This is a genomic window from Paenarthrobacter sp. NPDC091711 (assembly GCF_044756605.1).
In the GTDB taxonomy this organism is placed as follows: Bacteria; Actinomycetota; Actinomycetes; order Actinomycetales; family Micrococcaceae; genus Arthrobacter.
Genome location: NZ_JBIVTF010000014.1, coordinates 56,488 through 107,251 on the forward strand (window position 1 = coordinate 56,488; position 50,764 = coordinate 107,251).

Annotated in this window: 53 protein-coding genes (1 of these 53 cut by a window edge); 23 read left to right on the top strand and 30 right to left on the bottom strand. The window is 63.0% G+C overall.

Going from position 1 to position 50,764, the window contains the following annotated elements:
• Nucleotides 1-1,334, top strand: partial view of a PucR family transcriptional regulator gene (locus tag ACIQH5_RS18060; protein ID WP_400406016.1) — the 3' portion only. It extends 346 nt beyond the left edge of the window; 1,334 of the gene's 1,680 nt are visible here — the last part of the coding sequence; its start codon lies off the left edge, out of view; it ends in the stop codon at nt 1,332-1,334.
• Between the two features lie 17 nt (nt 1,335-1,351).
• Here the strand turns inward: ACIQH5_RS18060 and ACIQH5_RS18065 are convergent, their stop codons facing one another.
• From ACIQH5_RS18065 to ACIQH5_RS18080, 4 genes are all read right to left on the bottom strand, one after another.
• Nucleotides 1,352-3,706, bottom strand: a complete 2,355-nt coding sequence (locus ACIQH5_RS18065) for a glycoside hydrolase family 65 protein (RefSeq protein WP_400406018.1) — start codon at nt 3,704-3,706, stop codon at nt 1,352-1,354.
• 30 nt (nt 3,707-3,736) lie between these two features.
• Entirely contained in the window at nt 3,737-4,468 is a 732-nt protein-coding gene (locus ACIQH5_RS18070; protein WP_400406020.1) for an HAD family hydrolase, read from the bottom strand.
• Nucleotides 4,469-4,476: 8 nt separating this feature from the next.
• Complete coding sequence (locus tag ACIQH5_RS18075) at nt 4,477-5,478, bottom strand: LacI family DNA-binding transcriptional regulator (RefSeq protein WP_400406022.1); 1,002 nt, start codon at nt 5,476-5,478, stop codon at nt 4,477-4,479.
• Between the two features lie 216 nt (nt 5,479-5,694).
• The gene (locus ACIQH5_RS18080; protein ID WP_400406024.1) at nt 5,695-6,315 is read right to left on the bottom strand and encodes an alpha/beta hydrolase; all 621 of its coding nucleotides are present in this window, start codon (nt 6,313-6,315) and stop codon (nt 5,695-5,697) included.
• Between the two features lie 64 nt (nt 6,316-6,379).
• Here ACIQH5_RS18080 and ACIQH5_RS18085 point away from each other — a divergent pair, with 64 nt between their 5' ends.
• Both ACIQH5_RS18085 and ACIQH5_RS18090 read left to right on the top strand, forming a co-directional pair.
• Nucleotides 6,380-6,829, top strand: a complete 450-nt coding sequence (locus ACIQH5_RS18085) for a helix-turn-helix transcriptional regulator (RefSeq protein ID WP_400406026.1) — start codon at nt 6,380-6,382, stop codon at nt 6,827-6,829.
• 10 nt (nt 6,830-6,839) lie between these two features.
• Entirely contained in the window at nt 6,840-7,241 is a 402-nt protein-coding gene (locus ACIQH5_RS18090) for a VOC family protein (RefSeq protein WP_400406028.1), read from the top strand.
• Nucleotides 7,242-7,370: 129 nt separating this feature from the next.
• Here ACIQH5_RS18090 and ACIQH5_RS18095 read toward each other — a convergent pair whose 3' ends face one another.
• The 3 genes from ACIQH5_RS18095 to ACIQH5_RS18105 form a co-directional block, all read right to left on the bottom strand.
• Nucleotides 7,371-8,507 carry a glutamate--cysteine ligase gene (locus tag ACIQH5_RS18095; RefSeq protein WP_400406030.1) on the bottom strand — a complete coding sequence of 379 codons (1,137 nt, stop codon included), beginning with the start codon at nt 8,505-8,507 and terminating at the stop codon, nt 7,371-7,373.
• Nucleotides 8,508-8,548: 41 nt separating this feature from the next.
• Complete coding sequence (locus ACIQH5_RS18100) at nt 8,549-9,004, bottom strand: hypothetical protein (protein WP_400406031.1); 456 nt, start codon at nt 9,002-9,004, stop codon at nt 8,549-8,551.
• Between the two features lie 220 nt (nt 9,005-9,224).
• Nucleotides 9,225-9,998, bottom strand: coding sequence for a GAF and ANTAR domain-containing protein (locus ACIQH5_RS18105; protein ID WP_400406032.1), 774 nt, complete (start codon nt 9,996-9,998; stop codon nt 9,225-9,227).
• Nucleotides 9,999-10,275: 277 nt separating this feature from the next.
• Here ACIQH5_RS18105 and ACIQH5_RS18110 point away from each other — a divergent pair, with 277 nt between their 5' ends.
• The 5 genes from ACIQH5_RS18110 to ACIQH5_RS18130 all read left to right on the top strand — a co-directional run bounded on the left by ACIQH5_RS18110 (nt 10,276) and on the right by ACIQH5_RS18130 (nt 15,382).
• Nucleotides 10,276-10,608 (top strand): hypothetical protein, encoded by a 333-nt coding sequence (locus ACIQH5_RS18110; RefSeq protein WP_400406034.1) that lies wholly within the window; start codon nt 10,276-10,278, stop codon nt 10,606-10,608.
• Nucleotides 10,609-11,263: 655 nt separating this feature from the next.
• Nucleotides 11,264-12,055, top strand: coding sequence for a DeoR/GlpR family DNA-binding transcription regulator (locus ACIQH5_RS18115; RefSeq protein ID WP_400406036.1), 792 nt, complete (start codon nt 11,264-11,266; stop codon nt 12,053-12,055).
• Nucleotides 12,052-13,044, top strand: coding sequence for a 1-phosphofructokinase family hexose kinase (locus tag ACIQH5_RS18120; RefSeq protein WP_400406038.1), 993 nt, complete (start codon nt 12,052-12,054; stop codon nt 13,042-13,044). Before ACIQH5_RS18115 ends, ACIQH5_RS18120 begins: the two co-directional genes overlap by 4 nt.
• On the top strand, nt 13,041-15,050 hold the full coding sequence (locus ACIQH5_RS18125) for a fructose-specific PTS transporter subunit EIIC (RefSeq protein WP_400406040.1): 2,010 nt from the start codon (nt 13,041-13,043) through the stop codon (nt 15,048-15,050). Before ACIQH5_RS18120 ends, ACIQH5_RS18125 begins: the two co-directional genes overlap by 4 nt.
• Nucleotides 15,051-15,103: 53 nt before the next feature.
• The gene (locus tag ACIQH5_RS18130; protein WP_024819123.1) at nt 15,104-15,382 is read left to right on the top strand and encodes an HPr family phosphocarrier protein; all 279 of its coding nucleotides are present in this window, start codon (nt 15,104-15,106) and stop codon (nt 15,380-15,382) included.
• A gap of 67 nt (nt 15,383-15,449) precedes the next feature.
• On the opposite strand, the gene ACIQH5_RS18135 is transcribed toward ACIQH5_RS18130, so the two are convergent.
• The 4 genes from ACIQH5_RS18135 to ACIQH5_RS18150 all read right to left on the bottom strand — a co-directional run bounded on the left by ACIQH5_RS18135 (nt 15,450) and on the right by ACIQH5_RS18150 (nt 18,180).
• Nucleotides 15,450-16,037, bottom strand: coding sequence for a TetR/AcrR family transcriptional regulator (locus ACIQH5_RS18135; protein ID WP_400406042.1), 588 nt, complete (start codon nt 16,035-16,037; stop codon nt 15,450-15,452).
• Between the two features lie 4 nt (nt 16,038-16,041).
• A complete protein-coding gene (locus ACIQH5_RS18140) occupies nt 16,042-16,599 on the bottom strand; it encodes a hypothetical protein (protein WP_400406044.1) in 558 nt (185 codons plus the stop codon).
• Between the two features lie 98 nt (nt 16,600-16,697).
• The gene (locus tag ACIQH5_RS18145) at nt 16,698-17,657 is read right to left on the bottom strand and encodes a DNA topoisomerase IB (RefSeq protein WP_400406046.1); all 960 of its coding nucleotides are present in this window, start codon (nt 17,655-17,657) and stop codon (nt 16,698-16,700) included.
• 43 nt (nt 17,658-17,700) lie between these two features.
• Nucleotides 17,701-18,180, bottom strand: a complete 480-nt coding sequence (locus ACIQH5_RS18150) for a Dps family protein (RefSeq protein ID WP_024819119.1) — start codon at nt 18,178-18,180, stop codon at nt 17,701-17,703.
• Nucleotides 18,181-18,492: 312 nt separating this feature from the next.
• Here ACIQH5_RS18150 and ACIQH5_RS18155 point away from each other — a divergent pair, with 312 nt between their 5' ends.
• Entirely contained in the window at nt 18,493-18,663 is a 171-nt protein-coding gene (locus ACIQH5_RS18155) for a DUF4175 domain-containing protein (protein ID WP_146116672.1), read from the top strand.
• Nucleotides 18,664-18,770: 107 nt separating this feature from the next.
• On the opposite strand, the gene ACIQH5_RS18160 is transcribed toward ACIQH5_RS18155, so the two are convergent.
• On the bottom strand, nt 18,771-19,010 hold the full coding sequence (locus ACIQH5_RS18160; RefSeq protein WP_400406048.1) for a hypothetical protein: 240 nt from the start codon (nt 19,008-19,010) through the stop codon (nt 18,771-18,773).
• A 111-nt stretch (nt 19,011-19,121) separates the two neighbouring features.
• Here ACIQH5_RS18160 and ACIQH5_RS18165 point away from each other — a divergent pair, with 111 nt between their 5' ends.
• Genes ACIQH5_RS18165 through ACIQH5_RS18175 form a run of 3 tightly spaced genes read left to right on the top strand, consistent with a single transcriptional unit; the run spans nt 19,122 to nt 20,656 of the window.
• Nucleotides 19,122-19,634, top strand: a complete 513-nt coding sequence (locus ACIQH5_RS18165) for a DUF6328 family protein (RefSeq protein WP_400406050.1) — start codon at nt 19,122-19,124, stop codon at nt 19,632-19,634.
• A 51-nt stretch (nt 19,635-19,685) separates the two neighbouring features.
• Nucleotides 19,686-20,348, top strand: coding sequence for a DUF6766 family protein (locus ACIQH5_RS18170; RefSeq protein WP_400406052.1), 663 nt, complete (start codon nt 19,686-19,688; stop codon nt 20,346-20,348).
• Between the two features lie 41 nt (nt 20,349-20,389).
• The gene (locus ACIQH5_RS18175) at nt 20,390-20,656 is read left to right on the top strand and encodes a Rho termination factor N-terminal domain-containing protein (RefSeq protein WP_400406054.1); all 267 of its coding nucleotides are present in this window, start codon (nt 20,390-20,392) and stop codon (nt 20,654-20,656) included.
• A gap of 64 nt (nt 20,657-20,720) precedes the next feature.
• Here ACIQH5_RS18175 and ACIQH5_RS18180 read toward each other — a convergent pair whose 3' ends face one another.
• Nucleotides 20,721-21,587 carry a Ku protein gene (locus ACIQH5_RS18180; RefSeq protein ID WP_400406056.1) on the bottom strand — a complete coding sequence of 289 codons (867 nt, stop codon included), beginning with the start codon at nt 21,585-21,587 and terminating at the stop codon, nt 20,721-20,723.
• A 38-nt stretch (nt 21,588-21,625) separates the two neighbouring features.
• Between ACIQH5_RS18180 and ACIQH5_RS18185 the strand changes: the two genes are divergently transcribed.
• Nucleotides 21,626-24,187 carry an ATP-dependent DNA ligase gene (locus ACIQH5_RS18185; protein ID WP_400406058.1) on the top strand — a complete coding sequence of 854 codons (2,562 nt, stop codon included), beginning with the start codon at nt 21,626-21,628 and terminating at the stop codon, nt 24,185-24,187.
• Between the two features lie 100 nt (nt 24,188-24,287).
• On the opposite strand, the gene ACIQH5_RS18190 is transcribed toward ACIQH5_RS18185, so the two are convergent.
• Nucleotides 24,288-24,548 carry a hypothetical protein gene (locus tag ACIQH5_RS18190; RefSeq protein ID WP_400406060.1) on the bottom strand — a complete coding sequence of 87 codons (261 nt, stop codon included), beginning with the start codon at nt 24,546-24,548 and terminating at the stop codon, nt 24,288-24,290.
• Between the two features lie 49 nt (nt 24,549-24,597).
• Complete coding sequence (locus ACIQH5_RS18195; protein WP_062071080.1) at nt 24,598-24,798, bottom strand: hypothetical protein; 201 nt, start codon at nt 24,796-24,798, stop codon at nt 24,598-24,600.
• Nucleotides 24,799-25,085: 287 nt separating this feature from the next.
• Between ACIQH5_RS18195 and ACIQH5_RS18200 the strand changes: the two genes are divergently transcribed.
• Both ACIQH5_RS18200 and ACIQH5_RS18205 read left to right on the top strand, forming a co-directional pair.
• A complete protein-coding gene (locus ACIQH5_RS18200; RefSeq protein ID WP_400406061.1) occupies nt 25,086-25,901 on the top strand; it encodes a putative protein N(5)-glutamine methyltransferase in 816 nt (271 codons plus the stop codon).
• A 263-nt stretch (nt 25,902-26,164) separates the two neighbouring features.
• Nucleotides 26,165-27,799: an MFS transporter gene (locus ACIQH5_RS18205; RefSeq protein WP_400406063.1), complete on the top strand. Its 1,635-nt coding sequence runs from the start codon at nt 26,165-26,167 to the stop codon at nt 27,797-27,799.
• Between the two features lie 157 nt (nt 27,800-27,956).
• Here ACIQH5_RS18205 and ACIQH5_RS18210 read toward each other — a convergent pair whose 3' ends face one another.
• Nucleotides 27,957-28,616 (bottom strand): TetR/AcrR family transcriptional regulator, encoded by a 660-nt coding sequence (locus ACIQH5_RS18210; protein WP_091327179.1) that lies wholly within the window; start codon nt 28,614-28,616, stop codon nt 27,957-27,959.
• A 53-nt stretch (nt 28,617-28,669) separates the two neighbouring features.
• Here ACIQH5_RS18210 and ACIQH5_RS18215 point away from each other — a divergent pair, with 53 nt between their 5' ends.
• Entirely contained in the window at nt 28,670-29,149 is a 480-nt protein-coding gene (locus ACIQH5_RS18215) for a VOC family protein (protein ID WP_400406066.1), read from the top strand.
• Here ACIQH5_RS18215 and ACIQH5_RS18220 read toward each other — a convergent pair.
• On the bottom strand, nt 29,112-30,527 hold the full coding sequence (locus ACIQH5_RS18220) for a PLP-dependent aminotransferase family protein (protein WP_400406068.1): 1,416 nt from the start codon (nt 30,525-30,527) through the stop codon (nt 29,112-29,114). The genes ACIQH5_RS18215 and ACIQH5_RS18220 overlap by 38 nt on opposite strands.
• On the opposite strand from ACIQH5_RS18220, the gene ACIQH5_RS18225 reads away from it, so the two are divergent.
• Nucleotides 30,526-31,446: a DMT family transporter gene (locus ACIQH5_RS18225; protein WP_400406070.1), complete on the top strand. Its 921-nt coding sequence runs from the start codon at nt 30,526-30,528 to the stop codon at nt 31,444-31,446. The two genes, ACIQH5_RS18220 and ACIQH5_RS18225, sit on opposite strands and share 2 nt — an antisense overlap.
• 51 nt (nt 31,447-31,497) lie before the next feature.
• Nucleotides 31,498-31,917, top strand: coding sequence for a VOC family protein (locus ACIQH5_RS18230; protein WP_400406072.1), 420 nt, complete (start codon nt 31,498-31,500; stop codon nt 31,915-31,917).
• Nucleotides 31,918-31,927: 10 nt separating this feature from the next.
• Here ACIQH5_RS18230 and ACIQH5_RS18235 read toward each other — a convergent pair whose 3' ends face one another.
• Nucleotides 31,928-32,938: an endonuclease/exonuclease/phosphatase family protein gene (locus ACIQH5_RS18235; RefSeq protein WP_400406074.1), complete on the bottom strand. Its 1,011-nt coding sequence runs from the start codon at nt 32,936-32,938 to the stop codon at nt 31,928-31,930.
• A gap of 62 nt (nt 32,939-33,000) precedes the next feature.
• On the opposite strand from ACIQH5_RS18235, the gene ACIQH5_RS18240 reads away from it, so the two are divergent.
• Nucleotides 33,001-33,684 (top strand): response regulator transcription factor, encoded by a 684-nt coding sequence (locus tag ACIQH5_RS18240; RefSeq protein ID WP_400406076.1) that lies wholly within the window; start codon nt 33,001-33,003, stop codon nt 33,682-33,684.
• 14 nt (nt 33,685-33,698) lie between these two features.
• Nucleotides 33,699-35,066 carry a sensor histidine kinase gene (locus ACIQH5_RS18245; protein ID WP_400406078.1) on the top strand — a complete coding sequence of 456 codons (1,368 nt, stop codon included), beginning with the start codon at nt 33,699-33,701 and terminating at the stop codon, nt 35,064-35,066.
• Between the two features lie 27 nt (nt 35,067-35,093).
• On the opposite strand, the gene ACIQH5_RS18250 is transcribed toward ACIQH5_RS18245, so the two are convergent.
• Together ACIQH5_RS18250 and ACIQH5_RS18255 are read right to left on the bottom strand one after the other, a co-directional pair.
• Nucleotides 35,094-35,615 carry a GNAT family N-acetyltransferase gene (locus tag ACIQH5_RS18250; RefSeq protein WP_400406080.1) on the bottom strand — a complete coding sequence of 174 codons (522 nt, stop codon included), beginning with the start codon at nt 35,613-35,615 and terminating at the stop codon, nt 35,094-35,096.
• The gene (locus ACIQH5_RS18255) at nt 35,612-36,097 is read right to left on the bottom strand and encodes an SRPBCC family protein (protein ID WP_400406083.1); all 486 of its coding nucleotides are present in this window, start codon (nt 36,095-36,097) and stop codon (nt 35,612-35,614) included. The genes ACIQH5_RS18250 and ACIQH5_RS18255 overlap by 4 nt, the downstream gene beginning before the upstream one ends.
• Before the next feature lie 145 nt (nt 36,098-36,242).
• On the opposite strand from ACIQH5_RS18255, the gene ACIQH5_RS18260 reads away from it, so the two are divergent.
• Nucleotides 36,243-37,286, top strand: a complete 1,044-nt coding sequence (locus ACIQH5_RS18260; RefSeq protein WP_400406126.1) for an FUSC family protein — start codon at nt 36,243-36,245, stop codon at nt 37,284-37,286.
• Here ACIQH5_RS18260 and ACIQH5_RS18265 read toward each other — a convergent pair.
• From ACIQH5_RS18265 to ACIQH5_RS18275, 3 genes are all read right to left on the bottom strand, one after another.
• Nucleotides 37,279-37,710, bottom strand: a complete 432-nt coding sequence (locus ACIQH5_RS18265; protein WP_400406085.1) for a hypothetical protein — start codon at nt 37,708-37,710, stop codon at nt 37,279-37,281. The two genes, ACIQH5_RS18260 and ACIQH5_RS18265, sit on opposite strands and share 8 nt — an antisense overlap.
• Before the next feature lie 119 nt (nt 37,711-37,829).
• Nucleotides 37,830-39,620, bottom strand: a complete 1,791-nt coding sequence (locus ACIQH5_RS18270; RefSeq protein WP_400406088.1) for a sigma-70 family RNA polymerase sigma factor — start codon at nt 39,618-39,620, stop codon at nt 37,830-37,832.
• A gap of 178 nt (nt 39,621-39,798) precedes the next feature.
• Complete coding sequence (locus ACIQH5_RS18275) at nt 39,799-40,578, bottom strand: SDR family NAD(P)-dependent oxidoreductase (protein WP_400406091.1); 780 nt, start codon at nt 40,576-40,578, stop codon at nt 39,799-39,801.
• A 58-nt stretch (nt 40,579-40,636) separates the two neighbouring features.
• Between ACIQH5_RS18275 and ACIQH5_RS18280 the strand changes: the two genes are divergently transcribed.
• Entirely contained in the window at nt 40,637-41,947 is a 1,311-nt protein-coding gene (locus tag ACIQH5_RS18280) for a BNR-4 repeat-containing protein (protein WP_400406093.1), read from the top strand.
• Here ACIQH5_RS18280 and ACIQH5_RS18285 read toward each other — a convergent pair.
• The 7 genes from ACIQH5_RS18285 to ACIQH5_RS18315 form a co-directional block, all read right to left on the bottom strand.
• Nucleotides 41,944-42,702 (bottom strand): NUDIX hydrolase, encoded by a 759-nt coding sequence (locus ACIQH5_RS18285; protein ID WP_400406096.1) that lies wholly within the window; start codon nt 42,700-42,702, stop codon nt 41,944-41,946. The genes ACIQH5_RS18280 and ACIQH5_RS18285 overlap by 4 nt on opposite strands.
• Complete coding sequence (locus ACIQH5_RS18290) at nt 42,699-43,838, bottom strand: AAA family ATPase (RefSeq protein ID WP_400406099.1); 1,140 nt, start codon at nt 43,836-43,838, stop codon at nt 42,699-42,701. The genes ACIQH5_RS18285 and ACIQH5_RS18290 overlap by 4 nt, the downstream gene beginning before the upstream one ends.
• Before the next feature lies 1 nt (nt 43,839).
• Nucleotides 43,840-44,505 carry a nicotinamide riboside transporter PnuC gene (pnuC, locus tag ACIQH5_RS18295; protein WP_400406102.1) on the bottom strand — a complete coding sequence of 222 codons (666 nt, stop codon included), beginning with the start codon at nt 44,503-44,505 and terminating at the stop codon, nt 43,840-43,842.
• A 138-nt stretch (nt 44,506-44,643) separates the two neighbouring features.
• A complete protein-coding gene (locus tag ACIQH5_RS18300; RefSeq protein WP_400406105.1) occupies nt 44,644-46,485 on the bottom strand; it encodes an IucA/IucC family protein in 1,842 nt (613 codons plus the stop codon).
• Nucleotides 46,482-47,072: a GNAT family N-acetyltransferase gene (locus ACIQH5_RS18305; RefSeq protein WP_400406108.1), complete on the bottom strand. Its 591-nt coding sequence runs from the start codon at nt 47,070-47,072 to the stop codon at nt 46,482-46,484. Before ACIQH5_RS18305 ends, ACIQH5_RS18300 begins: the two co-directional genes overlap by 4 nt.
• Nucleotides 47,069-48,424 (bottom strand): lysine N(6)-hydroxylase/L-ornithine N(5)-oxygenase family protein, encoded by a 1,356-nt coding sequence (locus ACIQH5_RS18310; protein WP_400406111.1) that lies wholly within the window; start codon nt 48,422-48,424, stop codon nt 47,069-47,071. The genes ACIQH5_RS18305 and ACIQH5_RS18310 overlap by 4 nt, the downstream gene beginning before the upstream one ends.
• Nucleotides 48,421-49,983, bottom strand: a complete 1,563-nt coding sequence (locus ACIQH5_RS18315) for a pyridoxal phosphate-dependent decarboxylase family protein (protein WP_400406114.1) — start codon at nt 49,981-49,983, stop codon at nt 48,421-48,423. Before ACIQH5_RS18315 ends, ACIQH5_RS18310 begins: the two co-directional genes overlap by 4 nt.
• A 289-nt stretch (nt 49,984-50,272) precedes the next feature.
• Here ACIQH5_RS18315 and ACIQH5_RS18320 point away from each other — a divergent pair, with 289 nt between their 5' ends.
• Nucleotides 50,273-50,644 carry a hypothetical protein gene (locus ACIQH5_RS18320; RefSeq protein ID WP_400406117.1) on the top strand — a complete coding sequence of 124 codons (372 nt, stop codon included), beginning with the start codon at nt 50,273-50,275 and terminating at the stop codon, nt 50,642-50,644.
• Nucleotides 50,645-50,764 lie beyond the last annotated feature (120 nt).

Here is a 50,764-nt window from a genome sequence, read left to right on the forward strand (position 1 = left end):
TGCGCGCAGCGGCCGTCCGGCACAGCCTCTCCGTGCTGGTGGCACCGGACAATGCCGACTGGACGCGGCTGGTGGCGCTGGCCCGGGCATCAGTGATGGGCGCTGCCGCGGACTCGGTTTCCGGGGTCAGGCTGGGAGATCTCTATGCTTTCGCCAATGCCGCGGCGTCCATCACCAACGGCGCGGCGAGCATCGTGGATCCGCTGGGCCGGATTCTGGGCTATTCCACCCTGCCAGGGCAGCCCATCGATGAACTCCGCCGCATCACCACGCTGACACTGCAGGAAACCACCCAGCCGGCTTTCGACCAGGATTTCAAGATCGTTTATGCCGCCCCGGGAGCGGTGTTGGTGCCAGCGCCCGACGACGGCATGGCCCGCCTTGCGCTGGCCGTGCGGGCCGGCGGTGAACTGCTTGGGTCCATCTGGATCATCGACCCCGGGGAAGAGAAGCGAGCCACGGCTTTGAACGCGCTGGATCGGATGGCACCCTTGGCCGGGCTCCATATGCTGCACGCCCGATCGGCCTCGGACTTCGGCGAACGGCGCAATGCCGACCTCATCCGGACGCTCATGGACGATACTCCCCATGCCTCGTTCGCCGCGGCGCAGCTGGGGCTCGATACCGCCAACGGGCTCGCCGTGGCAGCATTTTCCATCGTCCGGCCGGAGACGGGAAGCTTGGAGTCCGTCCGGGAAATCCACCGGCTGCTGCACTTGGTGACCACGGTATGCAACGTGCAGTTCGGCACCAGCCACAGTGCCTTGATCGGGTCAGTGGTCTATGCGCTGCTGCCCTGCAACGGAGCCTCCCCTCGGGCCCTGCACGGCAGGATCATCCAGGAAATCGAGGCGTATTCGCACACCATCAGCTCGTTCCCCGTCATCGCCACTGTGGGCGGCATCGCCGTCAACGTGGAGGAGTTACCCCGATCCAGGGGCGAGGCAATGCAGACCCTGCACTACCTGCTGAATCAGCAGGCCCGTGGAGATGGGGCGCCCAGCGTTGCACTCTTCGAAGATTTCCAGATTCCGCTGAACCTGCTCAAGATCGGGGCGTTCATTGAGGACAACGGGCTGGCTGGCGCGGATGAGATCGCCAGGATCCAAGCCCACGACGCCGCGCAGCAAACAGATTACCTGGACACACTCCGCGCCTATTTGGCCTTCAACGGAAACATCTCCGCCATGGCCGCCGAACTCCACGTGCACAACAACACCGTCCGGTACCGCGTGGCCCGCCTGGCCGAGGACTTCACCCTGGACCTGGCGGACCCGCAGAAACGGTTATGGCTGTGGTTGCGCGTGACCACCATGGACCTCGCCGCGAAGTAGCCCCGCGAAAGCCGGCTCTACCGGATGATGGGGAGTCCCGCCGTCGGGAAGACGCTGGGGAAGATCGACGGCGGCGGGACCGGCACGGTTTCCAGCGGCACCGTCACGGTGTCGGTACCCACCGTGACGTGGTGGTCCCGAACGTCCAAGCGCAGCGGTTCCTCGCTGTAGTCCTGACCGGATACGAGCGTCAGGGCGATGGAGCCTTGCGAGAGGTCGACGGCCAGCAAACGTCCATGCACCTTGAGCCTGAAGGACAGCCCCTCCCACTCCCCCGGCAGGCGCGGATCGAAGCGTAGTACCTCGCCTTGGTCCCGCATGCCCGCGAAACCACAAACCAAGGAGCTCCAGATCCCGCCGGTTGAAGCGATGTGGACGCCGTCGATGGTGTTTCCGTGCGAGTTATCGAGGTCGATGAACAGTGCCTCGGTGAAGTGCTGCAGCGCGACGTCCCCGTAGCCGACTTCGGCCGCCATGATGCCCTGCACACAGGCGGACAGGGTGGAGTCGCCGGTGGTGATGGGATCGTAGAAATCGAAGGCGCGCTGCTTCTCCTCCGCCGTGAAGTCCTGCCACTGCAGGAACATCGCCAGCACAGTATCGGCCTGCTTGAGGACCTGGTGGCGGTAGATCACCAAGGGGTGGAAGTTCAGCAGGAGCGGGTACTTGGACTTGGGCGTGTTCCAGTCCCAGGGCTCCAGGGTCATGAAGTCGTTGTCCTGGCTGAACACCTGCAGGTGCGGATCGTACGGAAGGGACATGCGCTCGGCCGCCTGGCGCCACACCATGCGCTCGGTATCGGCGATGCCGTCGTGCTCCAGTGCTGCAGCGGCACGCAGGTTAAAGCGCGCCATGACGTTGGTGTACAGGTTGTCATTGACCACGGCCGTGTACTCATCCGGGCCGGTGACGCCGTGGATGTGGAACATGCCGTCCTTGCCGAAGAACCCCAGCGAAGCCCACATGCGGGCCGTCTCAATGAGCAGATCGGCACCCAACTCACCACGGAAGGTGGAGTCGCCGCTGGCCCATTCGTAGCGGTTGGCCGCGAAAGCGATGGCCGCGGCGATGTGGAACTGGGCGGTTCCTGCCGCATAGTAGGCGCTGGCTTCCAGGCCATTGATGGTCCGCCACGGGAACAGCGCACCATCAACACTGAGCTCCTTGGCACGCACCCGGGCGTCCGGCAGCATGGCGTGCCGTGATTCGAGCACCTTCCGGGCGCCGCACGGGTTGGTGTAGGTCAGGTACGGCAGGAGGTAGACCTCCTGGTCCCAGAAGTAGTGGCCCTCGTAACCGGAACCGCTCACACCCTTGGCCGGGATGCCCGCCACGCCCGCGCGGGCAGTGGCTTGAGCCAGTTGGAACAAACCCCACCGCACGGCCTGCTGCATTTCGGGCTGGCCGCCGATTGAGATGTCCGCGGTGGTCCAATATTCGGCGTAGTGCGCCTTGCTCTGGTCCAGGATCTCAGCGAAGGACACCAGGTTGGCTTCGGCGTCCGTCGCGAGGCTTTCGCCGCGGTCTTCTGCGTCGCTGGAGCCGGCCACCACGTAACTGACGGTCTTCTCCACACGGAAAGTGTCGCCGTCGTGAATGGCCAAAACGTAACGGACGGACGAGTCGTCCTCCGCCACCAGCGTCTCAAACGGCTGGCCCTCGGCGGAGATCCAGTGATCCACGGCCATGGCCACGCGCTGGCGCGATTCGGAGGTCTCCCACGCGAGACGGAGGGAGCCGTCCGCACCCTGGAGGTGCAGCGGCAACAGGACACGGCCGGCGTGGCGGCCGGAGCGGCGCGGGTCATGGACCGAGTGGTCCTCCACAGGCTGGTCCTGGCGGTTTACGACGCCGGAAGTGATGTCCGCGGACACGTCCCGATCAGCTGTCAACGACAATTCCAAGCCAAGACATCCGCGGGCATCGAAGCCCACGGCGCGTCGCTCAGCCGTGGTGACGGTAGCGCCGGAGCGGCACGCCCACGTAATGGTTTCCTCGTAGATGCCCGTGGCAAAATCCACGCTGCGGCGGTAGTCCAGAACGGTGGATTCGGCCAGGCTCAGAGCTTCACCGTCAATGGAGACGGTGAAATTGTTGGCGTCCGGCACGTAGACGATCCTCTGGCCCGTGCGCGCAAAACCGTAGGCATTCTCGGCGTGCTTGATGTCCCAGATCTCATGGAAACCGTTGATGAACGTGCCGGGAAGCTCGCCGTCGCCCGCCGTGGAATGCGAGCCACGGATGCCGAGGTGTCCGTTGCCAAGCGCGAACAGCGTTTCCAGCGTTCCCTCGTCACCAGGGACGTGGATGTTTTCCACGAGCTTCCAGGGCTCGCAGGGGAAGCGCAGCCGATCGGAGCTGATGAGTGCCATGGGCTGATGAAATCCTTTGAAAAAGTAGGGTTAGAGAAGATCGTTGAGGTCGTCGACCACCAGCGTGGCGCCGGCGTCCAGCAGGGTTTGGCGGCCTGCTCCGCGGTCCACGCCGATCACGGCGTAAAAGTTGGCACCCGCCCCGGCCTGGACGCCGGACACTGCATCTTCAACCACGATGCATTCCTCCACAGGCACCTCCAACAGCCCCGCTGCGTATACATACGTGGCCGGGTCCGGCTTACCGGGAAGCCCGACGCCGGCAGCCACCTGGCCATCGACCACCACCTCGAAGTGGTGGTCAAGTCCGGCCGCTTTCAGTACCGCGGGTGCGTTGCGGGATGAGGACACCACCGCCACTTTCAATCCCCGCTCTACGGCCGCATTGATGAACTTGACCGAGCCCTCGTACGGCTCAACACCACGGGAGTTCACAATCTCATTGAAGATGGCGTTTTTCCGGTTGCCCAACCCTTGCACGGTCTGGTTGTCCGGGTGGTCATGGACCGGGCCCTCGGGCAGGGTGATGCCGCGCGAAGCCAGGAAATCACGGACGCCATCGAAGCGCGGCTTCCCGTCGATGTGATCGAAGTAGTCGCTCTCCTGGTAGCCCTGGGAGTGGCCGGCCTCGGACAGGTAGCCATCGAACAGTTCCTGCCACGCATGCTCATGCACCACGGCTGTGGGCGTCAGCACGCCGTCGAGGTCGAACAACAGCGCCGAAGCGCCAGTCCAGGCAGTACGAAGATCAGTCATGTGCATAGTTCCGTTCAGCGCTTGTGGCGCGTGGTTTTGCGTTCGATGAGCTTGGTATCGAGCAGGTGGTTGGAGGGTTGATGGGGGGATTCAGTATTCAGCAGTCGTTCACACAGCAGGTTCGCTGCAAAGGCACCTTGGTCGGCAACGGGTTGCGCCACGGTGCTCAGGCCAAGGAACCAGCTCATGGGGTGATCGTCCATACCGATCACGGACACGTTCTTGGGCGCGGAAAGGCCATGTTCACGCAGCGCCATCAGGGCACCGAACGCGGCCTCGTCACAGTGGGCGAACACTGCCGTGGGCTTCCCGCCGCGGGTCATGAGTTCGGTCATTGCCCGCTTGCCGTCGTCAATGCCTGGCCCGGCTCCCACCACAAGGTCCGGGTGGACGGTGAGGTGATGGTCATCCAGCGCACGCTTGAAGCCACGGAACCGTGGAGTCTCAGTCACAACGGAGTGTTCATTGCTCGAAAGAACGGCCAAGTTCCAATGGCCCAGCCCCAGCAGGTGTTGGGTGGCCTGCCAGGCCGCGTGTTCGTCATCGATACCTACATTGTCCCACGGAACATTTCGCATGCCCACGCTGGCCACAGCCAAGCCGCAGGCGTCCAACGCTTCCACTTCCTGGGGTGTGAGGTCAATGTTGAGAATGAGCAGCCCGTCCACTCTTTGGGTCAGGTTTTCGAGGTCTGCAAAGAACCGCTGCCGCACGCTGGTCTTGTTTCGCAGGCTGATCAGGACTGTGTCGTAGCCGCTGTCACCGAAGACTTCCTCCGCTGCTTCCACGGCTTGGGCGAAGAACCAAGCCGTGGCCGTGGGCGCGACGATAGCCACCGATCCTGTGCTGCCGCCGGCCAGCCTGGATGCTGCGGCGGAGGCTTTGTAACCGAGTTTGCTGGCGGCTTCGGCCACCTGTCGCTGTGCTTTTTCAGAAACATTGGGGAGGTTCCTGAGCGCCCGCGACACCGTGCAAATGGACAATCCGGAGAGAACGGCTACGTCCTGGATTGTCACTCTGTGAGTCCTAACCATGCAACACGGCCTCAACCCTTTCCATCCTCGCCTGACGCCTTGGCGTGGGTCCCGGGTGGGGACACCAGCCAAAAGTGTAAGCGCTTACAATTTCGTCATTCAATAGAGTGTCGTCGAATGCGATTTTGTGACGCGAATCTCACCAAGGGGTTGCTTCCGGCGCCTGGATGCCTTCTAATCCGGGGCTAGGCCCGTTGTTTAGGAGCCGAGGACGTAGTACTTCAGGAAGGCACTGACGTCCACCAGCTCGGGCGGCTCAATCCGGTGACCCATCCCCGGATATGTCCGCGCCGTCAGGGCGACGTTGGCGTTCAACCATTCTTCGGTGTGGGCAATGGCGTCTTCGTTGATCACGGGATCGGCCTTGTCCCGCCCCCAGAAGAAAGGCGGCGGAGCGTCAAATGACTCGCTCAGGGCAAGGAGATCGTTGTCCAGCACGAATCCGGACAAGCCCACGGTTGCCTTGAACGCGTGAGGCCGCAAACGGAGCAGAGTGCTGGCCATGGCCATGCCCTGCGAATAGCCCAGCAAGCTGACGCTGCTGTGGTTGTCCTTGACGGAGTTGATCCAGTTGAACACCGAGTTGGTGGAAGCAATGACATCCGCGAAGTCGTTGGTCAGGAAGTAGTCCAACAGAAACCAGCCGTAATCGTCGCCGATGACTTTGGGGCCGCGCAGTGCGGCGCAGCTGAACTCACCGGGAAGGTGCGGGAAGAGATTCACCATGCGTTGCTCGCTGGTGCCATAACCGTGCATCATCACCAGCAACGGTGTGCCCTTGCGCTGGTTTTCGGGCTTTGACCACACCACTGATTCCATGGGGACGAGCCTAGTAGACGGTGCTGTCCCTAGTAGACGGTGCTGTCCCTAGTAGACTGTGCCCATGACTCCGCAGGAACTGGCCAATCTGGCCCATCTGCGGCGCGCCCGCGACTTCATCGATCGCGAGTATGCGCGTCCCTTGGATGTTCCCACCATGGCCGCAGGCGCACTGATGTCCCCGGCGCATTTTTCCCGGCAATTCAAGGCAGCCTACGGAGAATCACCCTACAACTACCTCATGACCCGGCGGATCGAACGGGCCATGGCCCTGCTCCGGGCGGGTACCAGCGTGACGGACGCCTGCATGGAGGTGGGCTGTACATCACTGGGCTCGTTCAGTGCGCGCTTCACGGAAATCGTGGGCATCAACCCCAGCGAATACCGCGCGCGGGAGCACCACGCCGTCAAGGCCATGCCCAGCTGCATCGCGAAGCAGCACACCCGGCCGGAAAGAAACGGCAACAACAACCTGAGCAGGATTGAAGAAGCGCCCAACGCACAGCTGCAATAGCGTGTGATTCATGAACATTTCACTGAAATACGCACACGTCACTGTCAACGATGTCGACGAGTCACTGGCCTTCTACCGGGACGCCCTGGGGTTTGAGGTCCGGAACGATGTCGGCTCCGACGGCCAGCGCTGGGTCACCATCGGAAGCGGTGCACAGCCCGATCTTGAACTGGTCCTGTCCCCTCCGCATGCCGGCCGCTCCCAGGCCGACGGCGACGCCATCCAGGAACTCCTGACCAAGGGCGTCATGCCCATGCTCGTGTTCACCACGGACGATCTGGACGCCACCTTCGAGAAGCTCCGCGCGTCAGGTGCCGAAGTGCTCCAGGAGCCTATCGACCAGCCGTGGGGCCCCCGCGACTGCGCTTTCCGTGACCCCTCCGGCAACATGATCCGCATCAACCAAGGCTGACAAGGCACCTCACCGCGCCGAACGTCTGCTTTCAAAGCACGACGCCGGAAGGTCGCCTTTCACTCCCAAGGTGACCCTCCGGCGTCGTACTTCTGTTCCAGTTGATGGGGCGTCAGAGACGCCATGGTGTCAGAGAGCAATAAGGTCAGTGTTTGAGAGCTCGCCGTCCTGATGCGTGGAGGTGATGGCTGTTGTCACGACGTCGGACAACCGGAGCCTTCGTCCATACGCTAGTCGTTGCAGCCGCTCGCCTGTTCCCCGTCGCAGGATATTGGCCACGCCGGTCCGTGCGAGCGCGAGATCCCCGGAGTCCGTGAGGGCCCGGCGGACGTGCCGAAGCAAGGCACCCGCCACATCAGCAGCAATGTAGGGTGCCTGCTCCACTGGGTGGAGGAGTTGGTTGTTCACGCCGAAACGGCTGGCCTTCCAGTTGGCCATGCGGATGATCGGGGTCAAAGTGCTCGACGGCGGTTCACCCTTGCGCCATTCGCGCGCCGACGTTTCCACCAGCGCCCGGGCGATGACCGCTATGGTGAGGGCGTCCTCTGCGTAGAGGCAGACGTCGGCAATACGCAGTTCCACGGTGGGGTGGCCCCTGGATAGCCGCGCATCGAAGTAGATCATGCCCTCATCCAGTGGAACGCCGGTTCCCAACAGCTCCTCCAACACTGCCCGGTAGCCGTCCTCCGAGCCGAAGACGTCCATGGGACCCGCCGTGGGCCATCTGTTCCAGATTTGGGTCCGGTAACTGGCGAACCCGGTATCGGCGCCCATCCAGAACGGAGAGTTGGCACTCAACGCCAGGAGGACCGGCAGCCAGTGGCGCATCCGATCCAGGACTGCGACGCCTTCCTCGGGCGAATCGATGGAAACGTGGACATGGAAGCCGCACGTGAGCTGTTCCCGGGAAATCAGGCCGAATTCCTGGCCCATGGCGGCATAGCGTTGATTGCCCGCGGTGGGCGTGGCGTGGAAGACCGGCGGAGTAGCCAGGGCTGCCACCCGCGCTCCTACAGTCCGGGCCGCGGAATCGGCCAACGCCCGACCGGCGCGGATCTCGGCCCTCAGCTCTTGCGCAGTCCGGCACGGCTGCGAGTTGACCTCGATCTGCTCCTGCTTGAACTCCGACTTCAATGACGGTTCAGTCGGGTTGGAGTCCTGCCCTTCGGGAAAGGCCACATCCAGGATGTCGGCTGCCAATGCCAAAGGCATGCCGTCCACCGGATCGGCAATCAGCAATTCCTCCTCGACGCCAATCGTGCGCATAGCCACCCTCCCACCGATGAGTTATTTAGAAACGGCGGTCATCAAACGTGGCGGGGAACCTCCATTTGGAAACCGCAGCGGCAGTGGAGCACCTGCGTCTGCAGGTACACCTCAAGGAGGCTGGGACTATCCGGATCATCAGTGGTCCGGGGTGCCTCGATGACACGTTCCGTGGGGCGCCCCAAGGTCATGGGATCGCCACAGTGGGTGCAGCTGAACCAAAGTCCGGCCGCGGAAGTGGAAAGAAATTCGCTCTGGATGGCCGGTACCAAGGCCTCCAAGCGGACTGCGTGGGCGTAAAACGTATCGCATTCGCTACAGGTGTAGCTGACATCAACGATCTCCGACTGATGCGGCGCTGCTTCAACAACCGTCTCGACAAAAATGTAGGAATCAGTATTGCAAACGGTGCACCAAGGGCGTTCTCCGGTATCCACTGTTGCAGGTGCCCGCACGTTTGCAGGCTCCGGGGCGGGAATCGGGGATCCAAGCGTCATTGCCATTCTCCTTTTGCTCCTTCAAGGAGCCTGCATGGAGGCACGCTGCGAGCCGGCCGAAAGGGGCCACGGCTAAAAAGGTGCAGTCCTTGGACCATCTCGGATGGCTCCAACTCATGAGGCTCCAAGGGCTATCTGCTTAACCCAAGTATGAATGTAGTTCACTAGTGGCAGCCGTCACAAGTGATGGGATTGCTGCCGCTCCTCACGAGCGCGTGCCTTAGGCGTCGAAGTGTGCCACGGGAGCTTGCTTCGCCACGCTCTTGACCAAGGACTCCGCGACGTCCCGCAACTTCTGGTTCCGGGTGCTCGATGCCTTCTTGAGGATCTGGAATGCTTCCTCCTGGGTACAGCGGTTTTGGCCCATGATGATTCCGCTGGCCAAGTCGATCACCGTGCGTGTCTGCATGGCCTCCTGAAGATCCTCTGCATGCTGCTGCTTCACTCCGATGCGCACAGCCAGGCGCAGCGAGCGCTCGGCCTGGCTGGCGTAGAGCTCGCAATTCCGAATGGTCGCTTCGTCAAAAGCGTGGGCTTGCGGGGCGAAGAAGTTCAGGGCCGCAGTGGCTCCTTCGTCCAATTCCAAGGGCACACAAAGCGCTGAAAGGTGTCCCCTCTCGGCAATAACGGTGCAGTACTCGGACCACCGTTCTTCCACGGACGTGTCAGGAACATGCTGGGTCCCATGGCTGCGCATGGCCTCCAGGCACGGACCATCCCCGTACGCCTGCTGGACCTCATCGATCAGCCTGGCCTCGTGCGTGCTTCCCGCCACCGTGGCGGTGCGCCGGCGACGACTAAGAGTGATGCCGCAGAGCACATCCATGCCAACGGCCTGCGACACTGCGGAAGCCGAAAAAACCGCGAGCTCATGCAGGAAACCGCCCACATCGTCGCTATCTATCACCAGGTCCTGCAGCTGCTCAGGCACCGAAACATCGTCGGGCGCAGAGACAGCATCAGGCGCCGCAAAATCAACGTTCATTTCGTCCATGCCTCATTTTACGGTCGCCCGGCCCCAACTCGTCACCCGATCGGCAACGGAAACAGAATCCTTGCATATGGCGTGCACCTATGTGCACAATCGACTCAGAGTCCACCCCAACAGGACCCAGGCTTTCCAGCTCATGCAGACGGGCGTCCCGCATTTTTTGATGCAGAGGTACAGACCCATGCCGGCCCAGCCAGCGTCCAGAGTCCCGGACGAAGCACATCAACCACCTGATGAACCGCTGTGGTGCTCACAATGCAATACGGACCAACACCTCCTGGTGAACTCCATTCAGTCGCATTACCCGCCTGCACCCAACATGGTGGAAGTTACCTACGAGTGCCACGTTTGCAGGTACTCCTACGAACACGTCACCTCCGTGCGACGAGTGGCCGCGGTCCTGAACCGCCCGGGCGCTCCTCAAGGCGTGCTGCAGTTTGGCGGACAGTACTTGCATTGCGGTGAACCGATGAAGACTAAAAGCTGCGAACTCCGCAGGATCCAGGCGCCCTTGGTACTGACCCCCGGAGCCCAGCGGCGCCTGTACGAAGTACTGATCAACACGCGCATTCTCGGGTGCCATTGTGGCTTCCGCATGGAAATCCCCGATTGAGGTTGGGGCCACCATGAGAAACGAGCTCACCAACAATTCTGGAGTTACCGGGAGGGACAGCATGCACACAGAATCACCAAGAAAAGAGCCGTCGACCACGGACGGAAAACCGGGGCAAGCGCGCAAGCGCATCCTTCCCGATCCCCCGGACCCGGACAATCTACCCATCGACTATCCGGGCTCGGGGTGGGATTCCAGCAGGTTCTCCGCCACTAGTCCCGGAAGTCCCCGGCCGCAACATCCTACTCAGCGGCGGAGGGCCTGATCATGAGCGAATTTCCACCGGACCGCTCTCATCCCGACCCCACCCGCGAACCGGGTCCCACACCGGAGCCAGTTCCCTTGCCCGAGCCAGGTCCCCCGCCCATTCCGGAGCCGACCCCAACCCGGCCGACACCAGGGCCTGGACCCGGAGAGCCGCCAGCGCCTCTGACGTAGTCGTCAGGGTCCGAACGAGGGCGTGCCGCGCTACAGGGAGCGTGGCACGCCCCTTTTTTGTGCGCTTGGGACCGCGCCTCCACATTGAATCTGTGTTTATGTTGTTTTCTCTTGACTAACCAACATAAACACAGATAGAGTCAAGCAATTCCACATCGTTGTGACAGCAGTCACTGATGTGGCTGCACCGCTAAGCAGCTTGACCAATGGAGGGTAAGTGTTCGCCGAAGAGCGCCAGCAACTGATCTCCGCACTCGTCGCAGAGCGCGGACGGGTGAGTGTTACAGACCTCGCCGACCGTTTCAGCATCACCACTGAGACCATCCGCCGCGACCTCGCAGCCCTTGAAGGCTCCGGCAACCTGAGGCGCGTACACGGCGGCGCCGTTCCCTCGGACCGCTTCAGCACCCGCGAAGAGAGCATCCTCGAACGCGCCATCCAGCGTCAGGTGGAAAAACACCGCATCGCCAAGGCAGCACTCGCCCTGATCCCCCAACTCACCACCGGGAGCATTCTCCTGGACGCTGGATCCACCACGGAAACCCTCGCGGACCTGCTGGCCCAGCAGACGCCCTCGGCCACTGGAAATGATGAACTCGTGGTCATCACGCACGCCATTCCCATCGCCGGCAAGCTGTCCTCCACGCAAGGGATAGCACTCCAGATCCTTGGCGGCCGCGTCCGCGGACTGACCCAGGCCGCCGTCGGGCAGTCCACCGTGGAGGCGGCGTACAAACTTCGCCCGGACATCGCCTTCGTCGGAGCCAACGGCATCCACGCAACGTTCGGGCTCAGCACCCCAGATCCAGAGGAAGCCGCGGTCAAAGCGGCCTTCGTCACCTCAGCCCGCCGCGTAGTGGCCCTTGCCGACTCTTCCAAGCTGGACGCCGAAACCCTGGTCCAGTTCGCCAACCTGAAGGATGTTGACACCTTGATCACAGACGGCGAACCGTCCGCGGAACTCGCAGCAGCCTTGGCCGAGGCCGGCGTCGACGTGGTGATCGCATGATCGTCACCTTGACCGCCAACCCCAGCCTGGACCGCACCGTTGAGCTTTCCGCTGCTTTGGCCCGCGGTGAAGTGCAGCGCGCCGTGGCTGTCCACCAGGAATCCGGCGGAAAGGGCGTCAATGTTTCCCGGGCACTCGTGGCCTCCGGCCTCGACACCCTGGCCGTCCTTCCGGGCGCCGACTCGGCCCCTGTCCTTTCAGGACTGCACGACGGCGGTGTACCGTTCGCGGCTCTGCCAATCGGTCAGGCGCTGCGCAGCAACGTCACGCTCACCGAACCCGATGGCGTCACCACCAAGATCAACGAACCCGGCCCGGAGCTGAGCGGTGAACAGCAGGAAGCCCTGATCGGGCTGCTGCTGGAACGCTCCCGTGGCGCCAGCTGGGTGGTTCTCGCCGGATCGCTCCCACCAGGAGTGCCCGCGGATTTCTACGCCACCATCGCTCGTCGACTCCGGTCGAGCGCGAACGGAACGGCCACCCCAAGCATCGCCATTGACTCCTCCGGGGCGCCGCTCGCGGCCGCTTTGGTGGGCGATGCCGCAGGGAAGCCGGACCTCCTCAAGCCGAACGCGGAAGAACTCGCAGAACTTGCTGCCGCCGCCGGTTTCACCAACGTCTCCACTGCTGACGAACTGGAAGCGGATCCGGCCAAAGCCGCTGAAGCCGCAGCCGCCGTCGTCGCCAGCGGTGTAGGCGCCGTTCTAGCAACACTCGGGTCCAAAGGAGCAGTCCTGGTGACGGCGGACGGAGCATGGCTTGCCACGCATCCGCCCATCAAAGCCGTCAGCACGGTGGGCGCCGGGGACTCTTCACTGGCCGGATACTTGCTGGCCGCAACCCAAGGTGGCTCCGCGCAGGACTGCCTTCGTCAAGCCGTGGCACATGGTGCCGCTGCTGCTTCGCTGCCGGGCTCCACTGTCCCGGCAGTCCACCAGACAACCCCCGATGCCGTAACCATCACGGCCCTCCAGAAGGACTCACAGTGACCCAGCTGATCACAACCCAATTGGTCACCCTCGACCAAAACCTGGGCGACTCCCCTGCCGACGTCATCCGCGTCCTGGCCGGCAAAGTTGCCGCCTCCGGCCGTGCTTCCGAGATTGAAGGGCTCTTTACCGACGCCTTCGCCCGTGAGCAGAAGACCGCAACCGGCGTCCCCGGTGGCATCGCCATCCCGCACTGCCGCTCCGCTGCAGTCCAGGAACCTGCCCTCGCCATGGCCCGGCTGTCCCACAAGGTGGACTTCGGAGCCAAGGACGGTCCCGCTGACCTCATCTTCTTCATCGCAGCCCCGGACGGAGCGGACCAGGAACACCTGAAGCTGCTCTCCAAGCTGGCCCGTTCGCTGATCAAAAAGGACTTCACGGCAGCACTGCGTGCGGCGTCTTCCCCTGAAGAGATCGTTGAACTGGTTGATGGCGCCTTGGCCGACAAACCGGCCGCTGCTCCCGCTTCTGCTGCGGCCCACGCAGCAGGCACGACGACGACTGCCGCACCAAAGCGCATCGTCGCTGTGACCGCTTGCCCCACCGGCATTGCGCACACGTACATGGCTGCCGACTCGCTGGTGGCCGCCGCCAAGGAAATGGGTGTTGACCTCCAGGTGGAGACCCAAGGTTCCTCCGGCGCAAAGCCTCTGGACCCCGCGGTGATCGCAGCCGCGGACGCCGTGATCTTCGCAGTCGACGTCGATGTCCGTGGCAAGGAGCGCTTCGCCGGCAAGCCGGTCATCAACGCACCGGTCAAGCGTGGCATCGACGAGCCGGAGAAAATGGTCCGGGAAGCCCTTGCGGCTGCCGAGGACCCGCACGCACGCCGTGTGCCGCACTCCGGCGCTGAAGAGCAGGCCGAGCGCGCGGAAGAGGAGAAGGGCGAGCACATCGGCCAGAAGCTGAAGCGTGCCCTCCTCACCGGCGTCTCCTACATGATCCCGTTCGTGGCTGGCGGCGGTCTGCTGATTGCCCTTGGATTCCTGCTGGGCGGCTACGAAATCACTGAGGTTGCGGACAAGGTGGTGTTGGAGAACAACTTCGGCAACTTGCCTGAAGGCGGGCTCGCCATTTACCTCGGTGCGGTCCTGTTCAAGATCGGCGCCCTGTCCATGGGCTTCCTCGTTCCGGCACTTGCCGGCTACATCGCCTACGCCATCGCCGACCGGCCGGGCATTGCCCCCGGCTTCGTTGCCGGTGCAGTATCAGGCTTCATGGGTGCCGGGTTCCTCGGCGGCATTGTTGGCGGTCTTCTGGCCGGCTACATCGCGCATCTGATCGGGACGTGGCAGGTACCCCGCTGGCTCCGCGGCTTGATGCCGGTTGTGATCATCCCGCTGCTGGCCTCCATCGTCGCTTCGGGCCTGATGTTCCTGGTCCTGGGCGGTCCCATCGCCGGCCTCACCGTGGCTCTGAACAACTGGCTCACGGGCATGAGCGGTGCCTCCGCCGTAGTCCTCGGCATCATTCTTGGCCTCATGATGTGCTTCGACCTCGGCGGCCCGGTCAACAAGGTTGCCTACGCCTTCGCTGTGGCTGGCCTGAGCGCCGGCAGCGCTGACAACCAGGCACCGTGGCTCATCATGGGCACCGTCATGGCCGCGGGCATGGTTCCGCCGCTGGCCATGGCCCTCGCAACGGTCCTGAACAAGAAGCTCTTCAGCCTCGCAGAGCGCGAAAACGGCAAGGCCGCCTGGTTGCTGGGCGCCTCCTTCATCTCAGAAGGCGCCATCCCCTTCGCCGCAGCCGACCCGCTGCGCGTCATCCCGGCCAGCATGGTGGGCGGCGCACTGACAGGCGCCCTCTGCATGGCTACCGGGGTCACCTCCCAGGCTCCCCACGGCGGTCTCTTCGTCTTCTTCGCCATTGGCAACCTGCCAATGTTCATCATCGCCATCGTCGCCGGAATGGTGGTCAGCGCGCTGGCCGTCATCGCCCTGAAGCGCTTTGCAGTCAAGAAGCCGGTCGAAGCCGAAGCCACCCCGGCCACCGTCAGCGTCTAGACTTCCCACAAAGCCACCTCACTAACCGCCACCCTTCATAAAAAGGAGCACCAATGCCAGAACGTACAGCAACCATTGCAAGCCGTGTGGGCCTCCACGCCCGCCCGGCCGCCATCTTCGCGGAGGCAGCCGGAGACCTGGACATCGACGTCACCATCGCACGTCAGGGCGAGCCCGCCGACGATGCCATGGACGCCGCCAGCATCCTGTCCCTCATGAGCCTGGGCGCCTCCCACGGCGACGTCGTGGTGCTCCGCGCCGAAGGTGAAGGCGCAGACGCCGCGCTGGACAGCCTGGTAAAGATCCTCGAAACGGACCACGACGCCGAGTAGGAAACCACTCAGCGGACACGGAAAGAGCCTGGCGATACCCGCATGCGGGTATCGCCAGGCTCTTTCTTTAGGGTTCGGCGAGCTCGTCGAGGTGGCGTGCGAGCATGCTGAGCATGGGACCAGCCGCCTTCAGTTCTCCACTCCATAACCCGTTCATCGCGATCCCATCAAGGAGCGCGCGTAGCCGCTGTGCCTCATACTCGGGATCGCGGCCCTGGTGGAACTGACCCGCTTCCGTCAGGATCTGGATAGCGGCTTGGCATGCGCGGGCGACGCCGTCGCTCAGCCGGACCGCAGCAGGACGCAGCTCGCTGTCGGTGAGGGAAAGCACGCCGAGCTGGACTTGCGCCACCAGTTCCAGGCGCCGTTCTTTGTCGAGAGGTAGCAACTGCAACAGCAACTCATCAACCAGAGCTCGCCCGGTGACCTCGAGTGCCGTCACCCTGGCGATGACGCGATTCTCAATGAGCTGCAGGCAGTACTCCCTGAGGGCATGCTGCGTGGCGAACGCACGCCGCAGCGAGGCCGCGGCGATGCCGGCTTCCGCTGCGACCCCCCGCACGGACAGGCCAGACAATCCATCACGTTCGAGGACTCGTAGGGAAGCTTCAGCAATTGCTGCGGTACGTGCCTCTGCGTCGATTCTGCGTGGCATGGTCTCAGCGTGAAGGAGAAGCAGCCGGCAGTGCCCGGGCGGGCTTCTTCGGCCAGATCGTGTAGCTCACAGCCCACAGGAAATCGATGGCGAAGATGAGGCCCAGAATACGAAAGAACTCGGACAGGGCAGCGGTTCGTTCTGCGTCGTCCACGAGAAGGATGATCGCTCCCAGCGTCGCCGCCGCGATCACCACCGCCAACGCGGTGAGAAGTACATCCCGCCAGCACTTGACCGTGTAACGGGTTCCTGTGAGTCGTTCAGGCGCGGGTCCGCCGGCGAACCTGTGCTGAAAATGCGCGTCGGCCCAGGACACCATGCGTTTTCCGTAAGCGATTGAGACGCCAATGTAGATTGCCGCCAATCCGTGGTGCCACGAGGCCGTACCCCCGCCCAGCAGATCCACAGCGACCAAGGCAAGCAGAACAGCATCGATCACCGGAGCAAGGAGCAGGAGAGCTCCACCAAGGCGGGGGTGCCGCAGCACATACCGAGCTGTGAGGCCAGCGAGAATCGCTACCCAGAACGCAACTTCGCACACCACGATTGCGAACAGAATCATCGAAAGCTCCTCAAGCCGTGTGCCGACGAAGCCACGGCCCGCCGTTTTGTTAGTACGAGTGTACTCAAAAAAACGACAAGATCGCCCGAAGGGCTGGCCTAGACCTTCGGCCCGCCATTCAGGTAAGCCGCAATCGATGCCTCGGTGGGCTTCACGTCCTTGAGCTCTTCTGACAGGTAGCCCTCGATGATCCGGGGGTCCACGTAGGAGGAGCGGGCCACCGAAGGGGTGTTACCCAACAGTTCCGAAGTCTCCTTGATGGCCCGCACAATCGCTTGGCGGGGCGTTCCCTTGTGGCCGGATTTGATCAGGCTGAGCGCCGCCGCGGCCGTCCCCTTCCACGTCCGGAAATCCTTGGACGTGTACGCCTCTCCGGCGATTCCACGCAGGTACTCGTTGATCATGGACGCATCGACGGACACCCATGTTCCGTTGGCTTGGTACGCCAGCAGGCGTTCCTTGCCCGGACGCTCAGCCAACGGTTCCAGGAACGCTGCCAGCGCGGGATCGTGGATGGACATATCCCAGAGCTGGCCGCTCTTGCCGGGGAACTTCAGGAAGACATCCGGCCCGTCCACCCTCGCGTGGCGGCAGCGGAGCGTGGTGAGCCCGTAGGAGCCGTTCTGCTTCATGTAAATCTCCGAGCCAACGCGCAGGGCACCCAGGTCCATGAACCGCACTGCAGCAGCAAGGGTCTGTTGCCGGGGGTCGGCGCCGTCTTGCAGATGGACGGTCACGTTGCGGCGAACCGCTGGCAGGACAGATCCCAATTTGGCAGCGCGGATGAACTTCTCGGTGTCCTTTCGCTCCCGCCAGCCCGGGTGGTAGATGTATTGGCTCCGTCCGGCAGCATCCACACCCGTGGCGAGAATGTGCCCATGCTCGAAGGGGCTGATCCACACATCGGTCCACGCAGGCGGGATCGCCAGCGCATTAATGCGCTGGCGATCCTCTTTGCTGACCAAGCTTCCGTCCGGGTGGCGGTAGCTGAATCCCTTCCCTACCTTGCGTCGGATGATGCCTGGCTTGGAGAGGTCACTCCGTTTCAACCTGGGCACGGTCTATCCGCCCTGTTCGCAAGCAGCCGGGTCCGGGTGCCGTCTAGGCTTCGTCCGGGTCCGTCACGGCAGCGCCGGCGTTCATGATTTCCGCGTTGATCATCCACACCAGCTGCTCCAGGCGGGAGATGAAGGCGTGCAGCAGGTCCGCCGTCGTGGGGTCTTCCTCGTCCACTTCGTCATGAACGTCGCGCATGGTCTGGACGGCGCGTTCCACGCGGTCGGTGACCAGCTTGACGGCGTTCTTGGTGTTCACCAGGCCGGCGGGGAATTCCTCCAGGCGCGTACCCTTGGCGATGGTCGCACTGCGGCCGTCAGGAAGGGCGTGGAGCGCCCGCATACGCTCGGCAGTATCGTCCGCAAACTCGCGTGTGGCCACCACGAGCTCGTCCAACTGCAGGTGAAGGTCCCGGAAGTTCGGTCCCACGATGTTCCAGTGGGCCTGCTTCCCCTGGAGCTGTAGCTCGATAAGGTCTGTCAGGACGATCTGAAGGTTGTCTGCAAGTTGCTGTGACGCTTTCATGTGTTCCTCTCTTGGACATTCATCTGAGCGAAAATCCGTGCCGGCGAAAAAGCTCCGACACCGCCCCATCATCAAATGACGACTTCCATAAGCCTTTCATAAGGGTGCTTAGTAGTACAATGAGGAGTGTTGCTGTTCACGACTGGCGAACTCCCGCCGCCTCGGCGAAGGCCTGTACTTTGCAGCGACAAAGGCACCTGGGGCCATAAAAGGCCCCGAGTACCGGCATAACTAAATCGAAGTAAGTAGGAATGCATAGTTGGGAATCCTCGACAATCGTCAAAGGTGCCCCCGGAAAGGAATGTGCTGACCATGAATACGCTTCTGATCATTGCTGGTGTAGTAGCAATTGTTCTCCTTATTGTGGGTGGCTTCACCCAGGCCCTCAACTGGTTGCTCTGGGTGGGCGTCATCCTGCTCGTTGTCGCAGCCATCGGCTGGTTGCTGAGCTTCATGTCAGGTCGCAGAGGCCACACGGTATAAAGCAGTCGGCCCTGCTCCACCCGGACCCATCGGCAGGCAAAGCACTTACAGGCCGGGAGGGCTGTTCCCGCTATTGAACGTGCGGCGTGAACAGCCCTCCCGCATCATCAGTTGCCGTCCGTGCCCCCTCCTGTGGCCGAGGGTGGTGGGGCCGCATCCGGATTCCGGGGCGTGGGAAACTCGTCAGCCGGGGCTTCAGGTACTCCCTGGGCGTCAGGTATTGCCGGAGCTGGCCGTTCCGGCGTCTCGCGTTCATCACCCTGACCAGGCATTTCCTGTTCTGGCGTGGGCGTTCCGTAACCGCCGGGCTCGTGGTCCGGGTCCACCCGATGTTCGTCCTGGCTCATTTCTTCCTCCTGGAAATCCGTTGAGGCCCCGGTCAGACGCCGGGGAATGCTGACAGTCCGACCGTAGTCCGGCGCAACGCCGGCGTCCACCAAATCCGCGGAGGTGCATGAATGGTAGAGCCGGAGCAGGCCCCCAGATTCGGCAGGAACGAGTCCACCGAGGAACGCATGGACCGTAACTGGATGGAACTGATCCAGGAATTGCGGGTGCTCCAGACCGGCGTCCAGATTCTGGGCGGCTTCCTGCTCACGCTGCCCTTCCATGATCGCTTCGGAGAGTTGGACGACTGGCAACGGAGCCTCTACCTCTTCAACGTGATGGTGGCGGCCCTGACCACCGTCCTGATTGTGCTCCCCGTCAGTGTGCACCGCAGACTCTTCAGACGAGGACTTAAAAATGTGCTCGTCTCCAGCGCAGACACCATCACCAAGTGGGCGTTGGCCGGAGTGACCATCCTGATTACCGGCTCGGCATCGCTGGTCTTCGATGTCACTGCAGGCAGGACCGCCGGATTGGTGGCGGGCGGTTTCATCGTCCTGGTGCTGCTGGTTTTGGTGGTCGGAATGCCGGTCTGGCTGCAGCGGCAAGGAATGCGCAGCAACGGCGATCCCAAGGAAGAATGAGCGATGCTGCGCCCCAACAAAGCCCATGAGGACTCGGTGAAAAGAGGGCCGATGGCTCAGTGGATAAAGAACCACGGGCTGTTGCTGGCGAATTTGGGTTTGTTCGTCATGTTCTTCGGCGGAATGATCATCTCCGGGGCAGCAAGCTACAGCGAGGAGCAGCAAAGCCACGGCGGACCACCCATCGGCATCCCGGAGTACCTCGCCACAGGACATTTCGTGGAAGCCGTCTTCGAGAATTGGGAGTCGGAATTCCTGCAAATGGCCATGTACGTGGTCCTCACGGTTTTCCTGTTCCAAAGGGGTTCATCCGAGTCCAAGACCATGGATAAGGACTCTCCGCAAGATGAAGATCCGCGCGACGCCAAGAAGACCAGCAAGACCCCGTGGCCGGTCAGGCGCGGCGGGTGGGTCCTGAAGGTTTACGAGCACTCACTCTCTGGACTGTTGGGCCTGTTGTTCCTGGCGTCCTTCGCCATGCACGCCATTGGTGGAACGGCCGCCTACAACGAAGAGCAGCTGAGCCATGGCCTTCCCGAGGTCTCCACCTGGGAATACATGGCTTCCAGTCAGTTCTGGTTTGAGTCCTTCCAGAACTGGCAAAGCGAATTCCTGGCCGTAGCCGTCTTGGTAGGAGCTTCTGTATACCTCCGTGAGCGTGGTTCACCGGAGTCCAAACCCGTCGCGGAGCCACACTACGAAACCGGGGCCTAGTAGAGGTAGAGACCCGTCGAAAGAGGGAAAGGAAACACATCATGCCGGGAAAGAAGAATTCCAGTTTGAAGGACCCAAAGCTCTATGAAGAGCTTCGCGATGATGGCGCTTCCAAGGAGAAGGCCGCACGTATCTCCAACGCCGCCGCAGCCAAGGGCCGCAAAGAAGTAGGCAGCAAGGGAGGGAAGTCAGGAGATTACGACGATTGGACCGTGGACAAATTGAAGGCCCGCGCCAAGGAACTAGGGCTCAAAGGCTACTCAGATAAGAAGAAATCCGAACTGATCTCCATGTTGCGGAATCACTAAAACCAAACAAAAGCGGCGGCCGCCCACATGACGGCCGCCGCTTTTATGGAATTACGACGCCGGTTCACGCCTTTTTCTTGGCCCGCGCCTTCGGTTTGCTGGCCGTTTTGCTGGCGGCAGCGTCGTCGTCGTCCGCTTTTTCCTTGCCGCGTTTCTTGTCCAGGCTGCGCTTCAGCGCTTCCATGAGGTCGATGACGTCGCCGCCTTCGCCCTCCCCTTCCACCACACCAAAGGTGGCCTCGGTGTCCAGGGCCTCACCCTTCTCCAGCTTGGCCTCGATCAACGTCTTCAGTTGGGCTTGGTAATCATCGGTGTAGGAATCGGGGTCAAAGTCGTGCGCCATGGACTCCACCAGGGCGGATGACATTTCCAGTTCTTTGTCCGAGATTTTGATATCCGTCTCCAGGGACGGGAACTTGGCCTCGCGGACCTCATCCCCCCACAGGAGCGCCTGGAGCAACAACACGTCCTCACGGACGCGGAGCGCCCCCAGCCGGGTCTTCTGCCGCAGCGCGTACTGGACGATCGCGATCCTGTCCGTGTCCTCAAGCGTCTGCCGCAGCAACATATAGGCCTTGGGCGACTTGGAATCCGGTTCCAGGAAATAGCTGCGCTCGTACATGATGGGGTCCAACTGCTCGGCGGGGATAAACTCCACCACCTCGATTTCGCGGCTGTTCTCCTCAGGCAATGACTTCAATTCAGCCGCAGTAAGGACCACGGTGCGGCCCTCTTCCTCGTAGGCCTTATCAATATCCTCATAAGCCACAACTTCGCTGCAAATTTCGCATTTCCGCTGGTACCGGATTCGGCCGCCGTCCTTATTGTGGACTTGGTGCAGGCCAATATCGTGATCCTCTGTGGCGCTATAGAGCTTCACTGGTACGTTGACCAGACCGAACGCGATGGATCCCTTCCAAATGGCCCTCATGCACCCAGTCAACAGCACAACACAGCAGAGGAGAAGAGGTGGCAGGCAAGCAACAAGAGCGCGTGAACGTGGAAGGCCACGAGCTCACGCTCACCAACCTGGGCAAAATCATCTACCCGGAAACCGGAACCACCAAGGCCGAAGTGCTGGAATACTACGCCGCGGTGGCACCGTTCCTCATCCCCGCCGCTGCCAACCGTCCTGTCACCCGCAAGCGCTGGGTCAACGGAGTGGGCACCGCCGAACACCCCGGGCAGGTCTTCTTCCAGAAAAACCTTGAGGACTCCGCGCCCAAATGGATTCCCCGCGCCGCCATCCAGCATTCGGACCACGCCAATGTGTATCCCATGGTCAACAACCTGGCCACGCTCACCTGGATGGCGCAGATCGCGTCCTTGGAAATCCACGTTCCGCAGTGGCAGGTGGACGCCTCCGGGAAGCCGCTCAGGCCCGATCGGTTTGTGCTGGACCTCGATCCAGGCCCCGGCGCTGGCCTGTCCGAGTGTGTGGAAGTAGCCAAGCTGGCCCGGTCCATCCTTAAGGACATGGGCATGGAGCCGGTCCCTGTCACCAGCGGCAGCAAGGGTATCCACCTCTACACAGGCCTCGACGGAACACTGAAGTCCGAGCAAGTGTCCGCTTTCGCTCACGAGCTCGCGCGTGCCCTGGAATCCGACCACCCTGAGTTGGTGGTCAGTGACATGAAGAAGTCCCTCCGCCACGGCAAGGTGCTGGTTGACTGGAGCCAGAACAGCGGGAACAAGACCACCATCGTCCCGTATTCGCTGCGCGGAAAGGCCCACCCTACGGTCGCCGCGCCCCGCACCTGGCGGGAGCTCTCCTCCCCCTCGTTGGAGCACCTCGACTTTCTTTCCGTGATGAAACGGGTCAAGACAGGCAAAGACCACTTCGCGCCGATTTCCGAACGGCACCTGCCGCCGCACGGGGAGGATGAGAAGGACGACGGCGGTCCTGGCGCGGGCGGTACGGGCACCGGCAGTACGGGCACCGCCCGTGAGCGGGTGGTGACAGTCGAGAACCGTCTCGCCAAGTACGTCGGGATGCGCGATCCGGACAAAACCCCGGAGCCGTTCCCGTCGTCGTCGGCTGTTTCCGGTGGCGCGGCCGACCGCTCGTCCTCAGACCAGCCTCAGCCGGGCGAGCCGCCGCCACCCGGCGGCATTTTCGTCATCCAGGAGCACCACGCCCGCCGCTACCACCTGGACTTCCGGCTGGAGCATGAAGGCGTCCTGGTCTCCTGGGCGCTCCCCCGCGGCGTTCCTGAAACGACGGAGCGGAACAACCTGGCCGTTCACACCGAAGACCACCCCATGGACTACGCCACCTTTGCCGGCGTCATTCCCAAGGGCGAGTACGGCGCAGGGACGGTCAGCATCTGGGACCGCGGCGAATACACCTGCGAGAAATGGCGCGATGGCAAGGAAGTGATCGCGACCCTCACGGGCGAGCCTGGCGGCGGGCTTGGTGGCACCAAACGCTTCGCGCTCATCAACACGGGACAGAACTGGCTGATCCACCTGATGAAGGAACAGCCGGGCGGGCGTCGGGGTGGCCCAGCTGCGGCACCCCAGAATGCGGCACCCACGTCCACACCGGATTCGGCACAGCCGCAGCCCATGCCCAACTACACCCCCATGCTCGCCACCTCCGGCACTACAGCAGAACTCCGCGGCGACGATTGGCTGTTTGAGCTGAAATGGGACGGAATCCGGGCGATCATCACCGGCACGGAGGGCAGGATCCGCCTGATGAGCCGCAACGGGAACGACCTCACGGCCACCTATCCGGAGTTGACCGACCGCGCGCGCTGGCCTGAGGGCGACTTCGTGGCGGATGGCGAAATCGTGGCGCTCGGTAAGGGGTCCAGGCCTGATTTCGGGCGGTTGCAGCTCCGCATGAACCTGGTCAAGACCGCTGACATCGAACGTGCCCGGGCATCGGTTCCGGTGCAGCTCATGGTCTTCGATCTTCTGTACGACGACGGCACGGACCTGAGTGGGCTGCCGTTCCGCGAACGCCGCGAGAGGCTGTCCGGGTTTGCAAGGCGTTGGGGCAAAGACGGACCGGTGCATCTCTCTGCAGTCCTGGACCACGACGTGGAAGACCTCATGACCAGCGCAGCCGAGCTTGGTCTGGAGGGCGTCATGGCCAAGAAGGCAGACAGCCGTTATGTGATCGGCCGTCGCAGCAGGTCCTGGATCAAGCTCAAACTGGAGCAAAGCCAGGAAGTGGTGGTGGGCGGTTGGCGGCCCGGGGCTGGGGCCCGGAGCGGGACTTTCGGTGCGTTGCTGTTGGGCATCCCCGACGGCGACAAGCTGCACTACGTGGGCCGGGTTGGCACCGGCTTCAAGGACTGGCAACTGCGGGACATTATGGAGCATCTTGAGCCACGGGTGGTGGGCGGGTCGCCTTTCGCGGACATTCCCCGGGAGGATGCGGCGGGTGCCACGTGGGTGAGCCCGGACCTGGTGGCCGAGGTGACTTTCGGTGAATGGACAGGCCCGGGGCGGTTACGGCATCCCGTGTGGCGTGGCTGGCGTCCGGACAAGTCCCCTGACGACGTAAGCCAGCCCAACTGAGTAGCAGATCGAGTCGTTCTGAGCGCTCAAAACGACCTGTACTGCTACTCAGTTGGGCTGGCTACGCGGGTTGGTTCTGGCGGGGTTGGTTGAGGTGGCGCTAGGAGGAGTGCGGCATCTGCGGGCGGCTGGTCCTGTGGATCGCCGTCACAGCTGCTCCCTGGCCCATGCGGCCATGGGCTTGATCGCGTTCCTTCGGGTGGCGGCGTTTACCGTTCCCGTCCGGCCATTGCTTGCTCTGATCAGCGCCCAAGGCAACGGCGACAGTGGTTGGTTCGGGCATGGGCGCCATGTCCATGGACTCCACCAAGTGGCTTGCAACCTCAGGATTGATGCGGTCAGACTCGTGATTCGCAGTCATGATTTTCCCTTTCCAGTGTGCCTTTATTTCAGTGTGCCTCTCCGCAGGTTTACCAGCGGACTTTCTTCTCGGTCTTGGCCTGCTTGCCGCTGGCGGAGGTGGGCTTGTGCCCCTTGCCGGTGCTTTGCCAGCCGGCCGGAGCACCGCCCCCGGACTTGCTTGCCAGCATGGCCTTCTGGGCGTCGGTCAACTTGGACTTGATACCACCGGCGGCCGGGGTCTTTTTGTTTTCGGAAGGGTTGGCAGTCATATGTGGACTCCTAAAAGTGTGAGTCCTGAAGAGACACGTATCCCATGTCGTTGCGGTTCGGGAAAAAGGCGTCGAGAACGGGAACGGCACGGAGGCAGGGCCTCAACAGGCGTGGATTTTTGTCAGGTTAAACTCGGCTGTGCCGCGCGGGGCAAAGGCCGGTCTACTCAAAAATCAGTGTTCCCATGACTCATACCCTAGCCAAGTCCCGGCAGATTTGTGAACCCCTCACCTGCAGCATCTTCGAACCCGGATTCCAACCGCACCGGAAGTAGTCCTCGGATAGCATGGCAAACGTGACCCGGAGCGCATCCATCGCCACCACCCTGCGTGCCGCCGGCTGTGTTTTCGCGGAGGACGAAGCCCGGCTCCTCATCGACGCCGCCCGCCATCCGGACGAGCTCCGGCGCATGGTGGACCAACGCCGCCACGGACTTCCCTTGGAGCATATTGTGGGCTGGGCGGATTTCTGCGGGAAGCGCATGACCGTCAGCCCAGGGGTGTTCGTGCCCAGGCGTCGCACGGAGTTCCTGGTCCGCCAAGCGGCGATGATCGCCCAACCCGGAGCCGTCGTCGTGGACCTCTGCTGCGGTTCCGGAGCGATAGGTGCCGCGCTGAGCGATCATTTGGGGAGCTGTGAACTGCACGCCGCGGACATCCACCCCGCCGCAGTTCAGTGCGCGCGACGCAACGTTGAGCCCCGGGGCGGGCGGGTCCACCAAGGCGACCTCTATGACGCACTCCCCCTCGAACTCCGCGGAAGAGTGGACGTCCTGCTGGCAAACGCGCCGTATGTCCCTACGGAGTCCATTGGAATGATGCCGCCGGAGGCACGCCTCCACGAGCCGAAGGTAGCGCTCGACGGCGGTGCTGACGGTTTGGCGGTTCAGCGTCGGGTAGCGCTGGGGGCGGCTCGGTGGTTGGCGCCGGGTGGGTTCCTTATAGTCGAAACTTCGGGGCAACAGGCGCTGGCGACGGCAGGGATCCTGGACGAGGCGGGGCTGTCTGCGCAGGTGGTCTCGGACGAGGGATTGGATGCAACTGCGGTGGTGGCAGCCCGGGAGCCCTTACGGCCCGGGAACCGTTCATCCGTCAGCTTTTAGGCCCGATTCGCCCCTGTTACGTGGGCTCAGCTAAACAATTTGGTAACAACGTGCTTTGGAGGGCAAAAACGGGACCGGATCCGCATGACTGCGGGGCAAGAGCGGGCAATGAGATGCAACACAGCTAGGCAATTTGCACCCTCTTTAGGGCCAAAAATCGGATCTCAACTCGGGTTTTTGGTCCAAAACGCGTAAAATTGAAACCCTGCCCAGAGCGGGGCAGCAGAAGTCGCAAGCAAATGACCTCCCTAGGAGAAGCCCAAATGCCCACAGACCAAAGCAACACCGTCTCTCCGGATGGCGCAAGGAACGCCACCGGGACCCAGGTAATGGCAGGCCCCACCCCGGCCGCCACAAACGCAGCAAACGCAGTAAAGAACGCAACGAAGAAAACGAAGCTTCGCCCGAAGCGCCGGCTCAAAGAGTCCGACGTCAACGTGGTGAATAAGCCGATGCTGCGCAAAGCACTCGGCGGCACCATCGTCGGCAACACCATGGAATGGTACGACGTCGGTGTTTTCGGCTACCTCATCACCACCATGGGCCCTGTCTTCCTGCCGGAAGCAGACAAGTCCGTCCAAACACTCTTCCTTCTGGGCACCTTCGCCGCAACCTTCATCGCACGCCCCCTCGGTGGCGTCGTGTTCGGTTGGCTCGGCGACAAGGTTGGCCGCCAGAAGGTTCTCGCAGCAACACTGATGATCATGGCGGCAAGTACGTTCGCCGTCGGCCTCCTTCCCGGTTACGCGCAGATCGGCATCTGGGCCGCCGCGTTGCTGGTGATCCTGAAGCTCATCCAGGGCTTCTCCACCGGTGGCGAGTACGCCGGTGCCACAACCTTCGTCAGCGAGTACGCCCCGGACAAGCGCCGCGGCTACTTCGCCAGCTTCCTGGATATGGGCAGCTACATCGGCTTCGCCCTCGGCGCCGCCCTGGTTTCGGTCCTGCAGCTCACGCTCGGACAGGCAGCCATGGAGGAATGGGGTTGGAGGATTCCGTTCCTGATCGCTGGTCCGCTGGGCCTCATCGCGGTGTACTTCCGTAGCAAGATTGAGGAATCCCCCCAGTTCCAGGCAACCCTGGACGCCCAGGAAGCCTCTGCCAAGGATGCGGCATCGCAGGATGCTGCAGTGGCGAAGGGCCCGGTGGGCATCATCAAGGCCTACTGGCGCCAGATCGTGCTGGCCATGATCCTGGCAGCAGCTGCGAACACTGTTGGTTACGCCCTGACCTCCTACATGCCCACGTACCTCACGGATTCCAAGGGTTACGACCCCGTCCACGGCACCTTGCTGACCATCCCGGTCCTGGTGATCATGGCCGTATGCATCCCGCTGACGGGCAAGTTGTCCGACCGCATCGGACGCCGTCCGGTGCTGTGGGTTGGCGCAGGCAGCACCATCGTCTTCTCCATCCCGGCGTTCATGCTGATCGGTATCGGCGAGATCTGGTCCACACTGGCAGGCCTCGCATTGATCGCTTTCCCGGTAACGTTCTACATCGCCAACCTTGCCTCGGCCCTGCCGGCCTTGTTCCCGACGTCCAGCCGTTACGGCGGAATGGGCATCGCTTACAACTTCTCGGTGGCGATCTTCGGCGGAACCACGCCGTTCATCGTCCAGGGCCTCATCGAAGGCACGGGCGATGACATGATGCCGGCGTACTACCTGATGGCAACGTCCATTGTGGGCGCAATCGCCATCTACTTCCTGCGTGAATCCGCCCAGCGTCCGCTGCCGGGCTCCATGCCCAGCGTTGACACCCAGGCTGAAGCACGCGAGCTCGTAGCAACGCAGGACACCAACCCGCTCATCAACCTGGACGAGATGCCGTTCGACGGCCAGCCCATTGATGACGCCGTCTTCGGCAAAGGCGACAAGGACCTGACTCCCGCTTAGGAACTCACTGCCTGCAACTTCTGCACAGCGATTCAGTTAGTTCGCGGCAGCTTGCCGCCCACCGTAGCCACCAACCCCAAGGCGCTCTCCTTGGTGTTGGTGGCTACGGCTGTTAAGAGGCGCACGGCTGAAGGGCGTACGACGGCGGGTCCCCGGCTTATGCGGCGGGTCCCGGTCCGTTTGGGCTGGCAAAGTGCAGCCAGGTCCGGAGCAGCCATTCCTCCAGCTGGATCCGGTCCCAGCCGATGGCAGTCCTCATGAGGAGGTAGGCGTCGGCGGACGCCAGCAGCCCGGTGGTGTCTGCCACCCAAGCAACATCGACGTCGGCACTGATCAGCCCGTCGCGGGCAAGGCCCTCCCACATGCGGTGCGAGGCGGCGATGGTATCCCGCCGGGCGGCGTCGAAAGCGGCAGCAATCAGGGGCTCACTGGCCTCAGCTTCACGGGCGACGGCAAACAGCGGCCCGGTGCGGATCATGGTGTCAGCCACTCCTGCAGCGAATGCCCGGAGCCGGGATTCCAGTGACTCTCCAGCGGGCTGTTCGGCCGCTACTTCGCGCTGACCCGTTGATTCATGGTGACCCGCATCTACCGGGCCCCGGAACGTCTGGTCGACGACGCGTTTGAGTAACTCTGCTTTGCTGCTGAATCGCAGGAAGAGGGTCCGCTCGGCGCAGTCGGCTTCCTGTGCGATCTGGCTCATGGTGGTGGCGGCGTAGCCCTGGCGTTCGAAGAGGACCCGGGCTGCCGCGACGACTGCCCGTTCGGTCCTCCGGATTCTCGGGTCCACGCTGGAACTCTTGTCATCAACGCTCATGAAGTGCAGTATAGGTGCATTAATTCAGTCTTGCTGCATAAGGAGTGATTGAGATGACATCTGACATGGTTCCGCCGTCACTGGGGCTCCGCGGGGTGAAGCTCCCCGTGGTTGATCTCGAAGCAACACGGAGCTGGTATTCCTTGATTTTCGGGTGGGAGACCGTCATGGAATTCCCCGATGCCAGTGGTGTGGTCCAAGGGGCCGCGGGCCGCGTGCCCGGCCCAAACCCGGTGGGCTTGTCCTTCCGGGCCAACCCTGAGGCGGTCCCCCAGGAAGGGCTGGAGCTGGCCTTCGACATCGACACCCGCGCAGACCTCGAGGAGTGGTTGGATCACTTGGACCGCCACAACGTGCAGCACTCCCCCATCATTGATGCGACGGTGGCGTGGCTGGTGGTTTTCAAAGATCCCGACGGCCACGAAATCCATCTCATGACCCGCGAGAAGCATGGGATCGATCAAACCGGGCGGCCGGGCTACGGCCGGGTGAACGCTAGCTCTTCACCTGCCGCTGCACTGCCTCGCCAATGATCCGCGCGCCTTCCGGGAAACGGCCCGGGTTGGGGCCGGCGTAGTTGAGCCGGATATATGGTCCTTCCGGCTCCTCGGGGAACCATTCCGCACCCGCGGCGATGAGCACACCGGCCGCCTCGCAATCCTTGGTGAGCTGATCGACGTCGAACCCGTCCGGCATCCGCACCCACAAGTTCAGGCCGCCCTTGGGCAGGTGGCTGAGATGGGCCTGCGGAACGTGTTCGCTGAGGCTGGTGACCAGGAGATCGCGACGGGACTGCAGCTGATGGCTGAGGCCGCGAAGGTGAGTTTGCCACCCAGGCTGCGTGACGACGTCGAGCGCTGCCGCCTGTAGCACGCCGCTGACGTACATCGACTCGGCGGCTTGCGCACCCATAATGCGTTCACGCGCCGGGCCCCGGGCAATGATGGCTGCGATGCGGATGGACGGCGAAACGCTCTTGGTCAGGGAGCGGATGTAGACCACGTGGCCGGAATCGTCCTTGGCGGCCAGTGGCACGGAAGACGCGGTGATGCCGAAGTCGTGCGCCCAGTCGTCCTCCACAAGGAAAGCTCCGTGGCGTTGGACGATCCGCAGCACCTCCTCGCCGCGTTCCGCCGACCATTGCGCTCCCGTGGGATTGGCGAAGTTGGGCTGGGCGTAGAACAACCGAGCACCCGATTCTTCGAAGGCCCTGTCCAGCTCTTCCGGGTCCGGACCCTCCGGGCCGCTGGGGACAGGGATGATCTTCACGCCCGCCTGCCCCGCCGCCAGAAGCGCCCCCCAGTAACTGGGCGACTCCACCAGCAACGGCCGGCCATGGCCTACCAATCCGCGAAAAATCGAGCTGAGTCCGCTTTGGCTACCGGGAAGGACCACGACGTCGCTGGGCTGGGGAGGCGTGACGCCCACCGGCGTGGAGGTACTGAGTTCCTGCGCAAACCAGATCTGGAGCTCAGGAAGTCCCTGCGCGGGAGGCCGGGACAAGGCAGCGTCTCCCCTGGCAGCCCGAGTGAGAGCGGCGCGGACGAGTCGTTCGGGGAGCAGTTCGCGGTCCGGATACCCGGAGTGGAATGCGATGACATCATTGGGCGCGCTCCTCATAGCCCCGGAGTTCAGCGGGCGGGCGGTTTGGGCTGCCCGCAACGCCGCTGTTTGCCAGCCGTAGTCCGAGGGCCTCGCTGTGCGGTAAGCGCGCACAAAGGTCCCCACCCCTGGCCGGCTCTCGATGAGTCCCTGCGCCGTGAGAGTCCTCAAGGCTTTCTGCACTGTGACGGGGCTGGCTTGGTACTCGGCCACGAGTTGGCGGGTCGACGGCAGTTTGGCTCCGGGCGCAGCCCCCACGATCCACTCTTTTACTCGAGAGACGATTCGGGAACTGCTATCCTTATTCATGAATCACAATAGTAGCGCTACTACTCTTTCGCGGCCAGTGATATCCACTCGGACATCGACAGGTGTCTGGTGGGGCCTCCTTGGCGTCGTCGCTTTCTCCTTCACCGTTCCGCTCACACGGGTGGCCGTGGAGGGCATGTCTCCCCTGTTTATCGGAGCGGGCCGGGCCGTGGTGGCCGCCGTTCTTGCAGCATTGGCTCTGGCGTTCACGCGGCAACGATTACCACAGGGCGCTCAGTGGATTCGCCTGGCTGTGGTGGCAGGAGGAATCGTGGCAGGGTTCCCGCTGCTCACCACCTTTGCCCTGACAAGTACGTCAGCGAGCCACGGAGCCGTGGTGATCGCGCTACTGCCCGCAGCCACGGCCACCGCGGCAGTGATCAGGGGACGCGAACGCCCCCGCCCGCTGTTCTGGGTTCTGACGGTAGTGGGAGTGATCGCCGCCGTAGTGTTCGCCTTGGTGCAATCCGGCGGCTTTGGTTCGCTGCACTGGGCCGACCTTATGCTGCTCGGCGCCGTGGTTGCCGCCGCCATTGGTTACGCCGAAGGCGGCTTGCTGGCCCGGGAACTTGGTGCATGGCAAACCATCTCCTGGGCTCTAGTGGTGGCCTCCCCGGCCATGATCCTGCTGACCGTGGTCTCGCTCGGTTCGGGCATTCCTTCGGCTGCACCCCTCCAGTGGCTATCCTTCGCCTACCTGGGCGTGGTGAGTATGTTCCTCGGCTTCTTTGCCTGGTACCGCGGCCTGGCTATCGGACCCATGGCGCAGGTCAGCCAGATCCAACTCGTCCAACCGGTCATGAGCATCGCCTGGGCCGGCCTGCTGTTGGGTGAGTCGATGACATGGACCACCATTGTGGGCGGCCTCGCAGTGATACTGTGCGCCGGTGCGGCTGTCCGTGTCAGGCTCAGGAAGTAGGAATCACGAGCTCAGCGAGCGCAGCCTGCCGGGACCTCGTAAAATCGGCGCATGCGTGAGAGTGCTGCAGAAAATGCCGGCCCAGTGGGTTCCATCCACCATCTTGAGATCTGGGTGCCGTTCCTTGAACGGGCAAGGGAAGAGTGGGGGTGGCTGCTGGGCCAGCTCGGTTATGAGCCCTTCCAGGAGTGGCCCACAGGGTGCAGTTGGAAGCTCGATGGCACGTACGTGGTGGTGGAGCAGACTGATGCCACCACCGCCACAACCCACCGGCGCACTGATCCCGGGGTGAACCATATAGCTTTCCACGCCGGCACCCGGGAGAACGTGGACCGGATCCGGGCTCTTGGCGCGGACGCGGGGTGGTACGAGATGTTCGAGTCCAAATATCCGCATGCGGGCGGTCCAGACCACTACGCGGCGTACCTGCTCAACACGGACAGCTATGAGGTGGAGTTGGTGGCGGGGTAGCTCGGGCGGGCTAGCTTGGGCGGGTTGGCCCAGGCTGTAGCCGTGCCATGGTTGCAAGGTGGTCCGTCCCTGGGGAGGAGATCACGGATGCTCCGGTCATGGTGAACCCGCGGAACAAAATGTGGTCCGGCCTCGTAGCGGGAAGGCCTGCCGGCCAGGTGAATCCGAAACCGGACCGGGCGTCGTCGAGCATTGCCAGCATTGGGGCCAAGGCGCGGTCAGTGGTGGCCGTATTGAAGTCCCCCACCACCAGCATGCGTGGCGAAGGATCCTCTTCCACTATGCGAGTGAGCTTCGCAAGCCCGTTGTTCCTGCTGCTGACGTCACCGGGTCGAACAGAGGGCAAATGGACTGCGTAGAGCTGGACGGGGCCGTCGGGCGAATCCACCTGCACGCTGAGAGCGCGCGGCCAGCCCAACCCCAATGCGAGGGGCTCACCTTGGCTCAGCGGGTACCGGCTCCATACCCCAACGGTTCCTGCAGTTAGCCGATGCCCGTACGTACCGTCCAGCACGGGAGAAATCCTTTCCAGAGCCGGCCCGGTGAGCTCCTGCAGGACCACGACGTCGGCACCTGACTCCACCAGCTTTTCGACGGCCGCGCCGGGGTCAGGATTTCCTGCACGGAGGTTTTGGGTAGCGACGGTCCATCCACCGGCCGTCCCCTCCTCGGTGGTGTCCGCACCCGAAGCGGTGGCATCTCCCGGCACCAGGACCGGCAGGAAAACGATGCACCAGGCAATGAGGGCGGCCGCCGCTGGGATGGCGCCGAACCAGGCTTTGGACAGCAACGCCACCATCAGCAGCGCCGCCGTGATCACCCCGATCCAGGGCAGGAAGCTTTCGATGACCAGCGCCATCCCGTGATCTTCCGGAACCAGTCTGTGGCCGAAAAGCAGCGCTGTGAATGCTCCCGCGAAGGCCCCTGCAACCCAGTCCCTTGCTCGTGGACGCCGCCGCCGGGCCTCAAGCAGCCCCCGTTGGGTGGCCGTTGCATAGGTGGTTCCGGTGTCCTTATCCATAGCCCCATGGTTCAGAAAGGAACTTAAAGGATTCTGAAGCCGTGCGAACTATGCTGGTGGCCATGACGGAGCCCATAACAGTCCTGGTCGTCGACGATGATCCGGAAATCAGGAGCTCCCTGCAGTCCTTGCTTGAAGCTGCCGGCTACGTGGTGGAATCGGCCGCTGACGGCCGGGAGGCGCTCGAACGGGTAGCGGCGACGTCCCCGGACCTGCTGGTGGCGGACGTTCTCATGCCGGTGATGGACGGACTCGTCCTCTGCCGGATGCTCCGGGCCGCCGGTAACGCGGTTCCCATCCTGTTGCTCACGGCCCGCAGTGACGTGGCCGACTGCGTTGCAGGTTTGGACGCAGGAGCGGATGACTATCTTTCCAAACCTTTTGACCCCCATGAGTTGCTGGCGCGGTTGCGGGCCATGGCACGCCGGACGGCCCACCTTCCGCAGCGCCCCACCGGGTATCACGGTTTGGAACTGGTACCGGAGGCTCATGCAGTGAGGCAGAACGGGCGGTGGATTGACTTGAGCAGCACCGAATACGCCCTCCTTTGCGTGCTGGCGGAAAACCCGGAGCAGGCACTCAGCCGCGGCCAGATCAGTGACGCGGTATGGGGATATGCCATGACCCCAGCGTCCAACTCACTGGAGGTTTACGTCAGCTACTTGCGCCGGAAACTCGAAGCTGAGGGTGAACCACGGCTCATCCAGACAGTGCGCGGGGTGGGCTACCGGCTGGCAGCATCGTGACGCTGAGATTGCGAATGACACTGGTGATCGCGGCCGCCATCACCCTCACCGTGATGGTGTTCGCGGTACTGCTTTACGCCCTGGCAGGGCACGAGCTGCGCACCAACGAGGATCTGTCCCTGAGGCGTGAGTCGGATCGCATCATTCAACTGATCCAGACCGACCCGAACTGGCAGGGCTTTTCACAGTGCACGTGGGTCCGGTCGCCGGCATGCGCCCAGACCGTGGCACCAACGCCCGCTGAAGATCCGGACGCAGGCGCCGGGCCGGCTTTGCCCATTACCCCGCAGATGCGCGAGGTGGCCTCAGGAGTGAGTGTTGCCTTCTTCACGGAAGCGACCATCGGCGAAGATCCCATCCGCGTGTATGTCAGGCCGCTGCCGAACCAGAGGGCATTAGTGGTTGGTGTCAGGGACGACAGGGTGCTGGCGTCCTTTGAGCGTCTCGGATGGCTGCTGGCGGCCACCGTCCTGGGCGCCCTGGTAGTTGCAGCAGGCACTGCCTACGTGGCCGCCAGGCGCGGACTCCGACCCGTCGATCGGCTGACCGCCGTAGCAGAGGGTATCGCCCAAACAGGCGACACCCACATCAGGATCCCTCCAAGCAGCACAACCGAGATCAACAGGCTCGGCATCGCCTTCAACACGATGCTCGGTGAACTGGAGCAATCCCGCCGCCAGCAGGAACAACTGATTGCCGATGCTTCCCACGAGCTGCGGACTCCCCTGACATCACTGCGGACCAACGCTGCCATGCTCAAAAATCCCGACCTGGAGCAAAGGAGTAAGGAACGCATCACGGGGGCCTTGGAGCATGAACTGATGGGGATGCAGTCCCTTGTTGAAGACCTGATCGACCTGGCCCGCCATGACCAGGCCCCGTCCTTCGTGGAGGACATGGACCTCAATGAACTTGTTCTCCATTGCATGGAGAACGCCCAACGGCGCTACCCCGGAATCGAGTGGTACTGGGAAGGAACCCGGGACCACATTCTAGTGACGGGGGAACGTGCCAGGCTGGCCCGTGCGATCGCGAACTTACTGGATAACGCCGGCAAATTTACACCCGAGGCTGGCGAATTTACGCCCGAACCCGGCAAATTTACATCCGAACCAGGCCAGGTCAGGCTGGCGCTCACCGTATCCGAAGGCAGCGTCACTCTGGATGTGCGGGATACGGGCCCGGGCATCCCCGCGCAGGATCTGGCCCATGTTTTTGACAGGTTCTACCGTTCAACCAACGCACGGAGTGTGGCCGGGTCAGGCCTGGGGCTCGCAGTGGTGCACAACATCGCCATGGCCCACCACGGCACAGCAAGAGCGCATCCGAGTCCCAACGGGGCGCACCTCAGCTTCACCCTTCCGCTGGCTCACGGTGTCTAAGCCCCGGAGGGCCGTGGGGCTACCTGGCTATGAGGGGTCCGGCGGAACAACGGGGCGCCACATGGCTACGCGCGGCCAGCGCGTCAAGCCCAACTCAGCCTCGTGCTCCATCAGATGGGTTAAACCGGGACCCCAGGATCCGGCGTCGAGCACTTCGAAACCCAGGCGCCGATAATACGGAGCGTTCCACGGCACATCCCTGAAAGTGCTGAGGGTCTGCCGCTGCATGCCATGGCCCCTTACCCACACCCGTGCGGCATGCAACAGTTCCCGGCCCAGGCCCTGATGAGCTTGATCCGGATGGACGCTGACCTGCTCCACGTGGCCGTCCCCGTCAACGATGTCCGCCAACAAATACGCCACCGGGTAGTCGAGCCCGTCCACGGACACCCACGCCCGACCGGCTGCGGCATAGCCGTTCAACTCTTCAACGGAGAGTGGCTCGTCGTCCGCGATGGAATCCATTCCCAAAGCCCTGAAAGCCTCGCCCGCGGCACGCTCGATCTCCTGCAGAACCAGGAGATCGTCCGCATGCGCGAGCCTGATCATCGCCGGGAGTCCGGGCTTGCCGGGGTTTCCGTGGGAGGGGTGGTGGCCACGAGGAACCCGTTGCGCTTCTCAATAAGGTTCTGCAGGTACCGTGCCAGGATCAGCTTCTCCACCAGCCGTCCCAGCGGGCCGAACGGCGCCGCGAATTCGATGGTATCCACCATCAAGGTCCCGCTGCCGTCGGGCCGGAACTCGTGCGTGTGGCGGAGGTACTTGAAAGGGCCCTTCACCTGCTCATCAGAGAACGACGTCGGCGCCTCCATCCGCGTGATGCGGCTGGTCATGCGGAACCGGACTCCGAGGTGCCACGCCTGCCAGGTGACAGTTTCACCTTCGGAGATCAGTCCGGTGGTGACGCCGCCGATCGCTTTCTCGCGGCTCTGCGTCATGGACCCCACGTGGGCATCGATGTTGCGGGAAAGATCGAACAGCTCCTGCGGCGACATGGTGGAGCGGGTGCGGCAAACGAAGGCGACGGGCATACCTAGATCTTCCCAGACCTTCCCTGTTCCGCGCGCCAGAGTCTGCTACGGGTTGTGACCGGGCTTATGGCGGCCCGGGCGGGGATGCTGATAATTTTCAAAGACAACCCTGACTGATTGGTGGTGTTCCCCCGTGCCCGCACTGATGGTCCACGCCCGCGAACTCCACCGGCTGGGCCCTGCGAACAACGATCGCCTCTCTGCAGTGCGCGTAGCCCTGAGCGTTGCAGTACCGGGGCTGTTCCTGATTCTCATCGGCCGCCCGGACCTCATGATGTACGCCGTGTTCGGTGCGCTGACCGGAATGTACGGACGGAACGAAACTCACCAAGTCAGGCTCAAGCACCAGGCCCAGGCTGCCCTGTTCCTGGTGGGTGGGCTGACTATCGGGGTGTTCCTTTCCGTCAACCACATCCACTCATGGTGGTTGGTGCTGGTGGCAACGGTGTTTGCCGGCGTCGGATCCTTGTATGCGGATGCTGTCCGCCTCAAACCCATCGGACCGTTCTTCGGCATTCTCGCCTTGGGCGCCTGCGCCTCCGTGCCCACCAATGTTCCGTTCACGACGGCGGTGCTCATCGGAACCGCGTCCGCCGCCTTTTCCATGCTGGTGGGCTTTTCGGGCTGGCTTCGGCGACGCACCTGGGTGGCTGGTGCGGCGCGCGAGGTTCCTGTGTTGCGCGGCCCGCTTCAACAGTCGGCCTTGGTTCATGCGGCCCGCTACTCGCTCGCCGTGGGTGCCGCCGGGGTCATCGGAGTCCTGAGCGGCAGCGGCCACCCGCACTGGGCCATGGCCGCAGCTGCCGTGCCCCTCGCAGGAGCCGACCTCCCCAGCCGCGTCCACCGCGGTATCCACCGCATTGTGGGGACGTTCCTCGGTTTGGGGATAGTCGCCGTCGTGCTTTTTCCCGGTCCGCTATCGCCGCTTCAGTACTTCCCGGGCCAAACCGCAGTGGTACTCGCTGTGCTGGTGGTGCTGTGCCAGTTCCCCACCGAGCTGTTCATGGCACGGCACTACGGGTGGGCCATGGTGTTCTTCACGCCGGTCATCCTGCTGATCGCGCAACTGGCCGCACCCATGGATCCCGGGGTGCTGGTGATGGAGCGTGCCATTGAGACGTTGGTGGGAGCCGTGGTGGGCATCGCGGTGGCCGTGCTGGTGAGGTCCCCGCGAGGACGGGTCAGTTAGTTACCACCAGAATGTTCGGGTGGATTTTCGTCAAGCCGCTCGACTCCAGCTCCTTGGTGTCATAGCCGTCCGAAACCAGCACCGCAGATTTCTGGTCGGGGCCACCAATCCTCAACAGCTCTCCCTGGATGGAATCGCTACAGCCACTATGCGAGAAATACGCGTCGGCGGATTCTACGATCAGGCATGTCGGCCGGTGTTCCTTGCCTTCTCCCAAGTAGTACTTTTTCCCGTTGGCCTCCGCCACCAGAAGGACCTTTTCCAGCTCAACTTCGCCCGTGGTCAGCCCTTCGGGGGCCTTGTCTGCCTCCGTCGCCTCCCGTTGCAACGCCTCCAAGCCGGAGTAGCCGGTACCCGAGCAGCCGCTCAGCAGCAGTCCCCCCGCCACCATCGCCACCGCGAATGTCAAGGATCCGTTCTTCATAGCACTGCCCCCTCAGGCTCGAATGAAGTGTCATAGTAACCCGGTCCATGGTGTGGGGCGTGGTCAAGTTACGGGCGAGCTACGGGCCAAGCTCCTGGCCATGCCAGGGGAACCTGACACTAGAAGGTGTTGGAGAAGGAAACCTTCTCAATCCCTGTGCCGCTGAATGAATAGTCCAGGGTGGCCGCTTCCGCTTCGTCCTGCTTGGACACGCCGAGCAGGAACGTCAAGCCATCGGGGTCCACAGCGGTGCTGGTGCAGCGGAATTGCGTGGTGACAGCGTCTTCCTTTGAACACGTCCAGCCCGTCGGTTCATCGAGCTTGCCCGGGATCATGTCCGTACCTGCGGAAATCGTGAAGACCACCTCGGCCGAGGCGGGCGCAACCGTCTGGTCCTTGAGGCGGAACGTGACAGTGACGTTGGTATCCGACGCCGTTGTCCCCTCCTCGGCGGTAAACGTTGCCGTCACTGCCGGTGCCGGAGCCGGCGTTTCGCTCGGGTCAGGACTGGGAGCGGGACTCCCAGGAGTGCTTACGGTGGTGCTCGGGGCAGGCGTTGGGGAAAGTGATGGGGTGGGCTGCGGCGCTGGCAGGGGCGGCGGTGCCGAAGGTCCCGTATCTCCCGTAGGTGCAATGGTCGGCAGCGGCTGGGAGGTCGGCGGTAAGGGTTTCCCCGGGTAGGGCAACGGGTTGGGCAAGAGACCCGGTTCAGGTTTCTTGCCCGGCGGGTAGGGGACGAAGACGGGCTTCTCAGGGTTCACCTTGGATGGATCGCTGAGATCCGGAAACAGCGGATACTCCTGTGAAATGTCCTCGGCGACCGGCGGGGTCAACTGCGGCGTGGTGGGCTGCCCCGCGGTTGGTGATCCGCCTGCAGTGGGACCCGAAGTGTCCGATCCCGCAACTCCCAGCGCCATGGCGGCACTCGCTGCGACCGCTGCCACCGCTATGACACCGGCGCCCACTTTCCATCCGAGGGAGACTCCTTTGGGTGCCGTCCCGTGGATAACCGTGTTGCCCGGACCGGCACCTGGACCTGCCCCTGCGCCAGGACCCGCACCGGCACCCGCCCCTGCGCCTGCGAGCGCCGGGAAGGCCGAGCTGAACGCTACCCCAGCCACCAGTGGGAAGACCCATGCACGCATGGCGGATTGAACGTCACTAAGGTCCAGCAGCAGGGCGGTGCATTGAGGGCAGCCCTCCAGGTGTTCCTGCACCCGCCCTTGGCTGCGTCTGCTTAGTCCGCCCCGGGAGTAGGCGCCCAGCTGCGTTGAGTATCCTCCGCAGTCCTTCCCTGCTGACGAACTGATGTGGTTCTGGAGGTACGCCTGGCGGAGGCGCTCCCGCGCCCGGAGGGCGAGGGCGGACACTCCATTGGGCGTCAGACCTAGAAGCGGTGACACTGCGGCGGGCTTCATTTCCTCGATGTCCACGTACCAAAGGACTTCCTGCCAACGTTCCGGAAGGGAGCGGAATGCCTGGGCCACTGCCGTCGATTCAAACTTCGCGACCGCAGGATCATCGTGGGCGTCCACGGTGTCCAAGATGTAGGACTCGGAGGTGGGGCTGGTACGGGTGGCGTCCCGGTTCATGCGGTGGGCTACACGCCGGACCGCTGTCAGAAGGTACGCACGGAAGAAGGTGTCGGGCCCCTTCCCTGCGGCCAGGGCCTGATAAATGGAGGTAAATGCGTCTGCCACAACATCGTCAACGTCAGCAAAGTTGTCCAGTTGCGCTGCTGCCACTGCTCGGGCGCTGGAACGATGCCGCGCAAAGAGCGTTTCGAAGGCAGATGTGTCGCCTGAGCGGACCAGCAGGACCAGTTGTGCGTCGCTGTCCTCGACGGCGACCGTACCGCCGTCGTGCTTTCCCTGCTGCCCGGCGCCCTCCGTTGGAGCTGCTTCGTCCATGCACTACCCGCTTCGGACACGGCCTGGTTCGCGGGAAAACAAGACCCTTTAGCGGGGCCTTGCTTGCGGGGCCACGCTGCTGTAGCCCCAGTGCGGCAGCCGTGCCCGGCGCCACACTCCAGCAACAGCCTAAGGCCCCCGCACCATCAAGAGAACAGCAAAAGAACAGTTTTATGGCTTAGGGCTCGAGCGGCCGGCGCGGTGGGCCGGACGTGAGTTTGGCTGGGAGGATGCGGGCGAAGAAGCTGACCACTTTGTACCGACGAGTCGGGATGGAGACTGCCTTGCCTTTGGCGTTGTCCTCCAGCCCTTCGCGCACTACGCGATCGGCGGTCAGCCAAAGGAAGCGCGGAGCAACGGATTTATCCATGCCCATGCGATCGTGGAATTCGGTATGCGTGAAACCGGGGCACACCGCGGTCACCTGCACTCCGGATGCCGCGTAGGCTGTGTTGGCCCACCGGCTGAAGGTCACCTGCCACGCTTTGGCCGCCGAGTAGCTGCCCCTGTTGGCGAACGCTGCCACGCTGGCTACGTTGATGATCCGGCCTTTCCCGCGGGCCAGCATGACGTCAAGGGCCGCGTGGCACAGCTCCATGGGGGTTTGGACGTGGAGCCGCAAGTGCCGGCGTTCTTCGCCCAGGTCATTCTGTTCGAACGACTTCAACAGTCCGATTCCGGCATTGTTGACCAGGACATCCACGGGCCGTGCCGCATCCCGCAAGCGGTCCGCAACGGCTGCGACCCCGACGTCGGTGGTCAAGTCCGCTGAAAGGACCTCCGCCGAGATGCTGAAGTCGCGTTCAAGCTCCTCGGCGGTTTGTTTCAAGCGTTGTTCATCGCGGGCTACTAACACGAGGTGGTGTCCGGCTTCGGCAAGTTGGCGGGCGAATTCCGCACCGAGCCCGGCGGTGGCCCCGGTTACCAAGGCGGTGAGTTCGTTGGCTCGAGTGGTCATGCGCCTAGACTAGTACCCACGCAGGAATTGAAACGATGCAAAGCCCCAAAGGATTCCCATGGTCACCCGAGCCTCATCCCTTCATGATCCAGTTGTCGTCAACAACAACGGGGCCTGGTGCTGGTTCCAGGACGAGCGCGCACTGATCGACCTCGCCACCAACACACTCCTGGTGGGCTCGGTGGCCGCCCCCGAAGGTCCAGGTGGCGCGGAACGCGGCGGCAACATAGAGGTCACAGCAGTGAACCTTGCCACCGGCCAGAGCCAAGTCCACGTCCTCCACGAACGGTTGGAGGCCGATGACCACAATGCCCCTGCACTCCTGATCCGGCCCGACGGACACTATGTTGCGATGTACGCCAAGCACAAGACGGACAATTACTCCCGATGGCGCGTCTCCACCCGGCCGCACGACCCCTCCGGGTGGGAGCCCGAGCAGCACTTCGATTGGACGGAGCTCGCCGACGGCCGCGGGGCCACCTACTCCAACCTTCACGCATTGAGTGCCGAAGGCCGGGTCTACAATTTTGTCCGCGCCATCAACGACGACCCCACCCTCATGATCTCCGAGGACCACGGCACCACGTGGAGCTACGGTGGCAAACTCTTCACCCGCCCCAAAATCGGCTACGTCAACGGCTACACCCGCTACGTCAGCAACGGCACGGACCGGATCCACCTCATCACCACGGACCACCACCCACGCGACTTCAACAACAGCGTTTACCACGGCTACCTACAGGACGACGCCCTCCACGACGCAGAGGGCAACGTGGTCAGCAAGCCGGTCATCGGCTCCCCGGGCATCAACCAAACGGCCCTGACCACCATCTTCGAAGCAGGAACAACGCTCGACGGGGACGTCCTCACCCACGGTTGGACCACCGACCTCCGCCAACAGGGCAGCGAGCTGGCTGCGATCCTCAGCTGCCGGGCCAACGACGTGAATGGTCCGCTGCAGCGGGAGCAGAGGCTCGACGTCGACGATCACCGCCTGCTGTACGCGCGCTTTGACGGCATCCAATGGAAGCTGCACCCGCTCGCCGTCGCCGGCCCTGGCCTGCTGCCGCACGAGCAGGACTACACCGGGTTGGGGGCCGTGGACCCGAACAATCTGGACCTCGTTTACCTTTCCACACCCGTAGATCCGCGAACTGGTGCAACCACTCCGCACTACGAGATCTACCGGGGCGTGACTGCCGATTCCGGCGACAGCTGGACGTGGGAGGCCATTACCGAGGGGTCGGCCGTGGACAACCTCCGGCCCATGGTGATTCCCGGCGATCCCTCGGTTCACGCAGTGTGCTGGTTCCGGGGATCAATGAGCGCGTCGCAGAGCTACTCCACAGAGATAGTGCTGCTCCTCTAACGCCCGGGGCTGGTGGCCGGCTTGGCCAGGGGCGGGTGAATGTGCCGGTCAGTGGCAGCGAATAGCGCCGCCGGGGCGCCACCGGTAGCCACCCTCGACTTCCGTCCCGTGTCGGTCAGGTGGGGCATCATCTTCCGGGTGAAGTTTCCGGCAGGCAGGGTGGTGTCCCACACGGCGTCGTAGACGGTGCGAAGCTGCGTCAGCGTGAACTCGTTCGGCAGCAGGCGGGCGGCGACGGTGCTGTATTCCATCTTGCCGGCCAATCGCTCCAAACCGTCCTGCAGAATCTTATGGTGATCGAAGGCCAGATCGCTGCTGCGCAGAATGTGATGGACGGGGTACCACGCAGCAGCTGCGGCATCCGATCCCGCGGCAATCCCAGGCAGGACCTTCCCATCAGTTGCGAGCAAGGCCAGGTGGGCAACGGAGACCACGCGCATCCGGGGGTCCCTCTCCGGGCTGGTGTACGTGGCCAACTGCTCCACGTGCACCGGAAGGCTCCCAAGGTCCAGACCCGTCTCCTCAGCGAGCTCCCGCACTGCTGCTTGTTCGGCGGACTCCTCAGGCCCCACGAAACCACCGGGCAGGGCCAGCGCATCCTTGAACGGATGCCCTCCCCGGCGCACCATCGCGACGCTCAACGCACCATCGGTGACCGCAAAGACCACCAGATCCACTGTGAGGGCCACCGCAGGGTAATCCCCGGGGTCATAGCTTTCGAGGAACTCCTTCGCGGACTGTGAATCCGCCGTCATGCCAGTGCCCCTTCCAGAACCGATGGGGCCAGAACGGATGGGGCCAGAACGGTCCGGCTTGCCCACGGAGGTGAAGTGAATCCGCTCCGCTGGGCAAGAATGAGGTCAATCGTCTCGACGGCAGTCTTTACACGCCGATCATGGTCACCTGTGACCAAAATCCAGGAATGCCCCTCGTCGGTCAGGGTTTCTTTGAACCACTCGGTCATTTCTGCCCGCCGGTGCTCGCCTTCACGCCACCCGTCGTCTTCAAAGGCCACGCCCTCGTGATCGGTGATCAAGTAGAGATCCCTGCGGGGCAGGACGTCTGCCGCATGGAAGGAGCCAAAGCTTCCTTCGCCGAGGTAGTACCGCTCCCACAGCGTGGTGGCCAGGGCATCGGTGTCTGCTATCACCAACGGGCAGGCATCCGCTGCCGCGTTTTCCATCGCGTTCTGCCGTGCGCCAATCAAACTGAAGTCTTCGGCGGTCCAGACCATGTCCTCTATACCGGCGTCGGGCGTCTCCACGCGGAGGCGGTGGAACTTCTCGTAGGTGAACTGACGGCCATACTCGGGGACGTCGGCAATCCGGGGGAACCTCGGCCGGTAATGCTCGGTCAGCGCGTTGGCCAAGGTGGTGGTGCCTGTTGATTCGGCACCGACCACAATGATCCGGGTTGCCAGGTCCTGGCGGGCGGGAGCGATGACCGATGGCCACGAGGCACCGAGGTCCTCACGGCACATGGTGCCGCTGATCGGATAGGCCCGCCGGGACGGGTCCACCAGCACGTGCTCTGCCCCGAAGGCCTCGGCGAGCCGGGCACCGTATTTTTCGGAGCTGAACACAGCATCGATGGACGTCACACCATGGCTCTTCAGTGCCAGGCGCATCAGCTCGTTCTGCGCCTTCCAGATTTCGTCCGAATGGTAATCCTCGGGGCAGTCGTTACGCATTCCGATGATTTCCACTCCGGCGACGTCGTTGAATTCAGCGGCCAGCCACGTGACCCGCTCCTCCACAGTGATGGACTCAAAACGACTGCCGAGGACCAGGACGGCGACCTTCCCGGACTGCGCCGCGGCGGTGTTCACCAAGTGTGCGTGGCCTGCGTGCGGCGGGTAGAACTTGCCGATGACCATGGCTTGCTTGTACACGTCAGGCTCCTGTCTTGATGGTCGCGGGGATGGCCGGCGTTGCAGCGATTCGTGTTCGCTTCCAGTCGATAAGCCCGTAGATGCAGAGGGCCAGGAATCCGAGGTAAAGGATGGCGGTCAACGCCAGTCCGCGGCTGAAGTAGAGCGGGATGGAGACCACATCGATGAAAATCCACACGTACCAGTGCTGGAAGATCTTCTTGGCCTGCCCGTAGGTGGCCACCAGGGATGCGGTCAGCACGAAGGCGTCCGGCCACGGAACCTGGGAATCAGTTCCGTGGGTGAGGACCATCGCCACGACTGCAGTGCCGGCTGCCGTGGCCCCGAGGCCGAGGATCAGCTCAGTGCGGCTGGCATCGCGGATGGGGAGGTCGTTCCGGCTCCCGGTGCCGGCAGTGCCGCGGATCCAGTTGTACCAACCATAGACAGCGACGGCGGCGAAAATGACCTGCAGGGCGGTTTCACCGTAAAGACCGGCTCCCAGGAACAGGATAGTGAACGCGATGTTGTTCAGGATTCCGATGGGCCAGTTCCACAGCTTCTGCTTCGCGACTCCGTAGACACAGGCGGCGCCGGTGACGAAACCAATGATTTCGATCCAGCTCACCGGAGCGCCGAAGAGGTTGGGGATTGCCGCGGAGTTCATCCAGTCGAGCAGTGCCATCATCGTCATCCTTCAGTTCATTATTATCAACCTGACAATAAGTACCCTAGCAGGGTTATCGTCAGTCTGACAATAACTAGAAGAATGCAGCAAGGACCGCAGGAGGTTCTCATCCTCCTGCGGTCCCTGAGGAGACGCTGCCTAGGCGAACCTGGCCAACGGGTTGGCCAGGCGGCCCGCCATTTGTAGCCCGCCGGAGGGATCCGAGATGTCCAACATCTGCTGATTGTTCCGGAGCTGGAGGCGGTTGAGGCAGGACAACTCAAAGTCCGGCGCAAACAGATCGTGCATGGCGAACTGGTCCGCGAGCTCCGGATGGCGCTGCTGGTACTCGCGCAGTACGGAAGCAGCGGTTCCCCAGAACTCGTCTTCGCGCAAGGTCCCATCCTCCACAAGGATGGCGCCGAGGAAGCGGAAGATGCAGTCGAACACGTCCGTGAAGATGGCCAGGACCATTTCCTCAGCGGGGATCTCGGCCTTGACCCGGGAGACTTCCTCCGGCAGTTCCAGCCGGTCCCCCATGACCACGATTTCCTCGGCGATGTCCTTCATGATCGCGCGGACAGGCACGCCGTCTTCGAGGATCAGGATCACGTTTTCGCCGTGCGGCATAAAGGCGAGCTCGTACTCGTAAAGGCAGTGCACCAGCGGCACGAGGTAGGCCTCGAAGTAGCGTCGCAGCCACTCGGTGGGTGCCAGGCCTGAGCGCGCAATCAGGGCGGAAACCACGGATTTGCCGGCGCCATCAACGTGCAGCAACGACGCCATGGTGGCCAACTGCTGCCCGTCCTTGAGCAACGGCAGTGGGCTTTCCCTCCACAGGGCCGAGAGCATCTTGCGGTAAGGGGAACCCTTGGCCGAAGCAGCCTCGTAGTAGTGGTTGTGGTACCCGATGGCCGCGGTTTCACGGATCATGGCCAGGCCCCGGTTCTGGAGCTCCTGGTCATTGCCGATCAGTTCCTGCAACCAATCGTTGATGGCAGGTGTGGCCTTCATGTACTGCGGAGACAAGCCACGCATGAATCCCATGTTCAGCACGGACATGGCCGTCTTCACGTACGCCTTCTCCGGGTGGTCCGTGTTGAAGAACGTACGGATGGACTGCTGCGCCTGATAGGAATCTTCGCCCGTCCCAAGGTTCACGATGTGGCGCTGGGCGATTTCTGCCGCAAACGTCACTGTCAGCTTGTTGTCCCACTGCCATGGGTGGACCGGCATAAGGAGGTATTCCTCAGGATCCAGGCCGGACGCGGAAAGCTCCGCGTTGAACCAGGCAAGAGTTGCCGGCCCGAGTTCAGCCTCGAAGTGTGTCCTGTAATCCAGCCCTGCGCTGGAGGTGAACACAGCCTTGCCGCGGTGTACGGCGATCCACTGCAGCTTCACGGTGGCACCGGTTTCCGGCGCGAACGCGTGGTAGTCCGCAATCCCGAATCCAAGCCGGCCATTGTTGGCCACGAAACAAGGGTGGCCCTCGGTCATGCTGTGCTCAATGGCCTGGAAGTCGGCGGCCCGGTCAGTCCCGCCCGTGATGCCCGCTGCCAATTCGGCCGAGCTGAACGGCTTGCCCTGCTTGTACGCATGGCTCGCCAGCGTGCTGCTGATCTCCTCTAGATACACGGGCAGCATTTCCTGGCGGATGGCCAGCGCCTCGTGGAATTCGGCAATGAAGTCCAGTGCGTCAAGCGGCAGTTCACCGCCGTCGCGGAGGCGCACGATGGAATCCGCGGCAACGGACCAGTGATCGAGCTGCAAAACGCGGGCGCGGAAGCGGTACTCAATGGCGTCGTCGTCGCTCACTACCTTATAGAGCCCCACTCCGGCGCCCTCTTCCCGGATCAGCTCCGGGACCAAGATGCGCTCGTGAGAGAACTCGGCGATCGCCTTCCGGACGAGGTGCCGGTTGGCGTTCGCCCAGCGCTCCGGGGTCAGGTGGGACACGGAATCGACAGCCGCAGTGGTCACGGAATCGGCGGTGGTGGTCACAGGGATTCTCCTCTGGTGGCCGCGGCAGGAGCGGTCAAAATCAGGGTCAGGGTGGCGAGGAAATCCTCGCGCGTGCAGAAGCTCAGCAGCCCCTGCTTGTGGTCTTCGGCGGGGTCGACGGCGGGAAGGGTCACCACGCCGTGAGGCCGGAAGCCCACTTTTTCGTTCAAGACATGAATCTTGTGGTTGCGGGCGTCAGGTTCCACTACCACCCGCCGGGTTGCGGGGTCGGCGAACAGCTCGGCCATCACGGACTGCATGACGCTGGTGGTAAAACCGGGCTGGGGATCGCCGGCGGGCGGTGACACCAGAAGGTGCATGCCAACATCACCTTCTTGGACCTCGTAGACGTCCGCTAACGGCGAGGACTCCGGCCGGTACCGCTCCATCAGGAAGGCGGGGGCGCCGTCGTCGAGCCCCAAAAACGCTTGGTGGTGCCCCGATTCGGCAATCTTCGAGTATTCCTCCACAACATCCTGTTCGGTGGCCGAAACCATGCCCCAGAACCGCGCATACTCTTGGCTGACCCAGCTGTGGAGGACAGGTGCGTCCGCCACGGGGTCGACGGGCCGGAACGTGAAGCTCATACGGTAACTCCTGCGGGTTCGGGGGCTGCAACAGCTTCTGCAGCAGGCACGGTTGCGGGCGCGCCGAACTGCTGGAACGCGATGCTGCGCTCGATCGGGTAGACCTCGCGGCCGGTGATTTCGCGCAGGATGCAGGAGTTGCGGTAGGCGGCCATGCCCAGGTCCGGGGTGACGAAACCGTGCGTGTGCAGCTCGGCGTTCTGGACGAAGATTTCGCCGGGTTCCACTCCGGTCCCATAGTTGCGCTCGACGTCGAAACGGCCCTTGGCGTCGCGGCGGATGCGGTCCTGGATGCCCGCCAGGAAGGCAGGCTCCTTGTAGGTGTAGCCGGTGGCGAGGACCACGGCTTCAGACTCCAGGGTGTAGTCGCGCCCATGCTCTTCGTGGTGAAGCTGGAGCATGTGGGTACCCGAGGCGGCGTCCCACTCTGCGGCAGTGAGTGAGGAGTGCGTGTGCAGCTGGGTGTCCACCATGCCGGAGAGGCTCTTGGTGTACAGGAGATCGTAGATGTCGTCGATCAGGTCCGAGTTGATGCCCTTGTACAGGTTCTTCTGGCTCTTGATCAACGAATCGCGCTGCTCGCCAGGGAGTGAATGGAAGTAGTCCACGTACTCCGGCGAAGTCATCTCGAGGGTGAGCTTGGTGTACTCGAGCGGGAAGAAACGGCCAGATCGCGTGACCCAGTTGAGCTGGTAGCCGTACACATCAATTTCCTGAAGCAACTCGTAGTACAGCTCCGCAGCGCTCTGGCCACTGCCCACGATGGTGATGCTGCGCTTGGACTGCAGCTCACTCTTCCTCGACAGGTAATCGGCGTTGTGGAGGACAAGTCCTCCGGCGTCCACAATTCCTGCACAGGAGTCTGGAACATACGGCGAGGTGCCGGTGCCCAGGACCAGCTTGCGGGCGCGAAGCACCTCAGCCCCCTCCGGACCTTGCACCGAAAGCCGGTACACGCCGTCGTCGTACGTCACATCAAGCACATCCGTGCTAAAACGAACCGACTCAAGCTGGCCGGCCACCCACTGGCAGTACTGGTTGTACTCGGCGCGCAACGGGTAGAAGTTCTCGCGGATATAGAAACGGTAGAGGCGGCCCGTCTGCTTCAGGAAGTTCAGGAAGGAAAACGGCGACGTCGGATCGGCGAGCGTCACGAGGTCCGCCATGAACGGAACCTGCAGGTGCGCCGGCTCCAGCATCATGCCAGGGTGCCAGTCGAAGGATTCGCGCCGATCCAGGAACACGCAGTCGAGGTTCTCCACGGGCTCGCTCAAAGCGGCCAGGCCCAGGTTGAAAGGCCCGACGCCGATGCCTGCGACGTCGTAGATCTTGCCGTTGTCCTGGGTGCTCATGCTGCAGCCTCCGTAGTGTTCGCCAGCAGCTCGCTGCCCGTCCGGCGGATAAGTTCGATGATTTCCTGAATGTCCCTCAAGCTCGCCTCGGCGTTGAGGAGGGTGAATTTGAGGTAGTGGCGGCCAGCCACCTTGGTGCCGGCAACCACGGCCTCGCCGGAAGCGAAGATCGCTGCGCGGATGGCGGGGTTGAGGGCGTCGGCAGCGTCGTCGTCGAGGGCTGCACCGTCCACCATCGGGCGGTAGCGGAACACCAAAGTGCTCAACTGCGGTGCGGCGGCGAGCTCGAATTCGGCGTCCTCAGCCAGCAAGGTCCCTACCCGCGCGGCGAGGTCGATCGCTTCGTCGAAGAGTGCACCGATTGCGTCGGCTCCCATGATCCGCAAGGTCAGCCACAGTTTCAGGGCATCGAAGCGGCGGGTGGTCTGAATGCTCTTGTCCACCTGGTTGGGGATCTCGGCTTTCGCGGCGCTTTCCGGGTTCAGATAGTCCGCGTAGTAGGTGACATGGCCCATCATGGAGCCGTTGCGGACCAGGACTGCGCTGGAGCTGACCGGCTGGAAGAAAGTCTTATGGAAGTCCACGGTGACAGAATCCGCCAGGTGAATGCCATTGAGGAGGTGCCGGTGTCGGCCGGACACGATGAGGCCGCCACCATAGGCGCCGTCAACGTGGAGCCAGGAATCGTAGGCGCGAACCAATGCGGCCATCTCCGAGAGCGGGTCAACCGAACCGAAGTCCGTGGTCCCGGCAGTGGCTACAACCGCCATGGGCACCAGCCCGGCGTCGTGCGCTTCCGCCAAAGCAGCCGCGAGGGCGGTGGGGTCCATGCGGTGGTCTTCAGTGGTGGGCACTGCAATGACGGCGTCGAAGCCCAGGCCCAGCATGGATGCCGACTTCTGAATGCTGAAGTGGCTGTCCACGGACGTGAAAATCCGGAGCCGGTCCAGCAGGTGCGGCAGGCGGGCGTCCCCATTCGTCGCCCGCAGCTTGGCCACCGCGTGATTGCGGGCAATCAGCAGCGCCTGGAAGTTGGACTGGCTGCCGCCGGAGGTGAACACGCCGTCAGCGTCCGCTTCGAAACCGATGCGCTCCGCGGTCCAATCGATGAGGCGGCGCTCGATCATGGTTGCACCCGCGCTCTGATCCCAGGTGTCCATGGACGAGTTCACGGCCGAGAGCACGGCTTCGCCTACCAGCGCGGGGATGACCACCGGGCAGTTCAGGTGTGCGGCGTAGCGGGAATCGTGGAAGTAGATGGCGTCCTTGAGGTAGAGCTCGTCCAGCTCTTCCAGGGCAGCGGCCGTGTCCGGCAGCGGACGCTCAAGGTCCACGGCACCAACTTTGGCTTTCAGTTCTGCATGCCCGACGCCGGTAAACGGCTGGGAGGTCCGTTGGACCTTGGTGGAGACCGCGTTGACCCCCTGAAGGACCTGGGCGACGTAACTGGGTGAATTTCGTGCGTTGAACAGCTGGTTTGTGGCAGCGAGGGCCAGTTCCACTTTGGAGCCAAAATCCTGCTCCTGAGCGATCCGCTCTTCGACACTAGGTGACGTCACGTCAGCTTCCTTCCATTGCGTTGGGGGCGCTTGTTAGCAAAGGCAAGCCTTACTTAGGTAAGCCTTTCCGTCAAACTTTTGTGACCTATTTCGCTTGGAACGCGGTTTCTCGTGGTTCTACCGCCGGGTACTGCGTCATTGACTTTTCTTCCAGCTGTTTTGAGTGCAAAATATGGCACTCTTTTCGGCCAAGGAATTGTTCATAGATGCCATCGGCCGACACCGCAGCTCGTCTCGGGCAGGGAGTAGAGTGCAAGGACTACAAGGCAGCCAGCGGTTGGGGGACCCCATGAAAGACCACGTGCACGAGCGCATCGGTTTCCGCGAAATCGACGAACACGGCAACGCAGTACCTGCGGTCAGCCCTCATGTGCCCGAGCAGCCGGACCCGGCGCGCAGGCGTATTGCGGTCAACCCGTTCATCGTCGCGCTGTGGGTGCTGGATGCGGGGCTCGCGATTTTCGGGTTTTGGGCCTTGAGCGAAGCGGCGGCTGGGATGGCCGGACCAACCCAGTTCAACACCTCAGCCCAGCTGAGCTTTATGTTGATGTCCTATACGCCGTACGTACTTCTGGGCAGCCTGCTGCTGACGGCTGCCCTGCTGTTCTGGCACGCAGTGCAGTGGCAGAAGAAGCGGCCCTCGCCAACAAACGCGGCCTAACGGCAACCCAACTGGGTCGCAGTTGAGGTCGTTCTCAGCGGGCGGTTTCTAGCGGTTATCGCAACAGGAAGGTTCTGATCATCTCATTGGGGGTGCAGAAGTCGAATCGTTGGCGGGGTC

Excerpts from the sequence above, each read along its gene's own strand:
- ACIQH5_RS18065 (WP_400406018.1), bottom strand. The coding sequence starts at position 3,706 with ATGGCACTCATCAGCTCCGATCGGCTGCGCTTCCCCTGCGAGCCCTGG.
- ACIQH5_RS18070 (WP_400406020.1), bottom strand. The coding sequence starts at position 4,468 with ATGCACATGACTGATCTTCGTACTGCCTGGACTGGCGCTTCGGCGCTG.
- ACIQH5_RS18080 (WP_400406024.1), bottom strand. The coding sequence starts at position 6,315 with ATGGAATCAGTGGTGTGGTCAAAGCCCGAAAACCAGCGCAAGGGCACA.
- ACIQH5_RS18085 (WP_400406026.1), top strand. The coding sequence starts at position 6,380 with ATGACTCCGCAGGAACTGGCCAATCTGGCCCATCTGCGGCGCGCCCGC.
- ACIQH5_RS18090 (WP_400406028.1), top strand. The coding sequence starts at position 6,840 with ATGAACATTTCACTGAAATACGCACACGTCACTGTCAACGATGTCGAC.
- ACIQH5_RS18095 (WP_400406030.1), bottom strand. The coding sequence starts at position 8,507 with ATGCGCACGATTGGCGTCGAGGAGGAATTGCTGATTGCCGATCCGGTG.
- ACIQH5_RS18100 (WP_400406031.1), bottom strand. The coding sequence starts at position 9,004 with ATGACGCTTGGATCCCCGATTCCCGCCCCGGAGCCTGCAAACGTGCGG.
- ACIQH5_RS18105 (WP_400406032.1), bottom strand. The coding sequence starts at position 9,998 with ATGGACGAAATGAACGTTGATTTTGCGGCGCCTGATGCTGTCTCTGCG.
- ACIQH5_RS18120 (WP_400406038.1), top strand. The coding sequence starts at position 12,052 with ATGATCGTCACCTTGACCGCCAACCCCAGCCTGGACCGCACCGTTGAG.
- ACIQH5_RS18130 (WP_024819123.1), top strand. The coding sequence starts at position 15,104 with ATGCCAGAACGTACAGCAACCATTGCAAGCCGTGTGGGCCTCCACGCC.
- ACIQH5_RS18135 (WP_400406042.1), bottom strand. The coding sequence starts at position 16,037 with ATGCCACGCAGAATCGACGCAGAGGCACGTACCGCAGCAATTGCTGAA.
- ACIQH5_RS18140 (WP_400406044.1), bottom strand. The coding sequence starts at position 16,599 with ATGATTCTGTTCGCAATCGTGGTGTGCGAAGTTGCGTTCTGGGTAGCG.
- ACIQH5_RS18150 (WP_024819119.1), bottom strand. The coding sequence starts at position 18,180 with ATGAAAGCGTCACAGCAACTTGCAGACAACCTTCAGATCGTCCTGACA.
- ACIQH5_RS18155 (WP_146116672.1), top strand. The coding sequence starts at position 18,493 with ATGAATACGCTTCTGATCATTGCTGGTGTAGTAGCAATTGTTCTCCTT.
- ACIQH5_RS18160 (WP_400406048.1), bottom strand. The coding sequence starts at position 19,010 with ATGAGCCAGGACGAACATCGGGTGGACCCGGACCACGAGCCCGGCGGT.
- ACIQH5_RS18165 (WP_400406050.1), top strand. The coding sequence starts at position 19,122 with ATGGTAGAGCCGGAGCAGGCCCCCAGATTCGGCAGGAACGAGTCCACC.
- ACIQH5_RS18170 (WP_400406052.1), top strand. The coding sequence starts at position 19,686 with ATGGCTCAGTGGATAAAGAACCACGGGCTGTTGCTGGCGAATTTGGGT.
- ACIQH5_RS18175 (WP_400406054.1), top strand. The coding sequence starts at position 20,390 with ATGCCGGGAAAGAAGAATTCCAGTTTGAAGGACCCAAAGCTCTATGAA.
- ACIQH5_RS18180 (WP_400406056.1), bottom strand. The coding sequence starts at position 21,587 with ATGAGGGCCATTTGGAAGGGATCCATCGCGTTCGGTCTGGTCAACGTA.
- ACIQH5_RS18190 (WP_400406060.1), bottom strand. The coding sequence starts at position 24,548 with ATGACTGCGAATCACGAGTCTGACCGCATCAATCCTGAGGTTGCAAGC.
- ACIQH5_RS18195 (WP_062071080.1), bottom strand. The coding sequence starts at position 24,798 with ATGACTGCCAACCCTTCCGAAAACAAAAAGACCCCGGCCGCCGGTGGT.
- ACIQH5_RS18200 (WP_400406061.1), top strand. The coding sequence starts at position 25,086 with ATGGCAAACGTGACCCGGAGCGCATCCATCGCCACCACCCTGCGTGCC.
- ACIQH5_RS18205 (WP_400406063.1), top strand. The coding sequence starts at position 26,165 with ATGCCCACAGACCAAAGCAACACCGTCTCTCCGGATGGCGCAAGGAAC.
- ACIQH5_RS18210 (WP_091327179.1), bottom strand. The coding sequence starts at position 28,616 with ATGAGCGTTGATGACAAGAGTTCCAGCGTGGACCCGAGAATCCGGAGG.
- ACIQH5_RS18215 (WP_400406066.1), top strand. The coding sequence starts at position 28,670 with ATGACATCTGACATGGTTCCGCCGTCACTGGGGCTCCGCGGGGTGAAG.
- ACIQH5_RS18225 (WP_400406070.1), top strand. The coding sequence starts at position 30,526 with ATGAATCACAATAGTAGCGCTACTACTCTTTCGCGGCCAGTGATATCC.
- ACIQH5_RS18220 (WP_400406068.1), bottom strand. The coding sequence starts at position 30,527 with ATGAATAAGGATAGCAGTTCCCGAATCGTCTCTCGAGTAAAAGAGTGG.
- ACIQH5_RS18230 (WP_400406072.1), top strand. The coding sequence starts at position 31,498 with ATGCGTGAGAGTGCTGCAGAAAATGCCGGCCCAGTGGGTTCCATCCAC.
- ACIQH5_RS18235 (WP_400406074.1), bottom strand. The coding sequence starts at position 32,938 with ATGGATAAGGACACCGGAACCACCTATGCAACGGCCACCCAACGGGGG.
- ACIQH5_RS18240 (WP_400406076.1), top strand. The coding sequence starts at position 33,001 with ATGACGGAGCCCATAACAGTCCTGGTCGTCGACGATGATCCGGAAATC.
- ACIQH5_RS18245 (WP_400406078.1), top strand. The coding sequence starts at position 33,699 with ATGACACTGGTGATCGCGGCCGCCATCACCCTCACCGTGATGGTGTTC.
- ACIQH5_RS18250 (WP_400406080.1), bottom strand. The coding sequence starts at position 35,615 with ATGATCAGGCTCGCGCATGCGGACGATCTCCTGGTTCTGCAGGAGATC.
- ACIQH5_RS18255 (WP_400406083.1), bottom strand. The coding sequence starts at position 36,097 with ATGCCCGTCGCCTTCGTTTGCCGCACCCGCTCCACCATGTCGCCGCAG.
- ACIQH5_RS18260 (WP_400406126.1), top strand. The coding sequence starts at position 36,243 with ATGGTCCACGCCCGCGAACTCCACCGGCTGGGCCCTGCGAACAACGAT.
- ACIQH5_RS18265 (WP_400406085.1), bottom strand. The coding sequence starts at position 37,710 with ATGAAGAACGGATCCTTGACATTCGCGGTGGCGATGGTGGCGGGGGGA.
- ACIQH5_RS18270 (WP_400406088.1), bottom strand. The coding sequence starts at position 39,620 with ATGGACGAAGCAGCTCCAACGGAGGGCGCCGGGCAGCAGGGAAAGCAC.
- ACIQH5_RS18275 (WP_400406091.1), bottom strand. The coding sequence starts at position 40,578 with ATGACCACTCGAGCCAACGAACTCACCGCCTTGGTAACCGGGGCCACC.
- ACIQH5_RS18280 (WP_400406093.1), top strand. The coding sequence starts at position 40,637 with ATGGTCACCCGAGCCTCATCCCTTCATGATCCAGTTGTCGTCAACAAC.
- ACIQH5_RS18285 (WP_400406096.1), bottom strand. The coding sequence starts at position 42,702 with ATGACGGCGGATTCACAGTCCGCGAAGGAGTTCCTCGAAAGCTATGAC.
- pnuC (WP_400406102.1), bottom strand. The coding sequence starts at position 44,505 with ATGATGGCACTGCTCGACTGGATGAACTCCGCGGCAATCCCCAACCTC.
- ACIQH5_RS18305 (WP_400406108.1), bottom strand. The coding sequence starts at position 47,072 with ATGAGCTTCACGTTCCGGCCCGTCGACCCCGTGGCGGACGCACCTGTC.
- ACIQH5_RS18310 (WP_400406111.1), bottom strand. The coding sequence starts at position 48,424 with ATGAGCACCCAGGACAACGGCAAGATCTACGACGTCGCAGGCATCGGC.
- ACIQH5_RS18320 (WP_400406117.1), top strand. The coding sequence starts at position 50,273 with ATGAAAGACCACGTGCACGAGCGCATCGGTTTCCGCGAAATCGACGAA.